Raw genomic sequence first — 57,671 nt, forward strand, 5'->3', positions numbered from 1 at the left:
CGAAGCAGGATGCCAGAGCCGAGAATAACTATTAGCTCAAGCCCCAATACTTGCCTACAGCGTTTTGAATTCCCGCTGAATGGTCAAACTTTTAATGCAATTGGTATAAGTATTTAGCTGTTAATCTCCCTCCATTTGGCTTACTCGTATAAGCATTTTTAAAACCCTAACTCCTAGAGCCTATTCTGCATATATTCCATAAACTGCAGCTGGAATTGTTTCAATCAGTTAGCGTTACGAGTGTTTGGGAAAAAGCATAATGGATCGAAAAATGATCAATTTATGTTTGTTATTTGGACTTGTCATTTGCTAGTATGCCCGCTCTGTTGTTGCTCAAACCCAGTAAGCATAAGGGGTTCTGCCTTTTAAGTGAATTCTGCAGCTATTTTTATCCAGAAAAAGAGCTAAAAAGAATAATTTGCAAAAAGAGCAGTTTATTTGAGTATGTTTGCTTTTAGGGGAGAAGGTTTTGAATAAAAAAAATGTCATATCGGCATCGAATTCGGCTGCTATTTCTATCCGCTTCACGGTCATTGGATTATTAGCCCTGTTGGTCGTTATTTTTTCAGCTAACTTATTTGCTAATCAAGTCCATGATAACTCCCTACTCGCAGAAAAAGCGCTAAGTAATCAAGTTAAATTTCGACAACAAACAGAACAATCAACGATATCGCTAGTTAACAGCTTGGGCAAGTATCGACATGCAACCCTTGCGAATAAAGAGCAGTTAACGCAAGCGTTGATAGAAAATGCGTTATTACGTCAGCATTTGCAATTTGAACTGGTTAAGTCAGACCCTGAAGCGGCAGTACGCACAATTCTGCCACGAGGCCTTATAAAAGATATGCCGGATGAGGTTGTTTCATTGTTGGCACATCAGCGTGTGCTCGAGGGAAGGTTGGAAGTTAGCTATGTGGATTATCAAAGCCATCAACATAAAAATATTAGCTACATGTTGGTCAATGACGAAGAATCAGTTGAATTGCATTTACCTCGTAATATCGAAAGTAGTTTACTAAAAACAGGTACTCAAGTAAGTGTTACAGGCTGGATGTTTAAGGCTACAAAAGAGCCAGAAGCAAATCTCAGCTCCTTGGTTGTCAATGATGAACTCAGTAGTTTAGTGTTATTGGGCGATTCCGATTCTGCTGTTTCTACTAGGTTGGTTGAGCCCAATAATGCTGGAAGAACAAGCAGTCTTGGTGAACAACGGGCACTGGTTTTATTAGTTAACTTTCAAAATAATGCTGAGCAACCATGGACCGTAGAAGAAGCGCAGCAATTAGTTTTCGGTAATGTAAATGCTTATTACCAAGAAGCATCATATGGCCGGACTTGGTTAACTGGGGATGTCGAGGGTTACTTTACGTTGCCTATAGATGTGACATGTAGCACTAATTTAATCGATAATCATGGTCGGCAAGCAGCCATTGATAGCGGTATTAATGTCGATAACTATGATCGCTGGATCTATATCTACCCTCAAAATAGCAGCTGCGGTTGGACGGGGCAGGGAACTATAGGAGGCAGCCCATCTCGTGCATTTATTAATGGGTCTATGACATTGCGTACCGTTGGCCATGAACTCGGTCACAACTTCGGTTTATATCATGCAAAAGATCTTGATTGCGGAGCGGAGATTATCGGTGATAACTGCGCTTCAGCTGAATATGGCGATAGCATGGATATGATGGGAAGTTCAGGTATTACAGGCCATTTTAATGCCTTTAGTAAGCAGCAGCTTGGTTGGATCACAGCCTCTGCTGGAGAAGTAGTCACTGCTGGTGTTGATGGTAGTTATCAGTTAGAGCCCTTTGAAATGGAACCCGCAGGAACCGCTAAGAGTATTAAAATCCAGCGTGGTGTTGATATCACTAACGGCGAGTCACAGTGGTATGTCCTTGAGTATCGACAAGCTTTGGGTTTTGATAAATTTCTAGAAGGAAAAAGTGGCGTCACTGATGGAGTCGTAATGCATCTGGCGACGCAGAACAATATCAATAGTAACTTATTACTGGATATGCAACCAGATAGTGGGCTGCGTGATTTAGATGACGCAGCTCTGCTGGTGGGAGCTAGCTATACAGATCCCGATGCGGGAGTGACAATTACAACAGAGTGGGCCGATGCAACGGGAGCGAGCGTGAGTGTTAGCTATACAGGTTCTAGCTGTATCAAAGCGAGCCCAAGCATGACATTGTTACCTAATGAATCAGCCTGGGGCGCACCTGGCACCACGGTGAGCTATAGCGCATCAGTGAGTAATAACGATAGCGCAGGCTGTGAAATCTCTAGCTATAACATCTCAGCATTAGTACCGAGTGGTTGGAGTGCGGCAACAAAGTCTCTCAGCCTGTCGCCCGGAATGAGTGGGACTGTCTCGCTGGATGTCGTCTCCTTAGAGACTGCTGAGCAGGGGTTTTACGATATTGAAATAAGTGCCGCTGATATTAATAACCACGCTTATTCGATCACGGGCACCGTTAGTTATGTTGTAGAAACACCTCCACAATCCTGCATTATGGCAAATCCAAGTTTTATTTTGTCAATTGATGATAGTGGCGAGCTAGCTGCTGGAGAGATGGCTACTTATAGTGGGACTATAACCAATCACGACAGTGACAGTTGTGATAGCACTGATTTCGATGTGACAGCCAATGTACCCGCTGGTTGGCGTGCTGATAACCTTGTGGTCAGTTTGGCAGCAGGTAAGAGTCGCAATGTCAGCATCAATGTAGAGTCCTCAACTGCCGCTCAAGAGGGGACCTACAATTTTGAGCTAAGTGCAATAAACCGTTTAGACAGCCGTTATATTGGCAAAGATACTGCGAGCTATATGGTAATCAGTCCGCAAATCTCGTGTGTGCTTGCTGCGCCTTCGATAGTGATTGCGGACCCTCTAACGGTAGACGTTATCGCCGGAACTCAGGTTAGCTACAGTGCAACGGTAACGAGTCGAGATAGTGAGAGTTGCTTTGAGGCCAGTTTTAATGTGTTTGCTGATATCCCTTCTGGCTGGAGCACTAGTCAGACTCAGGTGAAACTCGCCCCCGGAGGCAGTGCTGTAGTCAATATTAATATAGCCTCTGATCCCAGCAGTCTAGCAGGTCTATTTAACCTGACTGTTAACGCGCAAAATACTACCGAAATAGGTTACCTAGGTATTGATAGTGTCAGTTATATCGTTAAAGCTGCGCCGAATACTGCGCCTATTGCGGTTAATGATAGTGTCAATATGTCATCTAAAACCTCGGTCTTGATTGATGTGCTGTTGAATGATTATGATGCTGATAATGATGAACTGGCGATTGTGTCTGTGAGCCAAGCGAGCAAGGGAAGCGTGCAAATTACCTCGGCTGGTAAACTGCTATATACTCCAGCAAAAAGCTTTAAGAGTCGTGACAGTTTTTACTACACCATTAGCGATGGCGACATGGAGACAACTGCATCAGTGAGTTTAAGTTTGATCAGTTCAAGCGGCGGTGGCCATAAAGGAAAGGGCAATGGTAAGGGCTAAGTTCAAAACTCAAAGCTCAAAATAGCTATCTCTAGTTAAAGGCGGGTAGTCTGGAAAGAATAAACTGGGCGGCGAAGGCTTTTGTCGCCCAGTGGTTATCAAGACAAAGTATTTTTATTGACTCCTAATCGTTACTCGACAATGTTAACTTCTGCTGAAATGAAATTAACAACTTCTGCACCATCGTCGTCTTCAACTGTTACCACTATGCCGTTTAATGCTCCTTGTGTAATAAAGGCAACAGGTTGAGTATCTTCAAGACCGGGCTTCAGCTCTACGGTGAAAGCACAGTTATACACCTCAGAACCTGAACCGTTGTAGCCTAATACTGAGCCGATAGAACAAGGAGAATATGCGACACCTGCATGTTCACCACCTACCGAATTCAATATAGTAAAGGCAGGATGTTCATTACCGTCTGCGACAGTGACACCAAGTACAGTCAGCTCGGTTAAAGTGACATCTTCGACACCGGCATTGGTTAGTTCAACAACAACTAACATGCTGGCGGCAAATGCCATATCCGTATCTGGGGCTAGTGGTGTAAATTCAACGGTAGCGTCATTTGAAGCATCTACATCCTGTCCATCTTCATCGACCCCTCTAATGGTTGCGATATTGACGTGGGCTGGATCGCCGAATTGTCCCTGTAGTCCTTTGCTTATATCACAACTTGCATAGTCGCCAGGTTCTAAAACAAATCCGTTAAGGGCTGTCGGCGCAATAGCATTACCGTTCTTGCTGTCGACCATACAGCCTGCTGTTAGGCTACCGAATTTATTATCGGTTAGAGTGGTGAAGGTGACATCATCAACACCCGATGCGTTAACGCTAAAGGTAAAGTTGTAACTTACGTTACTGTAATTGTTTGGATCATCACCTGTTTCAAGTACAGAGGTTGGAGTTGCGGTTTTAACCAAGGTTATGGATGATGGAAGATCTCGTATATCAACCATTGCGGAGTCACTACCGGTAGCACCATCAAGCTCGTCATCGACTGCGGTCGCATTCACAGTATTGGAATGTTGATCGCCAGCATCACCGCCAATAAACTTAGTGAAGGTACAAGTATAAGTCCCCCCTAAAGCGATACTGGTAGATATTCCTATACACTCATCGGTAAGCAGATCACCAAAATCGGTGTCATTTAACACGGTAAGTATGAGTGGAGAATCCCAGAAGGCAGCATCATTGTCGACCGTTACTGTAAATTCGACATTTGCACCAGGTTCCATCACCTCAGTAGGATCTGCTGTTTTGTTCACTGTAATAGCAGGTGCAAGATTAGTGATTTGCACTGTGACTTCGTTACTACAGTGATCGCCTGCAACACTGCTTGGAATCGCAGCACAGGAGTTACCGTCAGCGACAACATCGCCATTCTTATCTTCCAACGAGAGCATGACTAAGTCGTCATAATACTCGGCACTTTGATCGTTGGGTAAGTCTCTATCAACGATATGTACAGTAAATTCACAACTGTATGAACCACTTGGCAATATTTCTCCACCATTTGCAGGTAAAGAACAGTTTGTTGCAGTGAGATAGACACCGTCTACATTTGGATTGACCGCAACAGGGCTTCCCCAGAGGTTAATGGAGGTGTCAAATGTGCCTTCACCGCCAATATCAATCTCGTCGGTGAGTGATTTTATAAATAGCGAAGTCTGCGTATTTGGATTAGTAAAACTCATCGAGTAACTAAAAGTTCCGCCCGGTTCACTGCGTGATGATGGGCTGGAATTAGTCAGTGCTTTAATCACCACTGGTGGCGCAGGCTTAATAAAGACATCGATATTAAATGTGTCACAATTACATTTTGATTTGTTGTTAGGGATCTGGCCTGCATAAGGGTCTTCACCATAGGTACAATTATCTCTTTCGATATTGTCCCATGCGGCACAGTAGGTGAAGTCGGCTTGATTGTTACCGTCTGCATCGGCACATAACATAGTGATAGGTTGATTGGTGAGAACATATTCATCAGGACCTAACGCCTTGGTAATGTCACCACATTGATCGCCATCTAACTGGACATCAGCTAACTCTCCGCTGTCTCCGGGTATAGGTAGAATCATACTACAATTTCTAAGACCGGCACCTTGCACAACTTGAGGACTATCCTCCGTTAAAGGTAGGTAGAAAGTGGTATCCCAACGCTCGTTAGCATTGGTACGTACTGTTACGTCAGCATCGAATGTGAAAATTTGTCCTAAGTTACACTCTGCATTAGAGTCTACTGGAGTGACTTTGGTAATTTCGACGTCGTTAGCAGTACAGTTCAGTGCGTTCTGGGCGAGTTTATTACCGCCTTTCATTAAGTAGGCATCAGCCATACAGAACTTGGTTGGGTCTTCGTTCATGCCTAGCCAATCATAAGCTCCGGCATTTGCAGCGTTTAGGCTCGTCACACCATAAAGGGCTACAGTGCTTATTAGCGCAGCACTAAATGCGCTGATAAGCGGGTTGCATTTGAATCGTTTCATAATATTTACCATCCTATAAGTGAATATGGATAAAACGTGCTAATTACTTGCTATTTGGGTTTTTAATTACTTTCCATAACCCGCTAGTGGTGCGTTGACCTGCGTTGACCTGCGTTTGCTGATAGGGCGGTTAACCGAGCAGGTTCGCTCGCTGTTACTGAGAAATGGCAGTAAAGTTCAAACTTATGGACTAATAGATAGCAAGTAGTAGGCCGATACTTTAAGGCGCTAATACTTAAGAGTATTTAGTTATAGTGGGGTAATGTGACGCTGAGTTGGGGCAGTTTATGTATCATAGTTGATACACTTGCAGTGAACACAATTAGGTCTTGCTTAAAAAATTCACTTCTAGTTAACTTTCGTTTAGTTCGAACAAACAGATCTTTAAGCATTTTTATGTCGAGGAAGTAGTAGTTTATAACCCCTTAACAAGAAAGGAGGCTAATTTCATACACTGTAGGCGCTAGTTAATCTTCGGTAGATGTTTGATTGAGCAATGAATCGATTAACTGCGCGAATGTTTCATAGCTTTGTGCACCTACGACGAGTTTTGGGTTTATCAGTTGCCCATTTTCTACTCGACCGATTACAAAACTCGGTGTGCCTCTTATACCTAAGGAGGAACCGTAAGCGATATCTTGCTGTATTTTTACCGCGATCGCATGGTCGCTTAAGCAATCGTTAAACTTGTTCATATCTAATGACAACTCTTGTGCACTTTTCAGATATAGCTCACTACTAAGCAGATTCATATTCGCAAATAAAGACGTACGCATCTGCCAGTAGGCATCTTGTTGCAAACTGCAATTAGCTGCGACAGCAGCACTTTTAGCCTTAGGATGAAAACCTAATGGGAAATCTCGAGTTAAATAGTGAACTTTATCAGTATCAATATAACGACTCTTTATCTGAGAAAATGTCTTATCTATAAATCGTTTACAATAAGGGCATTGATAATCAGAAAACTCTATCATGGCTATGGGGGCGTCATTGGCCCCCAGAGATGGAAGGTTATTATTTGAGTTGTAATTAGCTTGAGTCGGCAAGGTTTTAAACTGCGGCTTTTGAGAACTCATTGCGATATTATGAATATCAGTGACTTGACTGCCTATTCGAGAGAGTTCTTTTTTTAATTGGCTGAGCTCCTGTTTGAGTGAGGTTATATCCTCTTGCAAACTTTCACTGCTTTGTGGCTGGCAAGCAGCAAGAATGACTGATGCCATTAGCACCATAGATTGCTGTTTCAAATTTAACATGACTGCTATCCTCAGTGCTAAAGTGATGGCTAGACGCAAAGATTGGGCTTACTTCGCGTTTCGTTCACAGCTTTATTTTGCATTTCTTAATTAGTCGATAGAAAGTGGTGCGAGAGATCTTAAGTTCTCTTGCTGCCGCAGATATGTTGTGGTTATTACGTTTGATTGCATCAAGTAGTAGTTCTGTGTCAATTTCTACTCTGTGCTGGGCTAGATTGATGACACCATTTGTCTCAGGCGGTACTTTTAGGATGTTTATGCCTAAGTCTTTTTCGGTGAGACGGCGGTTATTTGCCATGATAATTGCGCGGTGAATACGATTTTTAAACTCCCGAATATTACCTGGCCATTGATATTCATTCATTAATTTCAAAGCATTAGGCGTTAGTGTGCTTAATTGGTCCTTAAGGCTGTATTTCTTGAGGTATTCCTTCGCGAGTAGCGGGATGTCCTCTTTATGCTCTCTAAGGCTAGGGGCGTAAAGGTGCAGTAAATTTATCCGGTAATAGAGATCTTCTCGAAACCGCCCCTCTTCAACCGCAGCTTCTAAATTAATGTGTGAAGCAAATATGATCCGACAATCAATCGTTATATTTTTACTGCCACCTACACGCTCGATAATGTGATCTTCTAGAAATTGAAGCAAGTTTACTTGTAACTCTAATGAAAGGTCTCCGATTTCATCAAGGAACAGAGTGCCTTTATGAGCTCTTTCAATATGACCAATATACTGCTTGTCTGCGCCTGTGAATGCGCCTTTTTCATGGCCAAATAGTTCAGAGTGAATCAGGCCAGCAGGTAATGCACCGCAGTTTACGGTGACAAAGGGACCCGCTTGACGCTGTGATTGACGGTGAATTAAATGAGCGCAAAGCCCTTTGCCGGTTCCAGTCTCACCACTGATAAGCACGGTTTCATCAACTTGTGCAATTTTTGCAATTTTGCGTTTAAGCTGTTTGATTGCGGATGAATCACCAAGGATTTTCTCGGCAGTAAAGTTGGGCGCACCAGACGTTGAATGGAGAGAGCCAAGTTTTGCCATGCCATAGGCATGTCCTAAGGTATGATGCAGTCGTTCCCATTTTATTGGGACATGGTGGTAATCAGAGAAATAATGGGTAAGGTTGTTGCTTAAATTGCCTTTTGTTACATCGGTATCGACTAGAATTGCTATCCAAATTAAATGGCTTACTTGGTTGTTGAGTTGATTCACCGCCTTTAAGCAATTTTCTATATCATCTAAGGTGAGTATTGCTATGGCTACTTTTACGTCATAATCTTTTAGGATCTGCAGGGCGCGAGTCATCCTATTGGCAGTATGGCATTGCCAATTAAATGATTTTAGTTTTATTTCTCCTTGAAACACCTTCTTTGAAACGTTGAGCACCAACAGATCCCTGTCTAGTGATTGGCAGTGCTTCAAATAACCCACCATCTTCTACTAAGGAAAGTTCTGTCTGTGGTATGGAATAGACATTGAACTAATACTTCTAAATTTTAGGCTGGATATGGGTATTAGCAAGTCTATGTCAGCCTTAATATGCAGTGAATCCAGCTGCTATATGGGTGAGAGGACATAGACCTTCTTGGTTTATAAACCTTTATGCAGTGTTTCTATCCATTTCTCTGGTAAGTCTTGTTTCTTTAGATCTTCTAATGCAATACCAGATTGCTTTTGATCTCTCATCCAGTTAATTGACGCATCTAACGTGTGCTTAAAGCGCGCTAAATCACTCTTATTAGCCAAATCACCGTGACCAGGAATGACGATTGTCTCATCTGTCATACCACGTAAAACGTTAGCGACGTTATCTCGATAACCTTCCACGTCACCACCAGCTTTTAGATCGATATTAAGGAAATTTATCTTTGAAGAACAGATCACCCATATGCACTATGTTGGCTTTACTCCATATAACAACGCTGTCGCTATCAGTATGACCTGGTCCCATATGGCGCACTTTTAGAAGGAACATCAAAAAGTAGTATGATTAGTAATAAGTAAAAACCAAATCATAAACTGCAGCATCATTTTCTTCAGATTCAAATTTTGCTATTAGATTGAAGTTCTCACGGGATACATCAATTTCATCATAATTATCGTTGGCATCGGTATAGCGTTCCAGCATTCCCTTCTTATCCAATGGCAGTTTTAGCAACTTAACAGATTGAAAAAATGTATCACTGTTATAATCTGTAAAGAAAGGTTCGCTGACATGAGCTTGGTCAAGCGATGTACCATGAAATTGTAATAGGACATTGTTGCCGACTAGCCACCATTGTTTGTTATCATTGGCGATATTTATCTTATTGGCTTGTGGGATTTGTTTCATTAAGTTCGGTAATGTAAGTGACTTCACATTATTAGGCTGTAGATGTTTATAGAGCCAATGTTCTTGAGTCGATGTTAACTGAGGAAGGGATAGCCTTGCAGATTTGTCCATTTTACTCGTATAGGTGAAGTTAGTCAGTAAAGTTACGGGGGCATCTTTCATCGTTGGATGAAACTTATCAAACTGCAATATAATATGTTGTTGTTTTTGAGTAATAATAATCTGCTCTGGCAGTTCTGTAATATCATGTTTAGAGAGGGAGTTTTTTACTTGCTCTATGGGACTTTTTTGAGCGATTTTGTCTTCTATTCGCCAGCGCTTGTCATCAAACCCATCCCTGAATCCAATATTATTTTTCCCCGTACCATTTAATATGCTGAACGTTGAACTAACTGATTTAAGTTTATCAGCTGAATAAGTAAACCAGAGATTACGTCCATAGCCCCAGACTTTATCGTTATTATCTAAAGTCAATATAATGCTTGGAGGGCCCAACTTTTGGGCTGTTTGTGTTGTACTGGCTCCTAAATTGATGCCGTAAACACCAGTTGAAAATGAGATGTTCGCTGGAGGAAGAGTTGTTTCTTGAGCGAGGATTGCAGGCTCTTTTGCCGTGATGCTGCTGGGGCTTATAGTATAATTATATTGGGTTGACTGGAGCGCAAAACCTTTAGTTGTATAAGAGGCCCGATCATTGCTATACGACTTGTCGCCATTACAGAGCTTATATGCTTGTGCTGCTATGTGTATTTTTAAGTCAGTTGTACGCACAACTTTAGGTCCAGCTCTACGTCCTGTCCTATTTTTCTCTTTGGTTATTTTTCTATTTTCTACATTAGTCAATAACATAACCTCAGCACCTAGTACTGTTGCATCTTGGCGCAATTGTTGTAGTGCTAGTACGAAAGCTGGGCTGTCTTCAATAGGTCCTAATTCGGAGTAATCTGACACTTCCACGTTAAGGTACTGAGGCGCAAGAGCTTTAGCTATACAGTTAGGTTTATAATCGATTATAAGAGCCCCTTCATTATCAGCAGCTTGCGCACTAACTATAAAAGTTAGGCTTATAGATACGAGGCATTTTATCTTGCTTATTCTTATCATTATGCACAGTTCCTTGTGACAGATAGAGTTTAGTTTTTTAATTTTGAGTTTGAATAGTAACGATATTAAATGATATCCAATTTAGTAAAGGCTAAAGGTGCCGTTAAGTGTACAGATAGTCGGTGAGCTTAATCAAAGGCCTTTATGCAGTGTTTCTATCCATTTATCTTCTGAGATAAAGTTCCAGCTCCAGTCTTTCCATTTCTCTGGTAAGCCTTGTTTCTTTAGATCTTCTAATGCGATCCCAGATTCTTTTTGATCTCTCATCCAATTAATCGACGCATCTAACATGTGCTTAAAGCGCGCTAAATCACTCTTATTGGCTAAATCGCCGTGACCTGGAATGACAATTGTCTTATCTGTCATATCACGTAACGCTTTAGCGACGTTATCTCGATAACCTTCCACGTCACCACCAGCTTTTAGATCGATATAAGGAAATTTGTCTTTGAAGAACAGATCACCCATATGCACTATGTTGGCTTTACTCCATATAACAACGCTGTCGCCATCAGTATGACCTGGTCCCATATGGCGCACTTTTAAAGCATCATCATTAAAGTGCACGGTTATACCATGATCGTAGGTAATTACTGGCAGTGCGTCAGGCGTAGTTTGTTCGTCTGATGCAAGGCGTTTAAGCACATTATGGTGGGCCATGATGGTACCCGTGCTACCGAAGTGGGCATTAGCTCCGGTATGATCGCCATGATAATGCGTGTTGATGATGAACTTTGGGCTACCTGCTTGGATCTCATTTAACGCCGCTGATATTTTATCGGCGAGTGGAGCAAATTGGTCATCAATCATCAGCAAACCATCGTTACCGACTGAAACACCAATATTTCCACCAGCACCAACAAACATGTAAACACTATCGCTTAGCTTGATTGGTTTAATCTCTACATCTTTAAATCTATCATTGGCGGTCGCACTATTAGTGGTTAATGCAACCGCAAGTAGGGTGCTGTAACTCAGTATTTTGGCTGCATGTTTAAGTGGGAAGTTCATAATGTTGACCTTAAATGATTGAGTTAACTTTTTTAAGTACATCAAATTGATGTTACAGAGTTGTTGTACAAAATGCATTAATACCAATCAATATAAATATTTGGTCTCTCAGCGAGAGTTTAGCGATTCTGAGGTAAGGTCATTAAATGCTCCTAGGTAACTGCTCCTGCGTTACACTACCTCCTATATCAATATAGTCGCGCATTATTGACATTCACCACATCTGATCTCCATGGATGGAGGGAATGTCTTAAGCATGTCAGGAATATGCTAGGCCATGTGGCTTGCAATGAGTAAAGAGCATAGTTGTTCTACGGTTAAGCTCGTTAACACAGCATCAGAATCGCTAAAACTAGCCATTCTGGAGCGTTGTTGGCAGCCTATTTCTGTGTTGAACAACTTTATAAGGGAACAACTATTCTTTCAGTTATTCGCCTTGAATTAGTTTTCCAAAAACAGCTCTGAGTTGATCAAATTCTTATATTGATTGGTATAACTATAAAAAAACCGAATACTTTTGCAAGTATTCGGTTTGCGGACTTGTTTAGCTTGCGCTAATCGGTTGGTGTTCCAGCCAAATTTAACTTCGCTTTTTATTTGGCAAGCAAGCCACGACTGCGAAGCAATGGGTCGATTCCTGCTTCTTTACCACGGAACTGCTTATACAGTTTCATCGGGTCTTCACTGCCGCCCTGAGAAAGGATGTTATCTCTAAAGGCATCAGCAGTCGCTTTGTCAAAAATACCGTTTTCTTTAAATGCTTCAAATGCATCGGCACCTAAGATATCAGACCAAAGGTAGCTGTAGTAACCTGCCGAGTATCCACCAGAGAAGATATGTGAGAAATAAGTGCTGCGGTAACGTGGCGCAATCTCACCGATCAATCCCATTTTATTAAGCGATTCAGCTTCAAATTTAGCAGCATCTTTCGGCATGAAGTCAGTCACTGTATGCCAGTCTAAATCAAGCTTAGTTGCTGCCATGTACTCTACAGTTGCAAAGCCTTGGTTAAACTTGCTTGCAGCTTGGATTTTCTTTACAAGCTCTTGTGGGATCACTTCGCCTGTTTTGTAATGCTTAGCAAACTGAGCCAATACTTCTGGTTGCGTCATCCAGTTTTCCATCACTTGTGACGGGAACTCAACGTAGTCGCGTGGGACTGACGTACCTGCTTGAGAGCGGTACTCAACATCAGACAACATACCATGTAGCGCATGACCAAATTCATGGAATAGGGTGCTAGCTTCATCGAATGTTAATAGTGCTGGCTCGTTGCCTACTGGGCGAGGGTAGTTCAGAACGTTCACAATGATTGGCTTAGACTCAACGCCGTTCATGTTGTACTGCTGACGATATGAGTTCATCCAAGCACCACCACGTTTGCTGTCGCGTACGTAATAGTCACCCATAAAGATCGCCATTAACTCGCCATCTTTGTCGTAGACTTCCCATGTGCGCACTTCATCATTGTACTTGGGTAGGTCGGTACGCTCTTTCACTGTAATGCCGAATAAGCGATTGGCTGTATAGAATACGCCCTTAAGGGTATTTTCTAGTGAGAAGTAAGGGCGTGTTTGTTGCTCATTAAAGCTGTACTTAGCGACACGGATCTTGTCCGAGTAGTACCACCAATCCCAGCCTGCCAGCTTAAAATCACCGCCTTCAGAATCGATTAACGCTTGCATATCGGCCACTTCAGCTTCAGCTTGCGCCAACGCAGCAGGCCATACTTTGTTCAGCAAGCCGTATACGTTTTCAGGCGTTTGTGCTGTGCGCTCTTCAAGTACAAAGTGAGCGTGCGTTTTGTAACCCATTAGCTGTGCACGTTCTGCACGCAATGCCGCCATTTTTGCAAGGATCTTTTTATTATCGTGTGCGTTGTTATTGTTACCGCGCTCTACATAACCTTTATAGATTTTTTCACGCAGTTCTCGGCTATCGGCATAAGTTAAAAATGGCGTGATTGAAGGGCGTGAAGTGGTAAACACCCATTTACCCTCATGGCCACGTTTTGTAGCCGTTTGCGCTGCAACGCTGATCACATCTTCTGGCAAGCCGGCTAAATCGGCTTTAGTGTCGATAACGAGTTCGAAGGCATTGGTTTCAGCCAGCAGGTTGTCACCAAATTCTAGGCTTAGTTTACCTATTTGCTCGTTGAGTGCGCGCAGTTTGGTTTTGTCGGCATCGCTTAAGTTTGCGCCGCCACGAGTGAAAGACTTATAGGTATCTTGCAATAGTTTTGCTTGAGCAACATTTAGGTTCAGTGAGTCTCGTTGGTCGTAGACGGCTTTTACTTTTTGGAACAATGCATCGTTGAGCAGTACGTCATCACCAGCGGCAGAAAGCATTGGTGACACTTCTTTCGAGATAGCTTGAAGCTGCTCGTTGGTGTCTGCGCCTGTTAAGTTATAGAAAACACTGGCAACTTTACTGGTCAATTCGCCTGAAAACTCCATTGCTTCAATGGTGTTTGCAAATGTTGGTGCATCAGGATTATCGATGATTGCTTGAATTTCAGCTTTATGCTGTGCAATACCGGCTTTAAAAGCGGGCAGGTAATGCTCAGGTTTTATTTTAGAAAAATCTGGGATGCCAAAATAGGTATCATATGGCTTAAAGAAAGGGTTGCCCGCATTATTCTCAATGATTTGCTGAGCAACAACATTTGGTGCTGTTTGGTTCTCAGTAGTGTTATTTGCGCTGCTGCATGCGCCAAGTGAAAGCGTGATTGCAATAGCTGCAACCAAAGGTTTGAGGGTTAATCCCTTCATATTTTAAATCCCCGAATTTTGCTTGTTTTAATTTTTCGTCAATATCTTTGCATTAACGTTAACGTCATTAAATATCACGGTTGGCGGTGATAAATCTATTAAAAAAACGTATTGTTTGTAACAAATGTTTCGAATGGCTATTTTTTATAACTTAACAGGTAAAAGTTGTGGCAAACTGGGCTCGTTTTTTACAAATAATAATAAAATGGATAACCATGAAGCGTCTAACCCTGTTGTTTATCACTCTATTTTCTCTTCCCTGCATTGCAATAGAATCCCAATCAGACAAAGTTGCTCATTACGCTGTTGCGCAATATGCGGATGATATGGTTGCTAGCCTTGCGACATTAGTAAAATTCAATACTGTCGCAACTGAAGGGCAAACTCCCGACACCAATCCAGAATTCATTGGTTTCAAGCAGGAGCTTAAAAGCTTGAGCGAGAAATTGGGTTTAGATTATGTTGACCATGGCTATGTGATATTAATTGGGCTTGGGCAACAAGATGACAAAGTTGGTGTCATCACCCATGGAGATGTGCAGCCAGCCAATCCAGCACTTTGGCAACAGAGCCCTTATCAATTAGATATGACATCCCAGCCCGGAAAGCTTATCGGTCGCGGCACTGAAGATGATAAAGGTCCTATTGTAACAGCCATGTATGCGATGAAATCGATTAAAGATTCACAGATAAAGTTAAATAAACGAATAGAGTTAATGGTTTATATGGCGGAGGAATCCGACTGGGAGCCGCTTAAAGCTTTTTTGAAGACATTCACTCCAGCCAACATCAACATCACTATCGATGCTGAATACCCAGTTGTGACTGCCGAGAAGGGGTGGAGTAAAATTGAATTTGTTATCCCAAATGTTGATGTGGGAACGGCAAATAAGGGCGCTACCACTCTTGAGCGCTTCTCTGGTGGCTATTTTGGTAGCCAAGTGCCTCAACAAGCTCAAGCAGAAATTAGTTTTGCAGATAAGAGTTTAATTCAGCAGTTAAAGGCAGCAGCTAAAAAACAATCAGGTATGACATATCGTTTTGAGCAAAATGGTTCTACAGTCATTATTTTCGCTGATGGTAAAGCGGCCCATTCTTCAACACCTGAAGATGGTGTCAATGCTGTGACTCATCTGGCGCAGCTGCTTGCTATCCATCAGTGGCCGAAAAATACCGCATCACTCACACAACAATTTATCCATGAAATGGTTGGAATGGGGATTTATGCAGAACAATTTGGTGATATCGCTTATAAAGATGATTTTATGGGGCCGATGAGCTTAGCGCCTACAATCGTTAAAGCGGGTAAGCAGGGCACGCAAGTCATGATTAACCTACGTCGTCCGATAGGCAAGACGCCAGAACGACTAGACAGCCAAACTTATGAAGCACTAGAGCGTTGGCAGGAAAAACATAAAGTTAGGTTAGCAAAGGTGGAAACCTATTGGGGGAAGCCTATGGTGATGCAAGATGCGCCGCATCTTAATACTCTGCTCGATGTTTACTCTCATTTTACCGGTGTTAAAGATCCCCAACCAGTTGCAATTGGTGGTTCAACAAACAGCAAACTATTTCCTAACGCATTGAGTTTTGGTCCCGCTATGCCTGGTGTTGAGTATACTGGGCATACCGAGAATGAATTTATCACCTATGAGCAGTTTATGCTCAACCTGAAAATGTACAGCGCTGCTTTTATTGAGTTAGCTAAGTAACAGACACTCTAGCGACAAAAATAGGGTTATTTTTTGGCTTAAGTTAGATTGCAGTCGCTGGCAGTAAAACTATTTTGCAGTTCTACTTAAAGCCTGCGGGGGAGTTAGGTATAATCCCCGCTCTTTATCGTTAACTAAGCTGCATTTGATATGTTTAACACTGAATATATCGACAGCTGGTAATCGCTACATACGTGAGCTTACATGACTGCTTTCGTGTTGTGCCTGAATTTGAGTTTGGTAAGTAATAGATGACAAAACAGTCCATAGAAGCAACTTCGCTGAGCATACTTGCTCTAGATACATGTACGGAGTCGTGCTCTGCTGCGTTAACCCATAATCGACAAGTGTATTGCGAGCAAGCAGATGCACCGCGCGAGCACAGCCAAAGGTTATTGCCAATGGTCAAGTCAGTGTTATCTCAAGCTGATATCAAGTTGAGTGATGTTGACTTAATCGCTTATGGTCGAGGCCCTGGTAGTTTCACTGGCATCAGGATCTGTACCAGTATCACCCAAGGTTTGGCATTGGGACAATCACTTCCTGTCATCGGGATCTCAACCCTTGCTACCATGGCACAAGCTGCTATAGAAGCTGGAGCCCAGCAGGTTTTAGCTGCGATTGATGCTCGTATGGGTGAAGTTTATTGGGGGCAATTTATTGCTGTTGATGGTATTGCCACTTTAGTGAACGAAGAGGTTGTTAGCGCACCAGAATCGATAGTGTTAAGCTTGGATGAAACGCAAACCATTACCGCCTGCGGTACTGGATTTGATGCTTACCCACAATTACTGGAAATGGCTGGTGGCCTTACTGTATGTGAGCTTGCTAAATTCCCAGATGCTAAATATATGGCGATATTGGCACAACAAGGCCATTTAAATGGCTTGAGCACCAGTGTTGACGAGCTTAAGCCTGTCTATTTGCGTGATACCGTGACCTGGAAAAAATTACCAGGAAAAGAATGATCTGAGCTTAAGCTGATTACGCAAAAAAAAACAGTGATTTAATAAGTTAAGGACGATTGGATGCATATTAATTCAAGTCAACTTACCGCTTCAAAAGTCGAAGTCAATAAGTCGATAGGAACTAATCAGCCTACTGCTGTGCGGGTGGATGCTGCCGATCAAGTGTTGCCGATCCAAGCGCAGCAGTCCTACCAATTTAACGACTATAACGAAGATGAAGCCGCACTAAAATCTAGACTTGGTGCTCATATAGAATATGAGAATGATACCCGTGGCCAGCGCGGTGCTGTCGCTGAGTATCTCTCTAACCAACATGCGGCCAAGCGTGAAGAGATCCAACAAATGGTAGGCATTGATACCTATGCCTAGTAATTTGCAGCACACGCTGACTAGCGGCACAAATCCTTCCAAGACACCAGCTTCATCTGGTACGCCTAGTAGAGGCAGGTTCTTTCTCGAATTATTAGTGGCTTTTTTGGTCACAAAACTACCGTTTGTGAGTGTACCGTTTAAATGGCTTGAGAGCTATTTTCATGAGTTATCACATGGTTTAGCTACACTTTTTACCGGTGGAGCGGTTAGTCATATTCAGCTGTTTCCTAATGGCGCAGGGCTTTGCTTCAGTCAAGGTGGCTGGCCATTAGCTATTGGCTTTGCGGGTTATTTTGGCGCGGCACTGTGGGGCTATTTGATTTTTACATTTGCGACCTGGCCTAAGGGGATCCGTTTTAGCTTCGGCCTGTTAGGCGCGGGAGTTATCTTAACGACTTTACTATGGGCGAGAGATCTACTGACTATTTCGATTCTAGTGTCGCTCGCACTGCTATTTTTAATGCCGTTAAAGCTTAATCTTAATCGATATTTAGCCACCAGTTTACGCATTATGGGCTTAATGGTTATTTTAAATGCACTGGCAAGTCCTACCGTATTATTTGGCCTTGAAGGGCAGGGTGATGCCAATATGCTTGCACAGCAGAGTTGGATCCCTGCTTGGTTCTGGGTGCTCGTTTGGCTTGCAACGAGTGCGTTTATGCTATTTCTATGTTGGCGTCGAGTTGACCGTCAAGCAGAAAAACGTCAGCTTAAATAATATAACAAAGTGTAAATCTCTGTTTCTTAGGCTTGGATTTTAACCTATTGACTGTTAGGTTGATGCCAGCCTTTATATGGAGATATCTAATGAAAATGAACACCCTAGCCGCTAGCCTCATTCTTACTGGCGCGTTTGGCCTATCAACACTAAGTGCTACTGCAGAAGCGCATGTCCACGAAAATACGGCGTTAGATACCGCTGTATCGAGTGACTTTCGCCAAACTAAAAATTCAGCCCGTGATACTTACCGACACCCCAAAGAGACCATTGAGTTTTTCGGCGTAGAGCCTTCGGATACGGTTATCGAGTTATGGCCAGGTGGCGGTTGGTATGCTGAAATACTAGCGCCGTACCTTGCCGAGAAGGGCCATTATATCGGTGGGAATTTTAATGCGAACCCTGATGATGAAAAGCAGCGCAATGGCTACAGAGCCAAGGCGGGCAAAAAGTTTGAAAAGTGGATCGTAGACAATAAAGCTAAACTGGGTAACGCCTCTACCGTCACTTTTGACCCGCCTAGCTTTTACGCTATGGGCAAGGATAACAGTGCTGACGTCGTCTTGACCTTCAGAAACCTACATAACTGGGCAATGAAAGGGTATTTAGAGCCTGTATTTGATTCAGCTTATAAAGTGCTTAAATCTGGTGGTACATTTGGTATCGTTGAGCATCGTGCTAATCCGGGTATGGACGCTAAGACAGGTTATATGGATCAAGCACAGATGATAAAGTTGGCGGAAAAAGCGGGTTTTACCTTTGTTGAAAGCTCAGAGATTAATGCTAATGCCAAAGACACTAAAGATTACCCTAAAGGTGTTTGGACTTTACCGCCACGTTTAGCGCTTGATGATCAAGACAAAGAAAAGTATCTCGCAATTGGTGAAAGCGATAGAATGACGCTGAAATTCATCAAAAAATAATAGGCGATATGGACAAGTCCTGTGAGCAAGCAAAAGAGATAACGATTCAATTACCCCATATAAAATTAGCGGCAAAACTATGGGGTTCACAGGACAAACCATTAATATTGGCGTTGCATGGTTGGTTAGACAACGCCAATAGTTTTCTACCTTTAAGTCAGTATTTAACTGACTATCAAATCATGGCAATTGACTGGCCCGGTCATGGTCTATCTGAGCATCGCCCTGGTAAATATCCGCTGCATTGGATTGATTACCTCTATGATTTGGATGCACTGTTAACAGCGCTGCCTACACATCAACAACCCACTGCTATTTTAGGCCACTCTTTAGGAGGTATTATTGCATCTGCTTATACGGCTGCATTCCCTGAAAGAGTATCGACCTTAATTTTAATCGAAGCTTTATCGCCCCTTTATGAAAAGGAGAGCAAAGCGAGACAGCGTCTTAACAACAGCTTTAAGTCTCACCGACGTTATCTGCAAGTTGAGGCTAAAAACAACAATGTTTATCGAGATATTTCTGTCGCTGTCAATGCTCGTCATAAACTTACTGCGTTAGATGTGGCATGGTGCGAAATTCTCACTCAACGCAATATGAAAAAGCTTGATTCTGGAGTAAGCTGGCGCAGTGATCCCCGCTTAAAATTAGATTCTCCATTGAGACTCGCTTATTCCCAAGTTGATGCATTAATGCAGGCCCATGAGGTCAACACGTTGTTGATCCTGGGTAGCCAAGGGTTCTCTCAATTGAGCAGCGCTATTCCAATCGCGAAAGGTTGGTTTAATCAGCTAGAAGTGGAGGAAATTGAGGGAGATCATCATCTTCACATGGGCAGTGCGAAAGCGGTTTCATTTACGATAGATAGATTCCTTAAAGCTAAAGGCTGAAAAAGGGGCTAGGTTTTTCGTTACATATATGTGATGATAATCAAAATTTAAACGCTTGTATGATTTATTGGCGTTTCTTATAAATATAAAGATTTGACAGTGTTTAGCTTGTTTATTGGCAAGCTGCAAACGACCGTTGAGGTATTGTTTCCCTTAGGTGGAAATATTAGGAGATTTTTGTGGATCAACTTTGGATTAATAACCTGCCAGACGATGTGCCTTCTGAAATAAATGTAGAGCAATATGCTTCGTTAGTGGATCTATTTGAAACATCGGTTTCTAAATATGCTGATCAACCTGCATTCGTGAATATGGGCGCAACATTAACCTATCGCAAACTAGAAGAGCGAAGCCGCGCATTTGCTGCATACTTGCAAAATGAGTTGAAGCTGAGTAAAGGCGACCGTGTTGCCATTATGATGCCAAACTTATTGCAATATCCAATTGCACTTTTTGGCATATTACGCGCAGGTATGGTTGTGGTTAACGTTAATCCGCTATACACACCTAGAGAGCTTAAGCACCAATTGACTGACTCTGGTGCCAAAGCGATTGTGGTCGTGTCTAATTTTGCCCACACATTAGATAAAGTCGTTGCAGAAACCCCTGTTGAAAGCGTTATTTTAACTGGCTTAGGCGATCTGTTAAGCGCACCAAAACGAACCGTGGTTAATTTTGTGGTTAAGTATATTAAAAAGATGGTGCCTAAATACCATCTTCCACAAGCCATTTCGATGCGAAAAGCGTTATCGAAAGGGCGACGTATGCAGTATGTTAAACCTGTTGTCAAAAAAGATGATTTAGCTTTCTTACAGTACACTGGTGGTACAACTGGTGTTTCCAAAGGGGCTATGCTTAGCCACGGCAATGTAGTCAGTAATTTGCTGCAAGCTGACGCAGCATACGGCTCGTTACTGGTTAACGGTAAAGAGTTTGTTGTCACTGCGCTCCCGCTTTATCATATTTTTGCGTTAACAGTTAACTGCTTGTTGTTCATTCACAAAGGTGCGAATAACTTATTAATTACTAACCCAAGAGATCTGCCCGCTTTTATTAGCGAGCTAGATAAACATCCTTTCACAGCGCTAACAGGGGTCAACACTCTGTTTAATGCGCTAGTGAACTCTGAAGAATTTACTAAGCTAGATTTCACCGATCTAAAATTGTCTATTGGTGGCGGTATGGCTGTGCAACGTGCAGTGGCTGATAAATGGCAAGGGATCACTAAAACGCGTTTGTTAGAGGGCTATGGTCTTACTGAAGCGTCACCACTAGTGACTTGCTGTCCTTATAACTTAGAGGGCTACAATGGCTCTATAGGGTTCCCTGTTTCTAACACTGATATTCAAGTCAGAGATGAAGAGGGTAAAGTGCTTGCTCAAGGCGAGACAGGAGAGCTGTTTGCTAAAGGACCACAGGTCATGGTCGGTTATTGGAATCGCCCCGAAGAGACAGCGAACGTTATCGATGCTAACGGCTACTTGGCGACGGGCGATATTGGTTACATGGATGATAAAGGTTTCTTCTTTATTGTTGACCGTAAGAAAGACATGATTTTGGTTTCTGGCTTTAACGTGTTCCCGAATGAAGTTGAAGAGGTTGTTGCCTTGCATCCAAAAGTCATCGAAGTGGCGGCCGTTGGTGTGCCTCATGAGGTTTCGGGTGAGCTTGTAAAAGTATTTGTGGTCGCAAATGATAAATCTTTAACCAAAGAGGATATTATCAAGCATTGCCGCGAACATTTGACGGGATATAAAATCCCTAAGCTGGTAGAATTTAGAGACGAACTACCCAAAACGAATGTAGGTAAAATTCTACGTCGTGAATTGAGAGATGAAGCTAAGAGCGATTAACTGCGATTAGTTCTTTCATAAAAGAGTGGTAGTTGCCACTTTTTATAGACTAAAGCCGGCGTATGCCGGCTTTTGCATTATTTGGTCGAGTTAAGCTTATTTCAGGATTTTGGAGAAGACTTTGTTAGCGTTTCAATATATTGACGATGATACCAGTTTAGCGGCGCTAGTAGCGCAATACCGTGAAACCAAATTACTGGTGATTGACACTGAATTTGTCAGAACTCGTACTTATTACGCTCGCCTAGGGCTTATTCAAGCTTACGACGGTAAAACCCTCGCCCTGATCGATCCACTCGCAGTGAGTAATCTCAGCTTATTTTGGGCATTACTGACCGATGACAATATCATAAAGCTACTCCACTCATGCAGCGAAGATTTAGAAGTTTTTGCAAAGAATGGAGCTTGCCAACCCAATAAACTGTTTGATAGCCAAATTGCAGCTGGCCTTTGTGGCATGGGCTACGGGCTAGGTTATGCAAAGTTAGTTGAGCAAACACTGGATATAACGCTTGATAAGGGCGAGTCTCGCACTGATTGGTTGAAACGACCATTGAGCGAAGCACAGTTAAATTATGCCGCGAACGATGTTTACTACCTGTATGAGTTATACCCACAACTGGTTGAGAAACTGGAGTCACAGGGAAGGTTAGATTGGGTCTATGAAGATGGTGAGAGGATGACACAAGGTCGTCTAGATGCTCCCGATCCTGAAGTTGCTTATCTAAAGGTTAAAAATGCTTTCCAGTTATTGCCGCGGCAGTTAGCAGTGTTAAAAGCGTTAGCTAAATGGCGCCTTAAACGTGCGCTAGTAAAAGATTTAGCGCTTGGATTTGTGGTCAAAGATCATGCTTTGATTGCACTTGCGAAAAAGATGCCGAAAAACAGTAATGATCTGTATAAACTTACGGAGCTTACCGAGCAAGAGAAACGTATTCACGGCAAAGAGCTTGTTAAAATCATTGCTAATGTCAGTTTTGAAGAACTCCCAAAACCATTGGATGTGCTTGCGCTTAAAACAGGCTATAAGGCGGCTTTCAAAAGCATTAAACAGTGTATTACAGAGCAAGCGGAAGCGCAGAATGTACCGATTGAACTGTTAGGTTCAAAAAAACTAATCCATGAATATCTACAATGGGTATGGGACGGTAAAACAACAGAGATACCTTTAATACTCAGTGGTTGGCGTAAAGGTATTGTCAGTGATGCGCTTAATGAGCTAAAGCTTTAAGGGCTAAGAATTATACCAATTGCATTAAGTATTTGACCAGTTCAGAGCCCCTCAGCCTTTTCAATTCAAAGCGCATTGGTAAAGAAATGGTTATTCCCTTTTAAGCCAATGCAAAGCAGAAGTGGAAAGACTGAGGGCCTCACGTAGTGCGGCTGAGGTTAAACAAATTGGCAAAACGCTGTATGCTTCGCTATGGGATTTGGATATACGACTAAATGGTCTATTTTGTTCCATACAAAATAAGACATTCCGGCCCTCCTTGGCGGTCAGATTTAGGAGTTAGAGCGAAGCAGGATGCCAGAGCCGAGAATAACTATTAGCTCAAATCCCACTACTTACCTACAACGTTTTGAATTCCCGCTGAATGGTCAAACTTTTAATGCAATTGGTATTATTAGTCGTCGTTAAAATAGAAACACCCGCGAAATGCGGGTGTTTTGACTTAAACAGTGCTTATAAGTAACGTAAAGTTAGCTCTGCTCAGGCAAAGTCACATTAAGCTCAAGTACTGATAGGTTGTCGTCATTCTGATCAAGTTGCACAGATACTTGGTCTGCGCCCACTTTGACATATTTACGAATGACCTCAATGATCTCCTGCTTCATCTGCGGAAAATAATCGGGGGCATCTCTCTCGCCACGTTGATGAGCGACAATGATCTGCAAACGTTCTTTGGCTGTTGCAGCAGTACTCGGTTTCTTCTTCGTTTTAAAATAATCAAGTAATGACATAATTAGCTACCAAAAATTCGTTTTAAGAAACCTTTCTTCTCTTCCGTAACAAATCGGAAAGGCAGTTCTGCACCCAGTAGGCGCTCGACAGCATCGCTATAAGCCATACCCGCGTCGCTCTCATTATCAATAATAACAGGTACGCCAGAATTTGATGCTTTAAGTACTGCTTGTGACTCAGGGATCACGCCCAATAGCGGAATGGCTAGAATCTCCTCCACATCCTCTACGCTAAGCATTTCGCCCGTTGTAACGCGAGCAGGTGAGTAACGGGTAAGCAAAAGAAACTCTTTAACTGGCTCAAGACCTTCTTCAGCACGCTTAGATTTGCTTTGTAGCATACCTAAAATACGGTCAGAATCTCGGACAGAACTCACTTCTGGGTTAGTCGTCACAATGGCGACATCGGCAAAGTAGAGTGCCATCATTGCGCCCGTTTCAATCCCCGCTGGTGAATCACAAATAATGTATTCGAAATCCTTTGCCAAATTATCGAGAACCGTTCCAACCCCTTCTTTAGTTAGGGCATCTTTATCGCGAGTTTGCGAAGCTGGTAATACAAATAACTTAGGGCACCTTTTGTCTTTAATCAATGCTTGGTTTAAGTTTGCTTCGCCATTAATGACATTCACAAAATCATAAACCACACGTCGCTCACAACCCATGATTAAATCAAGATTACGTAGGCCGATATCAAAATCAATCACTACGGTTTTATGACCTTTTAATGCGAGACCAGTTGCAATAGCTGCACTTGAGGTTGTTTTCCCCACACCGCCTTTTCCAGACGTGACAACAATAATTTGCGCCATTTATTATTCCTTTTTATTTGCGCTCTTACAGAGGCAATGATTCAACCGTAAGCGAGTCGCCCTCTAGGCGAATACAACCACTCTGTGCGGCTTCGTTTTGCTGAAGATGTTCAGTCAACCAGTATTGACCAGCAATCGATACCAGTTCAGCTTCAATTTTTTGTGCCACTATCACAGCATTTTTATCACCGGCTGCGCCAGCCATTGCTTTACCGCGCAATGCGCCATAGACATGAATACTGCCATCGGCGATAACTTCAGCGCCATTACCGACTGCGCCTATAACGATAAGATCGCCGTTTTTCGCATAAATCTGCTGACCAGATCGCACGTTCTGTTTGACGATTTTAGTGGTCTTTGGCATTTGAGGTTGGCTAGTTGCCGCTTTTCCCGATTTAACAATGGCTAAACCAATTGACTTGGCCATATCATTAATAACAGGCAATGCGCTGGTGATACCGACAATAATAAGTTGGCGACTGGTTAAAATCTCTTTTAAACCTAAAAGGTCAAAGTCACTGGCTTTAATCGCACTTAAATTAACCACTAAAGGCGCACCAAGAAAAAACTGAGGTGCAATCGCAAGTTTACTGTCTAATTCCGCTGCTATAACTGCCATATCCTGGCTATTAATATGCAGAACAGAAAGCGTAAAAGAGGAGCCTTTTAATTCGAGGCTGGGTGTTTGCATTCCTGTATGACTCTCTAGAAAAATTCAGCGCTAGGCTGATATCCATTAAATTACCGCCAAACCCAGCATTTTCGGGCAGAACGGGTATATTCCTAACAGTCCATGTTATAGTGTGCCGCATAAGCTGGCAAGTTGAATAGTCTGGAAATTGAGTCGTATATGATCTGTGCTGTGTATAAAAGTTTAAGAAAAGCGGATAGCTATCTTTTTGTTGAAAAACGTAATGAATTTGAACGAGTTCCTGAGGCATTGATGGCAATGTTTGGTGAGCCGCAATTGGTGATGATGCTGCCAATTGATAAGCGTGATCACCTTGGCTTTGCTGATATCAAAAAGGTCAAAGCTGAACTGAAGGATAAAGGATTTTATTTACAGTTACCGCCACCTGTGGTTAATTTGTTAGAACAACATAAGAAAGACATTGGTTTTAACCCTGAATAACAGTATTTAATTTTGGGGTAAGGGAATATTTATGCTACTGAGTAAGCAAGCTTTGACATTAACCTGTGGGTTAGTGCTCTCTTTTAACGCGATAGCAGGTGATACAACGAGTGCAAACAAAGGCAGTTTTAGCGAGTACGTGGCTCAACTGAAACTTGAAGCTGCAGATCAAGGCGTGACAGAGCAGACCATCAATGATGTTTTTCCCAAAATAAAAATGTTCAAAAAGGCTGTTGCTTCCGACAAAGCCCAGCCTGAAACGAAATTGACTCTTGAAACTTACTTACCGAGGGTGGTGCCTGACTGGAAAGTTGAAAAAGCGCGCGGCCTATTCAAAACTCATCAAGTAGAACTTGAGAGGATCGGTAAGTTATACGGGGTGCAGCCACGATTTATTGTTGCTTTATGGGGCGTAGAGTCAAACTTTGGCAAGTTAACTGGCAGTTATCCAGTATTATCAGTAACAGCTTCATTAGCTTATGAAGGACGTCGTGAAGCTTTCTTTAAAAAAGAGTTTTTCGCAGCGTTGAAAATTGCTGAAGAGCAACAATTTACCTTTGAAGAGATGAAAGGTTCATGGGCTGGGGCGATGGGGCAAACTCAGTTTATGCCAACCTCATTTCTAGCCTATGCTCAGGATGGCGATGGCGATGGTAAAAAAGACATTTGGAACAACACCAGCGATGCGTTTGCATCTGCGGCTTACTATCTGCAGCAGGCTGGTTGGAAAGAGTCTGAAACTTGGGGGCGGCAGGTTAAAACGCCTACTGACTTTGATGGAGCACTCGCTAATCTAGCGGTTAAAAAGACCTTTTCACAATGGCAAGCGCTGGGGGTTAGACGCTTTAATGGCAACGATCTTCCTAATCGAGATGATATGATGATCTCTATGGTGATGCCGGATGGTGAACAAGGTCGTAAGTACTTAGTATACGATAACTACCGTGGATTACTGCGCTGGAACAAGTCTAATTACTTCGCTATTTCAGTTGCTTACCTTTCGGAAAGAATCAAGTACCCACCGATCAGCTAGCCTCAATACTCCGGTGTTAACTGTTATTAATAGCGGCTAATTATACCAATTGCATTAAAAGTTTGACCATTCAGCGGGAATTCAGAACGCTGTAGAAAAGTAGTGGGATTTGAGCTAATAGTTATTCTCGGCTCTGGCATCCTGCTTCGCTCTACCTTCTAAATCTGACCGCCAAGGAGGGCCGGAATGTCTTATTTTGTATGGAACAAAATAGACCATTTAGTCGTATATCCAAATCCCATAGCGAATCATACAGCGTTTTGCCAATTTGTTTAACCTCAGCCGCACTACGTGAGTTCCTCAGTCTTTCCACTTCTGCTTTGCATTGGCTTAAAAGGGAATAACCATTTCTTTACCAATGCGCTTTGAATTGAAAAGACTGAGGGGCTCTGAACTGGTCAAATACCTAATGCAATTGGTATTAGTCGCTATTTTTATGTTTAGTCACTAGTTCAGTCCAGTCATATTTCTATTTTACGCCAGCAATAACTGTGATTGTCACAGCCATTACAAATGAACATAGGTGCAACGAGAGTAGCGGCTGGTGTACAATAGCCCTTCTTTTGAATCGAACCGAGTTGTAAGTTTTAGCATGGCATTTTGGAATGAAAAAACATTAGCAGAGATGAGCACCGAGGAGTGGGAGTCACTGTGTGATGGATGTGGTAAGTGTTGCCTCAACAAGTTGATTGACGATGAAACTGAAGAGCTTTACTACACCAACGCAGCCTGTTTGTTATTAGATGCTAAGCAGGGTCATTGTAAGAACTATGAGCAGCGTTTTAGTTTTGTGCCTACCTGCACTAAGGTGACCATGGATAATTTAGCGATGCTAACTTGGTTACCAGATAGCTGTTCATACAGAAGGTTAAATGAAGGACGAGGCTTACCGAGTTGGCATCCTCTTAAGACTGGCTCTAAAGAGGCGATGATTGAAGCTGGGATGTCGGTAGCAGGTAAAGTCACTTGTGAAACCAAAATCCGCGACATTGAAGATCACATCGTTATTTGGCCAATGAAAGATATTGAGTGATTATAAGCGATAAATAAAAAATGCCGACAAGTTAACTTGTCGGCATTTTATGTTCTACTTCAGTAACTATAAGGCACTAAAGAGGGGACTATGCTCTTACTTTAGTCATATCAACATAAAGTTTAAGTGTTTGTCCTGGTTGAATATATTTACTTTTCTCAAGTTTGTTCCAACGAACAAGATCGCTGACCTTAACATTGAATTTACTGGCTATTCTGGCGAGAGAGTCACCGCTACGTACTTTGTAATTAACGGTACGCATCACTTCCTTTAAGCCTTGATTGCTAGCGGTACTGTTACCAGTCCAAATGACTAACTTTTGTCCGATCTGCAAAGGATCTTTAGGTGCCATACTATTCCAGCTTGCAAGCTGAGAGGTTTTGACTTTGTGCTGCTTCGCTATTTTCCAAAACGAGTCACCAGACTTAACCGTGTAGGTGAGCTTTTGCTGACCACGAGTCTTATTCTGCTTACGGTTTTTACGTTGGTCGGCTGAAAGTAGGTATTCATCTAAATTCTTCGCGGCAACGGGAATAAGCAGGAATTTGCCCGCAACAATGGTATTGCCATTAATATCATTGACCGACTTTAACGCAGATACGGTTGTACGATAACGTTTAGCAATCAGGCCTAAGCTGTCGCCAGACTTAATCTTATAACGTTCCCAATTAAGTCTTTCATTCTTTTGAGTGTCGTTAAGAGCGATTTTAAACGCTGCGGCTTTCTCAACCGGTAACACTAAATTATGTGGTCCATCAGGAGCAGTTGCCCAGCGGTTAAAGCCTGGGTTAAGTTTATGCAACTCTGATGTAGTCATACCGGCAATATCAGCGGCTAATGCTAGATCAATTTGACTACCAATTTCGACCACTTCAATTTGTGGTTCGTTGCTGATAGGCGTTAGTGTAATACCATATTTATCGGCATTTTTGATCACATCAGCAAGCGCCAAAAGCTGTGGTACATAGCGCTCGGTTTCACGTGGCAGGTTTAGGTGCCAAAAATCAGTGGGTATGCCTTTACGCTTGTTTCGCTTAGCAGCATTAATGACACGACCTTCGCCAGTATTGTAAGCTGCAATCGCATATAACCAGTTGTCGCCGGTTTTGTCGTATAAATACTCAAGCATATCGAGTGCAGCAACGGTCGCTGCAGGTACGTCCCTGCGACCGTCATACCACCAGTTCATCTGTAGGCCAAAGTGACGTGCCATTGGCGAAGTAAACTGCCATAAACCTGATGCTGCGCCATGGGAGTACGCAAAGGGGTCAAATGCGCTTTCTACAATCGGTAATAATGCCAATTCTATTGGCAAGTTACGTTTCTCAATCTCTTCGACAATTAAGTACATGAAAGGCGTAGCACGCTCAGAGACACGTATTAGATGTTGCGGGTGCTTGATATACCACTCTCGGTATTGTCTAACCAGCTTTTCATCTGGAATATCCATCTTAAGTTCTAGACGAATGCGCTCCCAAATATCTGTCACCTCGACAACTTCGGCGACTTCGGGCTTAACGGGTTCTTTGGTGACTTTTTCTGTGACAACAGGTGTTGTTTTAGGTCCTTCTGAAGTCGTTTGGTTGCTTAAGTTTTGGCAACCAGTCAGCAGGGCAATCCCCCCTGCGACAAGTAAAATGGGTACGCGCATCTAAAATGTGTGTCCTTTATTTAGGCCCAAAAAAACCAGACGTTATCTGGCTTAGTGGCACTGGATTAGCGAGACATTGTAGAGTATTTTTTAGAAATTGTCTTTCCATTGACGCAGAAGTGCAAAGCATTTCACAGCATCGTTTATAGGTTGTTGGAATTGCTCAGCTAAAGATTGTTGAATTTCTGTGCTATAGCTGCGTAAAAAAGGGTTTATCGCTCTTTCTTGGGCTATAGACGATGGCAAAGTCGGTGTATTACTCGCTCTTAGTTGCTCTGAATGGTGAGTGTACTGTTGAAGTTGTACATTGCTAGGGTCTACTCGATTCGCAAAGCGAAGATTCGCCAAAGTGTATTCATGGGTACAATATACTTTTTTATCGTCTCCTACCTGCGCCAGTCGCTCTAACGATGTGAGCATTTGCTGTGGTGTTCCCTCAAACAAACGGCCACAGCCCGCGCTGAAAAGCGTATCGCCGCAAAAAAGAGCATCTTCTATTACATAGGCAATATGGCCTAATGTGTGTCCTGGCACTTCAATCACTTCTGCTTTAAGGTCAATACCTTGTAGTGTTAAGCTTGCACAAGCTTGTAGCGGGTTATTAACCCCTTCAATTTTTTCCGCAGCGGGTCCATAAACCGGGATATTGCTGCCATAATAGCTTAGGAGTTTGGCGATACCACCCGTGTGATCATGATGGTGATGAGTGATCAATACACCTAGAAGTGGGATCTGTTTATCGCTCAAGAACTGAATCACCACATCGGCATCACCAGGATCGACAACATATGCGCCATTAGTGTTTGAAGTTTGAATTGCCCATATATAGTTATCATCAAAGGCAGGTAATGGGGTGACAGTTAACATAATCGGTCCTAATAATTTGAGCGCTAAAACAAGTTTACTTAGAATAACTATTGTTTGTACATGGCTTTCGTTATTAAAGTAGAGCATCAGCAACTTAGGAGATAGCATTGACTCATTCAGGTGTTCCGCTAAAACCCTATCATTGGTCAGAATTACCAAATGGTCCGGTGATCCGCGAAAGTATTGAAGAAGTGATGTTTTCGTGGTGGCCGAGAGTATTTGGTTATTACATGCTAAGCCTTGGGCCATTGAGTGCAAAGGTTGATAAAACGGGCGTTGGAGTCAGTTGTCACTACTCTTTGTTCGATGAACCAGAGGCTGACATACTGGCTGATTACAGTCAGCTGCCGATCCAAAACGCCAGTGTCGATGCCGTAGTCATGAACTTTTTACTTGAGTTTGAAACTGATCCCTATCGTTTGTTGCGAGAAGTCGACCGGGTGTTGATCTCGGGTGGCCATCTTATTATTGCTGGCTTTAATCCGTTAAGCCCGATGTTTATCGGAAAAATGCTGCCAAAATACCAGCAAGAAATCCCTTGGAATGGTCGCTTCTTTATGCCGTCGCGAGTTAAAGATTGGTTAGGGCTTTTGGGTTACCAAGTGGTAGCGGATGAGCGCTTGTTACATCATCATCTGCTAAAGGATTTAAAAACAGACAGTATTTGGTCTCACGCGTTAAAGTCGTGGTTACCCAGTAGTGGCAGTGTTTATGTGTTGGTGGCTAGAAAGCTTGAAACACCACTGACCCCAGTTCGAACCAAGCGCAAAGTAAAACAGCCGAATTGGTCAACGGCGCCAACAGCAGGGCGCACCGGGCATACTTCACGATCTTCAAAATAATGGGTTTAAACTATTAATGCGTATTACTTTAAAACAACTCGCCATCTTTGAAGCCGTTGCTCGTAGCGGCCAAGTGGCAAAAGCTGCTGAAATGGTTAACCTGTCATCGCCAGCTGCCTCGATGGCACTTTCTGAACTCGAGAAGCAGCTTGATGCTCGCTTATTCGAGCGAATTGGCAATCGACTACGATTGAACTCCCAAGGCAGTATGTTGTTACCATTGGCGACTGACGCATTGCAAAAAATTGATCAAATAGAGCATGCATTTTCGCCAGCAGGCAGTGAGCTAGGTGGGGATCTCAACGTGAGTGCCAGCTCCACCATCGGCAACTATTTATTGGCAAAAAGCGCAGTGGCATTTTGTCAGCAGCATACCAATACACTGGTTAATGTCGATATTGATAATAGCCAAGCGGTCATTAATGCTGTGCTCGAATTTAGAAGTGAAATGGGCTTTATTGAAGGGCAATGCCTCGATAGCCGCATTGCTGTAGAAGCGTGGCATAAAGACTGTTTACTCATTTTCTGTCATCCAGCACACCCACTAGCGGGCAAAACCGTGAGCCCTAAAGCGTTGACGGGTCAACCTTGGGTGATGAGAGAAGAGGGCTCTGGCACGAGAGATTACTTTGTTAATGCCGCCAATATGCTTGATATGCAGCCGCAAGAGAAGTTTCGCTTCTCAACCCCTGACGCCATTAAACAAGCCGTTAAACAGGGAGCCGGTTTAGGGGTGTTGTCAGAGTTAACGCTTGAGAAAGAGATCAGTCGTAAAGAACTGGCTGTTATCAATGTAGAGGGGTTATTGCTTGAACGAAAGTTCTACCGAATTCACCATAAGAGTCGTAATTTTACAGCTATCGGTGCGGCGTTCATTGCTTTTTGCCAAGATTTTTTAAACACCGATAGCTAAGTCAATTAATCTTGTTGTGTGAGATAGCCGCTGTCTTCTTGAGTCGGCTTTTTCTCAGCAGCTTGGCGTGCTAAGTCATCACAGCGCTCATTCTCAACATGCCCTGCATGGCCTTTAACCCAGCGCCAATCAATTTGGTGCAACTGCGAGACGGCATCAAGACGTTGCCATAAATCAACATTTTTCACTGGCTGCTTAGTCGATGTCACCCAACCATTGCGTTTCCAGCCATGGATCCATTGCGTGATCCCTTGGCGCATATATTGGCTATCGCTAGTTAATATCACTTGGCAAGGGACTTTTAGTGCCTCTAATGCCACAATGGGAGCGAGCATCTCCATGCGGTTATTGGTGGTCAATGCAAAACCATCGGCGAGTTCATGAGTATGCTTTTTGTACTTCATTACAATGCCGTAGCCCCCAGGTCCTGGGTTTCCTAAGCAAGAACCGTCGGTAAAGATAGAGATCTGTTTCAGTCCAGTCATCAAGTTGGTACCATAGCTAAAGTGCTGGGCGAGTATACCCAAAAATTTAACTGAGAAATGCATTAATTCACATGAACATTATTTCAAGCGCTAAACGCCAAATTATTCTCGATACCGAAACCACAGGTATGAACCAATCTAGTGGCCCTATCTATCTTGGCCATCGAATTATTGAGATTGGTTGTGTTGAAGTGGTAAACCGCAAGCTAACTGGGCGCCATTACCACGAATACATCAATCCGCTACAGCCTATTGACGAAGAGGCGATTGAAGTTCATGGGATCACCAATGAATTTGTCGCAGACAAACCTAAGTTTCATCAAATAGCGCAAAGTTTTATTGAGTTTATTGATGGCGCTGAAATTGTGGCACATAACGCAAACTTCGACGTTAGCTTTATGGATCATGAGTTTTCGATGTTACAGCCGATTGGGCCTAAGACTGCCGAAATATGTCAAATACTCGATTCGCTCGCCATCGCCAAACATCTTCATCCTGGACAGAAAAATAACCTCGATGCCTTGTGTAAGCGTTACGGTATTGATAACTCTCGCCGTGATCTTCACGGCGCATTACTCGATGCTGAGATTTTAGCTGACGTTTACCTCATCATGACGGGTGGGCAAACTAAGTTTAATCTATCAAGTGAAAAAGCGGGTCAAGAGAGCGGCGGTATAAATCGCCTCCCTAAAGATCGAGCAAAACTTAAAGTGATCAGCGCATCGGCCGATGAACTAACTAGACATGAAGAGCGACTCGACTTAGTCGCTAAATCTGGGCAGTGTATCTGGCGAGGATAGATTTTTATCTATGATTAAACGCGTAACAACATGTGTAGCGGCAATACTTATTGGGCTTTTGCTAAGCCGTATCGCCATTGCTGACGTGATCCTGTCATCTCAAGCTTCTGAATTGAAAAATCGCTTTAGAATTGACCATATGGTCGACAGTGTCACCTTGCTTATTCAACGCGAGTACGGCAGTGCACCTGTAATTGTGGTTCAACCAGATGGCAGTAAATGGTACGCCAGTCGCCATCCTGAATCTGTAAAGTGGATGGATGGATTGACCGGCGATATGATCACTATTGAAAACCCAATGCCAGGTCCTTGGCAGCTTATTGGGAGGGTGGTAGAAGGCTCTGTTATTGATAAAGTCTCAAAACTTTCAATCGACGTCGATCCTATCCCGCAGCCGCTCTACCAAGGTGAACGCCTAAAGTTAACTACTCGTTTGATTGGTGATGATGAAAAAGTCCGCTTGCCAGGTTTAGATTATCTGATGAGCTGGACAGCTAAGTTTATCAGCGATAACAATCCCGGTGATGAAAACTTTGCGGCTGGCAGTTTTGTTGTCGGCACTTATCGAGATGATGGTGAAAAGCTTGATGAATCCCCTGATGACGGGGTCTTTACTAGTAAAATAAACCTAACCCAAGCTTGGGGCGGATATACCTTACAGGTAGATGCTAAGAACGCCGTGCTTGAGCGTCAGTATTCTGAAGCTTTTACCTTGTCAACACGACCAATTAATGTGGAGATTGTCGCGCCAGAAAGTGCACAAGCAGGGCGGTGGGATCTGCACATAAGCGTCGATGATAATGAGTTGCTGTTATCACAGACTCATATCGAAGCAGATATTGTCGGTCCTGCTGGTATGAGGTTATTAGAGTCGATATCAGATATTACTGAAGCTGATAGTCGTTTTCAGTTAAAACCAGTGAATGATTTTGGTAGTTATCGAATTAAGCTAACTGCGGTGAGCACCACTAAAGCAGGACGGGAGATCTATTTGACCTTACCGGAGCTATTTTTTAATTTTGTTAAACCGCCTGAGCCACCGCCTTCAAAAGAGGAGCTCGCAGCAAGAGCAGAGTTGCAAGCCAAGAAGGCTGAAGACTCGGCAAAACAAGATGCAATATTTTGGTTGATTACTATTAATACGGTTTTACTTATTTTGGGTATTTTGATTTTACTGTTTGTCCGTAAACGCAGTAACTTGAAAAAGGCACTCGCTGCAACCCAAGCAAGAATAGATAAAGAGTCCCGTCAACAGGAGATTACCATGGAGCTTGATGAGATTGATTTGATGATGCCGGAAGATTTTGATGATCCTAAAGCTGGAAACTAAACCATAAATTGCGATTGTTGTACGTTAAATATCAAAATTGAACATTTTTTAGCTGGTTAGTAATAATTGCTGAAAAAACTTATTGACGGAGTTTAACAGTCTACGTATTATTCATCGCACTTGATGTGGAGCGGTAGTTCAGTTGGTTAGAATACCGGCCTGTCACGCCGGGGGTCGCGAGTTCGAGTCTCGTCCGTTCCGCCAATCAAGTGCTAAAATTTACGCTATTTGTTAGTGACATAACGAATAGAAATAGAGACTAAGATAATTGGTTTTTATTAGAGTTTTGGAGCGGTAGTTCAGTTGGTTAGAATACCGGCCTGTCACGCCGGGGGTCGCGAGTTCGAGTCTCGTCCGTTCCGCCAATATAAAGACGAAAGCCTCATCGAAAGATGAGGCTTTTTTCGTTTACATTTTATCTCTTTTAAAATGATTAACCATTTACTACTAAGCAGTAGTTCAGTTGGTTAGGCTACTTATGAATAGAACGCGGCCTGTCACGCCGAGGGCGCGAGTTCGAGTCTCGTCCGCTCCGCCAATAAAAGACGAAAGCCTCTGCAGAAATGCAGAGGCTTTTTTCGTTGCTGAACTCTTGTTGTAAGTAAAATTACACTCTTTTATTTGCCGATTCGAGTTTTTTAAGCACTGCGTCTCAAAGCTAAAATTGAATCTATTATTGGCGATAGGTGAAGCTCTTTTTCGGTGATGAATTCACTGAGATAATCTTTAAACACAATACCGCCAGCCATATGTGGATGGCCGCCACCAAAACCAAAGCTTTTAATGTTTAGTTGCTCCCTCACCACTTTAGCAACATCAACATACTGGCATTCTGAGCGCAGAGAGAGCTGAATGCCGCGTTGGCTAGACTGCGCGATGACCACAACATCCAGTTCATTAACTGTCAGTAAGAAGTCGCCTAAAATACCTAGCATATTTTTTGGGCAATCAATCGACACTGTTGCAAGCCCGACACCTTCAGTTTGTTTTACTGACTGGCAAACGTGCTCAAATAAGTTGAGCTCAGAATAGGTAATTTCATTGCGGCAGATTTTATTCACTAATGCCAAATCTGCTTGTTGATTGAACATCACAAATGCTTTTAGATCGGCAGAGCAAACGCCGCGGGTCATATGTGCGGTATCAATCTTTAGGCCAACGAGTAATGCCGTCGCGACATCTTTAGACATGTTAATGTTGAAAGCCTGAAAGTACTCAAACAATATCGTTGCCGTAGCACCATAGTCTTCTCTGACATCACTAAACCATAAATTATTGGGTGGGGTAACCACATGGTGGTCAATCACTGCAATCTCTTCACCGGGCATATCGGTGACATTGCGCTCGCCAATACAGCCATCAATGGTAATAATTTTGTCCAATGTAGTAAGTTGAGCCTTGCTACAATGGCTCACAGGTATGTTTAACCACTCAATCATATTAGATAACGATATACGGTCAATTTCGCCGTTATAAACAATAATTGAATCAATTCCCAGCTCTTTGAGTAGCACTGACATGGCATAGGCAGAAGCAATGGCATCATGATCTGGGTAATCATGAGCTTGAATAACGACACGCTGCAAAGAAGATAACTTTTGTACAAAATTAATTAGTGCCGATGTTTTCATCATATTGGTTACTTTTAGTGTTTAAGAGTGTGTAGATGCATGAATTCAAAATTAAAGTTTAAAACTTCAAGCGACAAGATTATTGCTTGTTTGAGTTCAAATTTTTTGGGTGAGCACTGTTTGCGGAAAGTTGCAGCAACTTGAGCTATTTGCTGAAAATAAAAACTCAATAGGATCCGTAGTCCTTCCATGACTCTATGCTACTTTATGTCAGGTAGCACTCCATTTAGTTTCGAAACAATACCCCAGTTTCACTTATATTTCCATAGCTTAAGCCTAGTTTGTGTTTATACCAATTGCATTAAAAGTTTGACCATTCAGCGGGAATTCAAAACGTTGTAGGTAAGTAGTGGGATTTGAGCTAATAGTTATTCTCGGCTCTGGCATCGAGCTTCGCTCTACCTCCTAAATCCATTTAGTCGTATATCCAAATCCCATAGCGAAGCATACAGCGTTTTGCCAATTTGTTTAACCTCAGCCGCACTATGTGAGGCCCTCAGTCATTCCACTTCTGCTTTGCATTGGCTTAAAAGGGAATAACCATTTCTTTACCAATGCGCTTTGAATTGAAAAGACTGAGGGACTCTGTACTGGCCAAATACTTAATGCAATTGGTATTAGTATGAGCAGTTGGGGTGAGCAATCTCTAGAATGACGTTGAACCTAACAGATACAGTGATGGAAGTTTGCCATCACTGACTATTTAAAAAAACGTCAGATGTGGACTCGCTCTTTTAATAGACAATTACGCAGCGCAGAAGCACTGTTCGATTCACATTGCTGGATGGTTTTTCCCCTTTTTGGGACGAGATCAGCGATCTGCTCGAGATAACTTTTACATTCAGCACATTTACTCCTATGTTAACAATGTCGTGATGCCAATTATTGAATAAGGAAATTGTATGCTGGAGCAGATCACCGCAATGCTTGCTTTGTTGGGGGTTTTATCGTTATTTTGTCAATGGCTTGGCTGGCGACTTAGGCTTCCTGCTATTTTACCTTTATTACTCTGTGGGTTGCTGCTTGGCCCAGCGCTGGATTTCTTAAATCCAGATGCAATTTTTGGTGACTTGCTATTCCCGATTATCTCTCTAGGTGTGGCGGTGATTCTGTTTGAAGGTGCGTTGACGTTAAACTTCAAAGAGATCAGTGAACACGGAGGCATGGTTACGCGTTTAGTCACTTTAGGTACGGCAATTACATGGGCATGCATCAGTGTGGCGACGCATTATCTGCTGGGGTTTGATTGGCTGATGGCTATCCTGTTTGGCGCGTTAGTGGTGGTGACTGGGCCGACGGTTATCGTACCTATGCTGCGCAGTGTTAGGCCTAAAACAGAGCTTGCGAGTATTTTGCGCTGGGAAGGTATCGTTATTGACCCCATCGGAGCCATACTCGCGGTGTTGGTGTTTGAATACATAGTTGTCGCAGCGGATCCAACGACTCACGTACTGCATGCACTAGGAGCAATGCTAATTGTTGGTTTAGGTTTTGGCGCATTAAGCGGATATCTAGTAGGGCTTATTTTGCGAAAAAATTTGTTACCCCATTACTTGCGCAATACCGCGGTACTAACCTTAATGTTAGCGGTGTTTGTCGGCTCTAACTTATTGCAGGAAGAAGCGGGTTTGTTGTCAGTGACTGTAATGGGAATTTGGCTGGCGAATATGAAAGGGGTTGAGATCAGCGATATTCTCGAATTTAAAGAAACGCTCACAGTACTGTTGATCTCTGCACTGTTTATTCTGCTAGCGGCTAGGCTCAATGCCGATGCGTTATTAAGCCTAGGTTGGCAAGGTTTAGCGCTGTTAGCTGTAGTGATGCTCGTCGCAAGGCCGCTTAGTATTTGGTGTTGTGGTATCGGTACGTCTCTTTCAAGTGGTGATAAATGGTTTTTAAGTTGGGTTGCTCCTCGCGGTATTGTTGCGGCAGCTATCTCTTCGTTGTTCGCGATTAAACTTGAAAATGCGGGTGTTGCTGGTGCTGAGTTGATTGTGCCTCTGGTGTTTCTAATTATTATTGGCACTGTGGTGATCCAGAGCTTAACGGCTGGTCGCTGGGCTAAAATATTAGGAGTGACAGCAGGTTCTTCTCAAGGCTTACTCATTTTTGGCGCGTCGCAGTTTTCACGAGCACTGGCAAAAACCTTAATGTTGAAAGGCGTGACAGTACTACTTGCTGACAATAACTGGGACAATATCCGTTTGGCTAGAATGGATAATATTCCTGTCTATTTTGGTAATCCAGCCTCGGAGCATGCTGAGAATCATATGGATATGAGCGGAATAGGGCGAGTGTTAATCATGTCGCCTTATCGTCAGCTTAATCCATTAGTGAGTTTTTACTTTCAAGACGTATTTGGTGGCGAGAAGGTTTATGGGCTTAATAATGCTGATAGCAGTAATGGCAGTGCTAGGCATCAGTTATCTGAGTCATACCTAAAGCGTTTATGCCTATTTGGAGATGCGGTTTCTTACTCAAAGTTAGCCAGTTTGATGGCTAAAGGCGCCACAATAAAAAGTACTAACCTCACTGAGAACTTTGATTATTCAATGTTCATGCAGCAGTACGGTCAAATAGCTATTCCTTTAATTTATCTGCAAGAGGGTAAAGTTAAAGTGATTAGCGCTGCAGATACAGCATTGAGCCACGGTGTAGAGTTGATAAGCTTAATACCGGCCGATACCACGGGTGTTGAGTTGAATGGGAAAGAGGCTTAATACCATTGTTACAGTACCAATTAGGGTTAGTTCTTTCAAAACCATTAAAAAAGCCAGTCGAGATAATCGACTGGCTTTTTGGTGTGAGCTTAGCTTTACAGGTTTTTGCTATGCAGCTTGTTCCTGCTTAGCAAACTCAAGCACGCGAGCTTTTAGCTCTTCAGGGTCAAAGTCATCGACATTAATAGACTTCATACGACCGATTTCAGCACGCTCTAATAGCGCCACTTCATCTTCGCTCAGAACACCTAACGCTTTACCTTCAGCGGCTATCTTATCTAACCACATAAACGGTAGACGCTTACCTGCAGCTTTACAGACTTTGTCGTAGATAGGTTCTGACGCCAAGATGTCCTTAAAGGTTTGCTCTTGGATACCAACGGGGTTGTGCTCACTTGCCGTCCAGAATTGGCCTTTACCCATACGCTCACGACTGGCGCAAGGGGTTTGCATAATCTTCGCAACCTTATGGTCTAGCACGTCTGTTGGGCGTTTTAATGGACGACCAAATGGGAAGATAATGGCACGCAGTGGTAGACCAAGACCCATAGGGAAGTTGTCTAGTAGATCATCGAGTGATGTTTGCAGCTTGTGCAGTGAATCTTCAACGGCCCACTGTACTAAAGGTAGATCTTCAGATTGACGACCTTCATCTTCGTAGCGTTTCAATGTCGCAGAGGCAAGGTACAACTGACTGAGCAGATCACCTAAACGAGCTGAGATGCGCTCTTTACGTTTTAGGTTGCCACCGAGTGTCGCCATAGCAAGATCTGACAGTAGTGCCAAGTTTGCACTGAAGCGGTTCATTTGCTGGTAGTAACGCTTAGTTTTATCTGAATAAGGTGCGTTAGAGAAGCGGCTTGAGGTAAGGCCTAACCAGAAACTGCGAACTAAGTTGCTGGTGGTAAACCCAATATGACCAAAGATTGCGGCGTCAAAGTCTCGCAGACCTTTGTTTGCGTCAGTATCAAATGCTGACTCCATTTCTGCCAGTACATAAGGATGACAGCGTATAGCGCCTTGACCATAAATAATCATTGAACGGGTAAGAATGTTTGCGCCTTCAACCGTAATGGCGATAGGCGCTGCTTGATATCCACGACCTAGGTAGTTTCCAGGGCCTAAACAGACACCTTTACCACCGTGAATGTCCATTGCATCAATAACACAACCTTGCATTCTGTCGGTTAGGTGATATTTAACAATCGCTGAGATAACAGAAGGTTTCTCGCCTAAGTCGATACCCGTGGTTGTTAACGTGGTCACGGCATCCATTAAATAAGCATTACCGCCGATGCGCGCCATTGGCTCTTCAATCCCTTCAAGCTTGCCGATAGGCAGTTTGAATTGACGACGAATGCGAGCGTATGCACCTGTGGCTAATGCAGCAGTTTTAATGCCTCCCGCAGAGTTAGAAGGCAGGGTAATACCACGGCCAACAGATAGGCATTCAACTAACATTCTCCAACCTTGCCCTGCCATCTCTGGACCACCAATGATAAAGCTAAGTGGCACGAAGACTTCATTACCGCGGGTTGGACCATTTTGGAACATGCAGTTCAGTGGGAAATGCCTGCGGCCTGTTTCAACCCCTTCAATATCAGTAGGAATAAGTGCACAGGTGATGCCTAGCTCTTCTTGTTTACCGAGTAACTGATCTGGATCGCGAAGCTTAAAGGCAAGACCGAGTACGGTTGCGACTGGCGCTAGAGTAATATAGCGTTTGTTCCAAGTCAGTTTCATGCCTAACACTTCTTCACCTTCCCATTGGCCTTTACAAACGATGCCGAAATCTGGGATTGCGCCTGCATCACTACCAGCTTCTGGGCTAGTCAGTGCAAAACAGGGAACTTCTAAGCCTTTTGCAAGGCGTGGTAGGTAGTGGTCTTGCTGAGCGGTCGTACCGTAATGCTGCAGTAATTCGCCCGGACCGAGTGAATTAGGCACACCTACGGTTGAAGCCAGTTCGCTGCTTAAACCTGCAAGCTTTTGTAGCACTCGCGATTGAGCGTAAGCTGAATACTCTAAACCGCCATATTTCTTTTTGATAATCATGGCAAAGAAACCATGATCTTTTAAATACTGCCAGATCTCTTCTGGTAGATCGGCTATCTCATGAGATACTTGATGCTGGTTAAGCATCTTACAGACTTCTTCAACTGGACCATCTAAAAAGGCTTGCTCTTCAGCACTTAGCGTGGCTTTTGGGTAGTTGTGAAGTTTGCTCCAATCAGGTTTCCCTGCAAATAGGTCGGCTTCCCACCAGGTGGTACCTGCTTCAATCGCTTCTTTTTCCGTGGTCGACATTTCAGGCATGATCCCGCGGTACATTTTTAGTAGCGGACGGGTAATGACATTTTGTCTGAAAGAGCTAAGGTTAAGCGGTAGGGCGATAACAAGAAACGCAACCCATAATAGCGGGCTGATAACTGCTGTACCTGTACCGATAGCCATCACTATGGCAGCACCCATGGTCGCAGTGAGTAGGGAGACTCTTAAATAGGCAAAAGCGCCTATGGTAAAAATCATCGCCAAAATCCAAAGTAGGGTAGTCACTGTAATTCTCCTTTTAGTTGTGACTTATCACTTGCAGCGAGTCACTTATTTGCGGGTCTACTTCACAATTATAGTCTGTGGTCAGACCTGTGTCTCATAAAATCTAAACCCAAGTCAGTTTTAATACAAGCCTTTTTCAAACAAATGTTTAAATTATTTGTGTTAAGGGAGCATTCCACTATGCGCAGCAACTGGTTAGAATGGGTTAATAGAGTTGTAGCTTATACCAATCAGTATAAGTAGTTGATCTACTCAGAGTGTTTTTGGCGAACTAATTCAAGGCGGGTAAATGACACAATGGTTATTCCCTTATGAGTTTATTCAACGCAGAAGTAGGAAGCCAAAAACACTCCTTACAGGCGAGTTTTAGAGGCTTTGATTCTGTGTTAATGAACTTGGATGTAGAATAACTATGTTCTTCATTCATTGCTTTACCTCAAAGTCGCTAAACTCTCGCTGAGCGATCAAATCTTTATACTGATTGGTATTATTGAATGGGATTAAGATTAATGTGTGAGTTACTGGCCATGAGTGCCAATGTACCAACTGATATTGTGTTTAGTTTTACAGGCCTTGCCGAAAGAGGCGGGGTAACCGGGCCACATATTGATGGTTGGGGAATTACTTTTTATGAAGGTAAAGGTAATCGTACATTTAAAGATGCACGCCCAAGTAGCGAATCCCATGTTGCAAAGTTAATTAAATCCTACCCGATCAAAAGTGAAGTGGTGGTGAGCCACATAAGACAAGCTAACCGTGGTGGAGTGTCATTGGAAAATACTCACCCTTTTACTCGTGAGCTTTGGGGACAGTATTGGACTTATGCCCATAACGGTCAGCTAAGCGATTATCAAGATAAATTTATCTCTACACGCTTTAATGCGGTGGGTGATACCGACAGCGAGATGGCATTTTGCTGGATAATGGATAAAGTGGTTGAGCAGTTTGGCAATAAAGCGCCTGACGATATGCTGCAAGTGTATCGCTTTATTGCGACCTTAGCGGACGAAATCAGAGCGCTTGGCGTATTTAACATGATCTTAAGTGACGGCGAACACTTAATGAGTTATTGCAGTAATAACTTGTGTTATATCACTCGATGCGCGCCTTTTGGTAAAGCTAAACTGATTGATACCGATGTGGTGATTGACTTTAATAAGGAGACTACCCCTAACGATGTGGTGACCGTTATTGCCACTCGTCCACTGACAAAAAATGAGCAGTGGAACGTGCTAGCTGCAGGGGAATGGAAACTGTTTAAAAAAGGTGAATTACTGATAGGCTGAATAAAAATGTGAATCACCATCAAGCTCTATCATAACAAATCGGTATATGGAAGGCGGGTATTGAGCAGATACCTGCCTTTTTTTGCTGCAGTTTTATGCTCTCCAAATTGTGTTTAGCACACTCCTTAATGAATATTAGCAACTACAGCACTGGCGCCATCTATTACCATTTGCACACCGATAACTGCCAAAATTAGCCCCATTAAACGAGTGACTATACTTAAACCGCTTTCGCCAATGGCGGATATTATCTTAGATGAGAAAACAAAGCAGATAAACGTAATTAGGCAGAGCACTGCAAAGGAAACCACAGTTAAGCTGATTTCTTGCCAACCACCAGCGGCCGAGTAATTCATTGCGGTGGCGATGGTACCGGGTCCTGCAAGTAATGGCACTGCGAGAGGCGAGATAGCGATATTGCTATCTGAACTTGCCGCTGCTGTATGCAGCTTAGAGCTTTGTCCATGTAGCATATGGTAACCTACAAGGAACACCAAAATGCCACCCGCTATACGCAATGCTGGCAGCGATATACCAAATAGGTGGAAAATGGTTTTACCTAAAAACGCAAATAGCACTATGATGACGAAAGTAACCATCAGTGATTTAAATGCAATTTTTCTCTGCTCGGTATTACTCATACCAGCCGTTAGACCAGCAAAAACGGTTGTGTTAGCAATAGGGTTCATGATTGCAAAAAATGCCATGAACACGGTTAATAAGTGTTCAACAAATTGGTTCATCAGTATTTTTTCCTGTAAAAATAATTACTAGTAGTTATTTACAGCAGAATACGTGATTACTTTAGTTTTTACTATCAGATGGTTACTGTTTTTCTTAGTGCGATTAGGCTGCTCCGTTAATCTTGGTCGAGGAACCGCAGCGCAATAGCATTAAATTCACCGGTTATTGTTAAGAAACAATCAACCATGTTGGGATCAAAATGGCTGCCACGTCCCTTGGAAATAATACTGACTGCTTTTTCATGGCTGAAAGCAGGCTTGTAAACTCGGCTGCTAATTAGCGCGTCGTATACATCTGCAATGGCCATTAATCTTGCCGACAATGGAATATCTTCAGCGGTTAACCCTTCAGGGTAACCCGTTCCGTCCCACTTCTCATGGTGGGAATAGGCGATCTCTTTGGCGAAGGTTAGAAAGTTGTCAGCCACTTCTATCGACTTCTCAGCAGCTACAATGGCATCACGTCCATATGCGGCATGCTTTTTCATTATCTCAAACTCTTCTTCTGTGAGCTTGCCAGGCTTTAGCAATATACTGTCCGCAATACCGACTTTGCCGATATCATGCAGCGGCGCAGACTTGTACATGGCGGTTATGACTTCAGGCGTTAATTGCTGTTGATATTTCGGTATTTTTGCTAAAGCTTGTGCTAACACCCTGACGTAATGCTGGGTACGACGAATGTGATTACCTGTTTCGGGATCTCTTGATTCTGCCAATGCGCCCATTGCTACCATTGCTACATCTTGAAGCTCTGCAAGCTGATTGGTACGCTCAATCACCCGCTCTTCAAGGATCTCATTTTGTCTCTCCATGAGATCTCGAGATGCTTTTAGCAGTAGGTGATTCTTGACACGCTCTTTGAGGATTGCAGGGCTGATAGGCTTAGTAATATAGTCAACCGCGCCAAGTGCTAACCCTTTAGTTTCATCGTCCTCTTGTACTTTTGCGGTTAGAAAAATGATCGGAATATCTTTGGTTGAGTCCTGTGACTTTAACTGCTGACATACCTGATAGCCGTCCATTTCAGGCATCATTACATCGAGCAAAATAAGATCGGGCTGACGTTTTTCAATGATCTTCAGTGCCATCTTGCCACTTAGAGCGGCTTGAATAAGATAATCCTGAGACAATATTCCTTTGACGACTTCAATGTTGGTAGTGGTATCATCTACTGCAAGAATCGTTGCCTTCTTTACATCGACCATTGTTATATTCCTTTATTATTGGTTTAGGTGACGGCATCATTTTTATCAATTGTACTCAAAAGCAGTTTGAGCTGTGACTCAGCGGTTTCAAAGTCGTATTGAGCCAAGGTACCAAGTAACACTTCTGCAGCTTGTTGCACCTCCGGTGGTAGTTGGCATTCGAGCAAGGTTTCGATGCCATCAACCGCAGCAGAGTCAAAATCCTCTATTTGCGCCTCAATGACTTTAAGTTGGTGAACTATCTCATTAACTGCAAGGTAGTTAACTTGTTGTGCAGGATCTGTTTGTTCATGCAATGACAGCAGTTCAAGACTAAAAGCTTCTATGAGTGTTTCAGCTTCGTCGAAATCATATTGTGATAGTGCTTTATAAAGTGATTGGCCGACTAGTGAGTCATTAGCTGATTGTAGCTTTTCAAACAGGGTATCTAAGCTATCGATTGCGGTGCTATCAAGTTGCTCTATTTGTTGATTAAGGTTTTCAAGCTGCCTTTTTAATTCAGCTTTAGATATCGCACTACCGAGCGTTGTGGTGTTTGCCTTTGTTAATGCCTGTTCAATGGTCTCAATCATTTTATTGAGCTGTATTTGGCACTCGTCTATAAGTCGCTGTAGTTGTGTATCTATAACGCAATTATTGTGCTGTTTTTGCTGTTTTTGCTGGTTGAGGTTGGATTCAATTTGCTCTGCTACAGGTACCACAAACATTGCGCCGACATTGCCCGCCACTCCTTTTAATGTATGAATGGCAATTATTGCACTGGTTATATCGTTATTGGCAATTGCTTGGCTTACGGTGGCGACAGCATCCCCTTGGGATTGCACCACTTTAGCTAACATTTTCTGGTATGCCTTTTGATTGCCAGACATGCGCGCCAGTGCACTGTCGACATCAAAATCGGGTAGCTCAAGCTGCGCTATCTTTTCATGTGTATCCTTGCTACTAACGGTTTGAGGTAACTCTTTTCCTGTTGGCTCAATCCACTTTGCCAGTGTTTTGTACACCTCTTGCGGGTTAATAGGTTTTGGAATATGGTCATTCATCCCAGCTTCAAGGCATTTCTCCCGATCGCCACTCATCGCATTGGCCGTCATGGCGATTATAGGAATAAGCTGTCTGTTAGGATTGAGCCTAATATTTCGGGTGGCTTCGTAACCATCCATAATCGGCATCTGAATATCCATTAAGATTGCATCATATGGATTAGCTAACGCCATATTGACAGCCTCTTCACCATTGCAAGCTGTTGACACTTCGATGCTTGCCATATGGAGCAATTCGGTGGCAATCTCTTGGTTTATATCATTATCTTCAACTAATAATACATGGGCTCCCACGATATCTTTTGCTGCGGAGGTATTTAGTTTACCGTTCTGATTGGCTGTGGGTTGGGGCAAGGTTTTGCCCATTACTGCCATTACTGTGTCGAATAGGGTTGAGGCACTGACGGGTTTGGTTATTGCACTATCAAGTTGCACTTTGTCCGCTTTTTTTAGCATTTCATCACGGTCGTAGGCGGTGACGATAACCAGTTTAGGTGGATTGACTAATTTGTCGTCATCTTGAATAGTTTTGCAAAGTGCTAGGCCATCCATCTGAGGCATTTTCCAGTCAGCCAATACCAGTTGGTAGGCTTCTCCTTGGCTATCTGCCAATTTAATTTTTTCTATTGCTTCAGCCCCTGTCGCGGCTAAGTCTGGTCGAAACCCTAGACTCTCGGATAGGGTGAATAAAATCTCTCGTGCGGCAACGCTATCATCGACAATGAGCATGGGAAGATCTAATAAGGTCTCTGACGAGACTTCAGCCTGTGTGGTATCCATGTCTGCTATGGCAAACTTAGCCGTGAACAAGAAGGTACTGCCTTCACCGTATGTGCTCTCAACCCAAATCTCACCCGACATTAACTCGGTTAATGTCTTACAGATTGTCAGTCCTAATCCGGTTCCCCCATATTTTCGGGTGGTCGATGCATCGGCTTGGCTAAATGATTTAAACAGACGACTTTGCTGTTCAGGCGTCATGCCTATGCCGGTGTCTTTAACCGAGAACTCAATGGTTACATGCTGCTCGTCCTGCATTGCAGCACGGGCTTTAATTATAATCTCGCCCTCTTCGGTGAACTTCATTGAGTTGTTGGCAAGGTTTATCAACACTTGTCCCAGTCTTAAAGGGTCGCCAATGAGGTCAACAGGTAGATTGGGTTCGATATCGATGAGCAATTCTAACCCTTTCTGTTGGCTCTTATGGGAGATGATTTGTACCAGATTGTCAAAACTATCATTAAGGTTAAACTGTGTTGTTTCTAGCTCCAGTTTTCCAGCTTCAATTTTAGAGAAGTCTAGAATATCGTTAATAATGCCTAGTAATGATTCGGCTGAATTTTGGATTTTGGTTACGTAATCGGATTGCTTTCGATTTAATTCTGTCTGCTGAGTTAAATAGCTCATACCTATGATGGCATTCATTGGTGTGCGTATTTCATGACTCATATTAGCTAGGAAGTCACTTTTAGCTCGGGTTGCTTCATCTGCTGTTTTGACTGCTATTTCAAGCTGTCTGGCATTTTCTTTTTCAGTGGTAATGTCAATGAAGTTGCCAACCAGACCGCCGGGGTTGCCATTACTGTCCTTAAAGCCGGTTACCCAATATAGCGTGTCGTGCACCTTGTTATCGGCAAAGGGGATCCGCATCTCCTTTTTGATGGTGGTTTGATTCGATATGACTTCATCGTCTTCTGCTTGGTAAAGCTTGCGATCCGCTTCGCTCAAATAGGTGAGGTCATTAACCGTTAAACCTACTAAGTCTTTAGATTCAACTTGAAATATCTCTTCGTAGGCTTTGTTAAACCCTAAAAACTTGCCATTAGCATCTTTATAAAACAGCGGGATTGGGACGGTATCTATCAGTAATTGTTGGAACTTCATCTGCTCTGCTAATGATAGTGTCGCGCCTTCGGCCTTTTGCATGGCAGCTTTTAAGGCTTCAGTTCGCTCTTTAACAAGTACTTCTAACTCTTTACGTGAGCGTGTTAGTGCGCGGGTTGCTCGGGTACCGACCCGTAAGGTAAATAAGGTGCTGCCCAATAGTAGGGCTAATGAAATAAACACAATCGACCAAGCGGTGTATTTAAAAATGCGAATAAGAGCAAAGGACTCATCGACGTCAACCTCGGCGGCTAGACCCATGTCGAGGTTTTCATCCCATAGCCAACTACCGACAACTTGTACACCTCGGTAGTCATTGTAACCTTCTAAATTAAAACCTGATTGCTTATTTGTGATCCCCGCGGACATTAAAGTTAACGGCCAATCTGCATCGGGGGTTACGGGGTTTTTAGCATTAAGTAAATTGGTACCGGGATCTGCAATACGCACATTTAGTGAAGCGTCTTGATCTTGTGTTATAAGTCCAATATCGCGCAGTTGGGTTTCAAATCGGACGTTAGATAATAGTAAACCTGTTTTATCTACGGCGTAGGTTTCTCCACTGTGACCTATAAATCCGGCCGATAGAATGGAAGAGAACTCGCCATTAAAATTCACTCGTTTGGTCATAATGGCAATAACTTGATTGTTGCTATTGACCACTGGCGCGGCAAAAAACATCGTTGGGGGCTTATCAACGATACTAGTACCGGATTTATTGTCAAAGAAAACGTCTGATCTGATGGGGGGGACGAACACACTTTCGCCTTGGAGCACTTTTTCTAATAACTCGGGGCGCTGCAGTTGAATAATATTGATAGCACCAATATTGGCATCACGGCGAGAAGATACACTGATTTTGTCAGGGGCGATAATGAAGAAGCCAAAGGAGCCTGGCTCGCCTTCACGATCATTAAAGAACTTACGTACTTTGGCTTGAAGCGTTGCTTCAAGCAGTGACTCTCTGTCTCTTGGCAGCACCAGTAGCTGTTCAACTAAATCGACCAAATCTCGATTTCTACCCACTTGCTGCAAACTGTTGAGCTCATAATCGACCCAAAAAAACAGTCGTTGATGCGTTGAAGCGAGTAAGGTTTGTAAGTTGTATTCGACTTCGCTCAGTGTTTTCTGCTCTGCAAGTCGGGTGACCATGGCGATAACACCAATAAGCACTATAGATAAAACCGTAAGCCCTATATAGATCGCACGTTTAAAACTTTTGGAGCTAAAACGTGTGGCGAGTTCTTTGTCATTAGCTTTTAAAATTCGAGAGCTGACAATGGTGGCAAATATGAACAGGGCTATAACGATTAGCATGATCGTAAATAAAGAGTCTAGGTACTCAGGTTGCTCCTCTTGTGTAGGCTCAACATCTGAGGTTAACCAATCGTTCTTAGTTAACATCAAATCTCTTAGTTTTAGTGAGTCCAGTCCTTTTTGCAAAATAGAATGCAGAATAGGGTAGCGCTTAGTGCTAAAAAGGTGCACCGAAGTCGGTGGAAACACATCTTCATCTATTGCTCTAATTTGCTCAGCGTTACCTTGTTGACGGGTTGCGTGTTGAATAGCTAACTCAGAGTCAAGTAGTGCATCCACTTCACCTGATAAAACCATCTTAATAGAATCATCAATATCAGCTGTCTCTACGATAGTGATATTAGGGTATAGCTGGATGAGTTTTTTACGACTGGTATAGCCCTGCGGCATTGCAATTGTGGCGTTGGCCAGATCACTATTAGTGAGTAAATGAGTATTTTTGTTTTTTACATGAAATAGTTCACGAACTAGAAAGAAAGGCTTGCTGTAATTACCGAATGCTTTTCTGTCTTCTTCATAATAAGCATCGGGGAGTAGATCTATTTCGCCACGTTTAAAGGCGTCTACATTACTATTCCATTCGCCCTGTTTGATCTCAAACTGTAACCCGGTATTTTTAACTATCTTGTTGATGATTGCGCCAGCTAAACCACCAATGCTGCCATCTTCTTGCATAAACAACATGGGCGGCCAATTGTCGATGCCAATCACCACTTTATGTTCAGCTATCCACTTCTTCTCTTCAGCGGTTAATATGGCTTTTTGATCGGAACTGTCCGTCGAGGTTGCAACCCTAGCGCTAAGTGTTTCGGTAAAAGTGATAATGTCGTTGAGGTAGTCATACTTTAGTTTGTGATATTCATCGCCGTTGATTATCGCCATAGCCAGCTTACGATCACCCTGTTTAATAGCATTTATCATTTGGCTTTCTAATGCGACGAGCTTTAGGTTTGTGCTTTCTAATGCTTTGACTAATTCGTTATCTTGTGGGTTTTTCCTTGATAAAAGCTGATCAATTAACTGGGTAAGTTTAGGCTCATATTGGTTATAACGATTCAACCATTTTTCATCTCCTGAAAAACCATAGCTGAGTACTGAAGATGTGAGGATTTCATCATAATACTTTAACTCTGTAGCGATATTTTTAATATCAGCCGCCGACAACTGCGTCTGGTATGCTTTTGGTTGGTCTGCAGCATAAGTGTAAGAAAATGTCAGGCCAATGACGAGGACAGTGTATAAGAAAAACCATTGCAACCTGTTAACCAGCTTTCTATTTTGTAGAATGACAGAGTGCATGTTTTACGTCCTAGTAACATATGTAAGGGCTGTCTTAAAACTACACAAGAATGTTACGTCTAACAAGGAAAAAAGTTCATTATTCTTTGAATCAGTAGAAGTTTTTTATTTTATCTTTTCGGAAGTTAAACCTAAACAAACAGGCTTAAGGAAGGGGATAAACAATGGCTAATTGGGTTAATGTGTTTGTATGTGTAAACGAGCTAAAGCTTCTCTTATACTGATTGGGCTAGGTAGACGAAAGGTAGAATCAGCTCGTTATAATAAAATGCAACAGTATCTAGTTATCTGCTCCTTCATCTTGTGGCTTTGTCATTTCAGTTAATGCTTGCTCGGGAGTGGCAGCCGTCGGGGCTATTTCTTGCTCAAATTTATAGTTGAGTAGGGTGATATCGAGTTGTTTACTGCCTTTTTCAAAATGAGTTAGGCGGATTGGTAGGTAGCTTAATTTTGGCGCCATCCAGAAAAAGGTTTGTCGTTTAGTACTGTCACGTTTAACCTCAAACTTTATAGTTTGATAGCTCCCACTTTCAATATTCACCCGCTCTTTTCCGACAATTTTAAAGCCATAGTCATCAATCTCTCCCTCTTTCACCATGGTGTAATGCAGCTCCTCTTTCTCTGCTACCATGTCGAGCCTAAATTGTAACTGCACCATGAGTGGGTCAAACAGCTGCTCATCGTAAGGGAATTTTGCTCGTTCATCTTTATAACGACTATGAACGATGTTTTGCCCTTTGGCGAAAGCTATTTGCTCCCTAAAGTTGGGACCTGTCCCAGTTCTTTCTACTGAGTAGCGCATTGGAATGAGTTGATTATCGTCTAGTGTAAATTCGCTGCGGATATGACGTTGGTCAGAAAGCATGAGTAGACTAACGTCGCTGTCAAAACGGTAGCGGAATTGATCACCCTCGGGAGCCGCTAAAATGTAACGTGCACGGCCAAGTTCAATACTGCCATAGTTGACTTGATACTCTGCGGTGTGAGGCGTTAGAGGCGTAGTGTCTGCAATAACGATGTTGCTTGTAAACAGTAAGCTGACCGCAAATATAATCGATGATTTTCTAGACAAATACGTCTCCTTTACATTGAGTTTTAGGCTTCAAAAGGGTATTGAAAGTACTAATGTTGCCATATCCGGTCGCCACTCGTGATCTGATAATTTCACTTTACCGCGATTAACCATAACACCTTCGCCGCGTAGTCGCTCCATTTGATCAATATAAGGTTGGCTATGCTCTGCAAAAGAGATTTTACCTTGACTATTGATCACTCTATGCCAAGGCAGAGCGAGTGAATCAGGCGCTGCCTTTAGTGCTTTGGATACATAACGCGCTCGACCTGGTAGCCCAGCTAAATCTGCTATTTTTCCGTATGAGCTAACTTTCCCTTCAGGGATCATAGACACAATATGCCATATTTGCGTCATCGGTGAAGCTTTGATATCGCTTTGCATTTACCACTATCCCTAGATTTTATACTGATTGGTATCGAATACTATCGCTAATTTGTATCACTCTACAGTGCTTTTAAGCATTTTTAATGCGTTTAATTACGTTACGTCTGTTAATGTTTTGCGTGCATGCTGCGCACTTATTAGTGCATTGTAATATAAGGTAAAAGTTCTTGCTGACACTTGGTGCTAACGTAATAATAGCGCTTTTTTACGGTATATATCATGTTTATGCAGGTTACTAAGCCTCTTGTTTGTTCATTGTTGCTGTCTACTTTTTCCGTGCCTGCTTTAGCCGAACAGTATCGCCATATTGCTGATCCACTGAATCTCAGTGATTCGCTCTATGTGGGTTTTGATGGTGATGTACTTAAAGTGGGTGGTAGTCTAGCCACTAGCCAGCAAAAATTTTCGGGTAATACAAATACCGGCGGTGATAAATGGCATTTGGGTTACCTTTACTCAAGTAATCAGTGGCACCTGCGGGCGTCGATTGATCATGGTAAAACCGATACCCCTGATGGTAGAGCGAGCCATTATCAATATCAACTAGGCTTAATGCATGAGCACAAAGGCTGGCTAAACACCCAAGTATTTACTGAGTTAGCGGTTAACCATTTGGCGGTTAAATCCTACACTGATAGCACTGCAGCCAATGCCAGTATGACAGTCCTTAAACCTATCACAGAACATTGGTATAGCGAACTGTACGCCAGTGCGAATGCGGGGATTGACGGCGTTGAGCGTTTTGATGCTCGAGGTTGGCTGGCAATGGGTTATCAAGTTAACCCACAGTGGTCATGGGTCATACGCTATCAGTATGACTGGGAAAAACTTGAGGATGTTGAAAGCGATGATACTCAATGGGTGTTTGCGGTACGTTCGCAGTTCTAATTAATCCCCGTTCTACTTGAAGATGCTCGTTTCAGAGGCACAAAGCCTTCTGCGATGGGCTTTATACCAATTGCATTAAGTATTTGGCCAGTTCAGACCCCCTCAGTCTTTTCAATTCAAAGCGCATCGGTAAAGAAATGGCTACTCCCTTTTAAGGCAATGCAAAGCAGAAGTTGAAAGACTGAGAGGCTCACGTAGTGCGGCTGAGGTTAAACAAATTGGCAAATCGCTGTATGATTCGCTATGGGATTTGGATATACGACTAAATGGTCTATTTTGTTCCATACAAAATAAGACATTCCGGCTCTCCTTGGCGGTCAGATTTAGGAGGTACGAGACCAAGGATGGTCGAAGGTAGAATAATGCAGGAGCAATTATCGAGAGCGAAGCAGGATGCCAGAGCCGAGAATAACTATTAGCTCAAATCCCGCTACTTGCCTACAGTGTTTTGAATTCCCGCTGAATGGTCAAACTTTTAATGCAATTGGTATTCCTCAGAGTTATTGATTTTACCAAGGGAATTAGTGGTAATCAGTGCCGTGATTAAAGTCCATTAAATTCCCACTGGATCATACATCTTTAGGCAGAACGGGTATAGATAAAGCCCGCGCAAATAGTATTTGTGCGGGCTTTATAATGATGATTTAACGCTTATATCAATTTAATTTGCTTGAGCAAGCTCGGCACTAACCTCATCTTGCGCTTGCGGGGTTACGCCAAATTTATGGAAGATGATCAAACCAAAAGCGGTGAGTAGCCCAAGTGCACCAATAATGAACCACATTAGATCTGGGCGTTCAGCACCTTTAGCGACTTCACTGTAAAGGTAACCAGATAGCGGCCCTGCCAGTAAGAATCCAATCGCTGATGATACAAAGTAGTAACCCATGAACATGGCTTTCTTGTCATTGGGAGCAAAGCTTGCGACATACTCTTGGCTCTTTGGAGACGCAACCATTTCGCCAATCGAGAACACTAAAATAGATGTCAGTACCATCGCGCCGCCCATCACAGCACCATGCGCAAATCCGCCAATTGCAGTACCCAGTGCGAGAATAATCGTACCACCTACCAATACTGGCAGTGCTTGGAAGCGTTCAACAAAACGACTGATCAATAACTGCATCAAAACAATCGACAAGAAGTTAAGTCCAATTAGATACTCTGGATTCACTTGGCGATAATCATTAGCCCAGCTTTGGGCATATTGGGCTGCTAAGGCAGGGGTTTGGCCAATAGCGGAAAATGCTTGGCCTATTTCTGCGGTAGGCACCATCACTTTGGCATGAACTAGCTCAAAATAGGCTTGCTTGGCGTTTAATGTACCAGCACTGAACTCCTGCGCTAAGCGAGTTAGTTCTGATTGCAGTAACGTGGTATCGACAGGGGCAAAGAACTGCTGCAAGTCACGGTAGTTGGCTAGCATTAGCACTAGATCGGTAGTGTCGACAAAGTCGCGAATATAGATCGGCAAAGTAATGAAAATTTGCTGATAAACCATCCATAGTCCAGATAGAATAAGCAGGTAGATCACAAAAGGTTTATTACCTAAACTAATTTTTTGACTATACCAAGGCGCGCCTTTATTAGAGGAAGCTAGCTTGTCCCAAATAAGGTGGCCTGTGAACCAAGCTGCGTAGATGATTAACGTTGTTTCTCCAGTGAGCCACTTCGCGCCATAGGACATTAATATTATGAGCGTGCCAAAAAACAAAATAGCAAAGCGAGCGTTACCGAGTACTTCTTGGATATCGTTAAAGACAGCTTTGAGTGGCTTACCTTTTTGACTATTTTGATCCGTTGGCTCTTTGTAGAAGAATAGTGCAGGAATAAAGTTAAGTCCGATCCAGAATGCGGACATAATAAACACCCAGTCCCAGCTGATGGCACGCACATAGCCTGCAATGAATGGACCTAAGAATCCACCGATATTAACCATCATGTAAAAGATCCCAAAGCCAAGGCCACGGTTTGTATCATCGGTTGTACGAGCCACAGTGCCAGTGACTACAGGTTTGAAACATGCAGCTCCGACCGCGACTCCCATAAAGGCAATAAAGAAGCCTGTAAAGCTATCAACTTGGCCAAGTAAATAGTAACTGGGACACATGATCGCATAGGCGACTAAGAACATTTTTCGGTAGCCATAGCGGTCAGCGAGAGCCCCCGTTAGTACAGGAAAGAGATATAAGAAGAAAGGGATCATCCCCTGTAAAAGGCCACGTTCTTGGTCTGAAAAGCCGAGTCCACCTTGGTTTTGAGGTGATGTCATATAAAGGGATGACAAGGCAAAGAATCCATACCAAGCGAGTCGCTCGAAGATCTCCATGGTATTGGCAACGAAGAATGTAGGGGGTAAAGGGGATCGCACAGCTTGTGACATATTATTATCCGTATATTTTATACATTAATTCGAATATAACATAACTTGTTAATGAAATGGATCTATTAGTGGATTTTTGAATTTTTAGCGAAAGCTAGATAGTGGGTTTGTTATTCTGAGATGAGAGTTGCTAGTAAATTTATCCCTCTAAATTTAGAGGGAGTTGCCTTTATGGGGGATTCGGTCATAATAGCGCGAATTTTTTAGTTAATACTAGTGTGATAATGATATGGCAGTGTTAGACATTTTAACCATTCCTGATGTTCGACTTAAGCGTAAAGCTGAGCCTGTGAAAGACATTGATGCAGTGCAGGGTTTTATTGATGATTTAATTGAAACCATGTACGACACCGATGACGGTATTGGGCTTGCAGCCACACAAGTGGGTAGCTTACACGCGATTTTGGTTATCGATTTGTCTGAAGAACGTGATCAGCCTATGGTATTAATTAACCCTGAAATTGTTGAAACTCGTGGTGAGTTCCAAGGTGAGGAGGGCTGTTTGTCTATCCCTGGTTACCGCGCTAAAGTGAATCGCCATGAAGGTGTTAAGGTCACTGCATTAGATCGCACCGGTCAAGCATTTGAAATCGATACTGATGAGTTTCTTGCTATTGTGCTGCAACATGAGATGGATCATCTTAAAGGTATAGTGTTTACCGATCACCTATCAATGCTGAAACAGCAAATAGCGCTTAAAAAAGTGAAGAAGTATAAATAGTTCATTCACTGTAACCCGCTTTGATAACGCCCCTCTTTTTAGAGGGGCGTTTTTTTTGGCTTAAAGATCTCAATCGAGTACTTGCGATCTTAATAAAGATAATTATACTGTACGTATATACAGTATTTGTTGTGTTGGAATCTTCCCCGTTTATATACAGGTGAACCCCTTCAAATAAATACGCTTTTATCATGAAGAAAAGGTGTAGATATGGGGCGTTCAAGTGCGAAGGCATACTCGTTATTTCAAAATACGATGGGATCAGAGCCGGTTGATAGTGTGAGACTCCTAAACCCAGCTGAAGCTAATGCTAGCTCATTGAGCCAATTATTGGCGCGGCAAGATATTTGGCGTGGGCAACAATGGCAGCAGCAACAATTTGCTTACTCAACGGGTTTCTCATTACTTGATGAACACCTTGCTGATAATGGTTGGCCGCAAACCGGGGTATGTGAAGTGCTGTGTGACGGTGTCGGTCAAGGCGAACTGAGTATGGTATTACCTATGCTCAGTCAATTGATAGGGCATAGTCTATCTTCAGCAAAAAACGCCGCACAAGAGCAAGATTCGATGGTTATGCTGGTGGCACCACCTCATATACCTTCGGCGCAAGCTTTGTTGCAGCAAGGGCTTGAACTAGCGCGTTTAATTTGGATTGATACAGAAGAGAGGAAAGAGCGTTTGTGGGCTATTGAGCAGGCACTTTCGAATGGTAGTGTACCGCTAGTGTTAGCTTGGTTAGATAACTTGTCGACCACTGAAGCGAGACGTTTACAACTAGCAGCAGAGAAGGGCGAGTCGCTATGCATGCTTTATTTGCCAAGCCGTTGTGCACAGCAGTCACACCCAGTGAACTTACGCTTAGCGCTGCAGCGACAGCATTTTTCGGCTCGAAATAGCGTTAATCACCACAGTGCTCATCATGACCATGCAAACTCAAGCGCTACGTCTATGTTGAAATTGGTGCCTAAGCAAGCCGCATCAACCCCATTTTTAAATAGCCAGTTAGGTATGACTGAGGTCAATATTATTAAACGCAGAGGAGGCTGGCCTAGCCCTATGTTTAGCTTACCCTTGCTAGCGCCACATATTAAGGAAAGTCTACTTGGAGTCGATGCTTACCCGATGCAAAATACCTTACAGGAAGTGAGCTGTGATGTTGAGTTGCACAGTTGTGAGCAGTTTACTCAAGCGCACAATCAAGCACCCTTTGAAACGTTATTGATAAACATTGAGGAAGGGCTTGCCGGTTATAGTGCGGTGTTTAGTCAGCCACAGTTACCAATTACGGTTAGTTATCAGCATGCACTTATCAATGTGACTAATGCGAGGTTCGCCATGACAACGCTGACTAGGACAAGTCTTGCTAGACATCGCACAGAGAATCGGATTAAAGAGCAGAACAGCTTTAATCTTCAACCGGTTGTTCAAGAAACGACACAGAATAAAGAGTCTGCTTTATCCCTTGAACCTATACGCAGATTAAGCCTGCAAGCCACGAACTCTCTTAAAAGCCCCGTTAGTGAGTTTGTGCAGGGAACTATTAAGCAAGATGATGAACTTGCCGCTACTTCGTTTTCTAATGTTGGAGATTGGCTTCAAGATACACTTGATGACGCTGCGATTAGCTCCACTGCTGATCTGTGGGCTGAATCCTCTTATAGCCCGCTACCTGCAGTAGGTAATCTTGCTCACAAGATCCATTAACCCTTATAAAGGTCGTTGATTGATATGTTATGGCTAGCTGCCCATTACCCAC

The 57,671-nt window shown here is 43.0% G+C and carries 43 protein-coding genes and 2 tRNA genes (1 of these 45 running past the window's edge); 24 read left to right on the forward strand and 21 right to left on the reverse strand.

Annotated features, from left to right (window positions below):
* Positions 1–469: 469 nt before the first annotated feature.
* Positions 470–3,517: an Ig-like domain-containing protein gene (locus tag L2730_RS15105; protein WP_248975352.1), complete on the forward strand. Its 3,048-nt coding sequence runs from the start codon at positions 470–472 to the stop codon at positions 3,515–3,517.
* Between the two features lie 131 nt (positions 3,518–3,648).
* Here L2730_RS15105 and L2730_RS15110 read toward each other — a convergent pair whose 3' ends face one another.
* The 7 genes from L2730_RS15110 to L2730_RS15140 form a co-directional block, all read right to left on the reverse strand.
* Positions 3,649–6,003, reverse strand: a complete 2,355-nt coding sequence (locus L2730_RS15110; RefSeq protein WP_248975353.1) for a hypothetical protein — start codon at positions 6,001–6,003, stop codon at positions 3,649–3,651.
* Positions 6,004–6,470: 467 nt separating this feature from the next.
* Complete coding sequence (locus L2730_RS15115; protein ID WP_248975354.1) at positions 6,471–7,259, reverse strand: DsbA family protein; 789 nt, start codon at positions 7,257–7,259, stop codon at positions 6,471–6,473.
* Between the two features lie 64 nt (positions 7,260–7,323).
* Positions 7,324–8,694 carry a sigma-54 dependent transcriptional regulator gene (locus L2730_RS15120; RefSeq protein WP_283105752.1) on the reverse strand — a complete coding sequence of 457 codons (1,371 nt, stop codon included), beginning with the start codon at positions 8,692–8,694 and terminating at the stop codon, positions 7,324–7,326.
* A gap of 156 nt (positions 8,695–8,850) precedes the next feature.
* Positions 8,851–9,144, reverse strand: coding sequence for an MBL fold metallo-hydrolase (locus L2730_RS15125; protein ID WP_248975356.1), 294 nt, complete (start codon positions 9,142–9,144; stop codon positions 8,851–8,853).
* 106 nt (positions 9,145–9,250) lie between these two features.
* Positions 9,251–10,696: a hypothetical protein gene (locus L2730_RS15130; protein ID WP_248975357.1), complete on the reverse strand. Its 1,446-nt coding sequence runs from the start codon at positions 10,694–10,696 to the stop codon at positions 9,251–9,253.
* A gap of 132 nt (positions 10,697–10,828) precedes the next feature.
* Positions 10,829–11,707 carry an MBL fold metallo-hydrolase gene (locus L2730_RS15135; protein ID WP_248975358.1) on the reverse strand — a complete coding sequence of 293 codons (879 nt, stop codon included), beginning with the start codon at positions 11,705–11,707 and terminating at the stop codon, positions 10,829–10,831.
* 593 nt (positions 11,708–12,300) lie between these two features.
* Complete coding sequence (locus L2730_RS15140) at positions 12,301–14,478, reverse strand: M3 family metallopeptidase (RefSeq protein ID WP_248975359.1); 2,178 nt, start codon at positions 14,476–14,478, stop codon at positions 12,301–12,303.
* 215 nt (positions 14,479–14,693) lie between these two features.
* On the opposite strand from L2730_RS15140, the gene L2730_RS15145 reads away from it, so the two are divergent.
* The 8 genes from L2730_RS15145 (at position 14,694) to rnd (ending at position 23,145) form a co-directional block, all read left to right on the forward strand.
* Positions 14,694–16,190 carry a dipeptidase gene (locus L2730_RS15145; RefSeq protein ID WP_248975360.1) on the forward strand — a complete coding sequence of 499 codons (1,497 nt, stop codon included), beginning with the start codon at positions 14,694–14,696 and terminating at the stop codon, positions 16,188–16,190.
* A gap of 251 nt (positions 16,191–16,441) precedes the next feature.
* Positions 16,442–17,158, forward strand: a complete 717-nt coding sequence (tsaB, locus tag L2730_RS15150; RefSeq protein ID WP_248975361.1) for a tRNA (adenosine(37)-N6)-threonylcarbamoyltransferase complex dimerization subunit type 1 TsaB — start codon at positions 16,442–16,444, stop codon at positions 17,156–17,158.
* Between the two features lie 60 nt (positions 17,159–17,218).
* The gene (locus L2730_RS15155; protein WP_248975362.1) at positions 17,219–17,527 is read left to right on the forward strand and encodes a hypothetical protein; all 309 of its coding nucleotides are present in this window, start codon (positions 17,219–17,221) and stop codon (positions 17,525–17,527) included.
* A complete protein-coding gene (locus tag L2730_RS15160) occupies positions 17,520–18,248 on the forward strand; it encodes a M50 family metallopeptidase (protein ID WP_248975363.1) in 729 nt (242 codons plus the stop codon). The genes L2730_RS15155 and L2730_RS15160 overlap by 8 nt, the downstream gene beginning before the upstream one ends.
* Positions 18,249–18,337: 89 nt before the next feature.
* Positions 18,338–19,171 carry a class I SAM-dependent methyltransferase gene (locus L2730_RS15165; protein ID WP_248975364.1) on the forward strand — a complete coding sequence of 278 codons (834 nt, stop codon included), beginning with the start codon at positions 18,338–18,340 and terminating at the stop codon, positions 19,169–19,171.
* 8 nt (positions 19,172–19,179) lie between these two features.
* Positions 19,180–20,061: an alpha/beta fold hydrolase gene (locus L2730_RS15170; protein WP_248975365.1), complete on the forward strand. Its 882-nt coding sequence runs from the start codon at positions 19,180–19,182 to the stop codon at positions 20,059–20,061.
* Positions 20,062–20,240: 179 nt separating this feature from the next.
* Positions 20,241–21,914 (forward strand): long-chain-fatty-acid--CoA ligase FadD, encoded by a 1,674-nt coding sequence (gene fadD, locus L2730_RS15175; RefSeq protein WP_248975366.1) that lies wholly within the window; start codon positions 20,241–20,243, stop codon positions 21,912–21,914.
* A gap of 121 nt (positions 21,915–22,035) precedes the next feature.
* Positions 22,036–23,145, forward strand: coding sequence for a ribonuclease D (gene rnd, locus L2730_RS15180; RefSeq protein WP_248975367.1), 1,110 nt, complete (start codon positions 22,036–22,038; stop codon positions 23,143–23,145).
* A gap of 470 nt (positions 23,146–23,615) precedes the next feature.
* Here rnd and minE read toward each other — a convergent pair whose 3' ends face one another.
* The 3 genes from minE to minC are packed head-to-tail and all read right to left on the reverse strand — an operon-like array spanning position 23,616 to position 25,379.
* A complete protein-coding gene (gene minE / locus L2730_RS15185) occupies positions 23,616–23,876 on the reverse strand; it encodes a cell division topological specificity factor MinE (protein ID WP_020912397.1) in 261 nt (86 codons plus the stop codon).
* A gap of 2 nt (positions 23,877–23,878) precedes the next feature.
* A complete protein-coding gene (gene minD / locus L2730_RS15190) occupies positions 23,879–24,688 on the reverse strand; it encodes a septum site-determining protein MinD (RefSeq protein ID WP_248975368.1) in 810 nt (269 codons plus the stop codon).
* Positions 24,689–24,713: 25 nt separating this feature from the next.
* Positions 24,714–25,379 (reverse strand): septum site-determining protein MinC, encoded by a 666-nt coding sequence (gene minC, locus L2730_RS15195; protein WP_248975369.1) that lies wholly within the window; start codon positions 25,377–25,379, stop codon positions 24,714–24,716.
* Positions 25,380–25,538: 159 nt separating this feature from the next.
* Between minC and L2730_RS15200 the strand changes: the two genes are divergently transcribed.
* From L2730_RS15200 to L2730_RS15210, 3 genes are all read left to right on the forward strand, one after another.
* Positions 25,539–25,820, forward strand: coding sequence for a YcgL domain-containing protein (locus L2730_RS15200; RefSeq protein ID WP_044555833.1), 282 nt, complete (start codon positions 25,539–25,541; stop codon positions 25,818–25,820).
* Between the two features lie 31 nt (positions 25,821–25,851).
* Entirely contained in the window at positions 25,852–26,853 is a 1,002-nt protein-coding gene (locus L2730_RS15205) for a lytic murein transglycosylase (RefSeq protein ID WP_248975370.1), read from the forward strand.
* Between the two features lie 592 nt (positions 26,854–27,445).
* The gene (locus tag L2730_RS15210; RefSeq protein ID WP_248975371.1) at positions 27,446–27,886 is read left to right on the forward strand and encodes a YcgN family cysteine cluster protein; all 441 of its coding nucleotides are present in this window, start codon (positions 27,446–27,448) and stop codon (positions 27,884–27,886) included.
* A gap of 88 nt (positions 27,887–27,974) precedes the next feature.
* On the opposite strand, the gene L2730_RS15215 is transcribed toward L2730_RS15210, so the two are convergent.
* A complete protein-coding gene (locus L2730_RS15215) occupies positions 27,975–29,537 on the reverse strand; it encodes a lytic transglycosylase (protein WP_248975372.1) in 1,563 nt (520 codons plus the stop codon).
* Positions 29,538–29,627: 90 nt separating this feature from the next.
* The gene (gene gloB, locus L2730_RS15220) at positions 29,628–30,404 is read right to left on the reverse strand and encodes a hydroxyacylglutathione hydrolase (RefSeq protein ID WP_248975373.1); all 777 of its coding nucleotides are present in this window, start codon (positions 30,402–30,404) and stop codon (positions 29,628–29,630) included.
* A 107-nt stretch (positions 30,405–30,511) separates the two neighbouring features.
* Between gloB and L2730_RS15225 the strand changes: the two genes are divergently transcribed.
* Together L2730_RS15225 and L2730_RS15230 are read left to right on the forward strand one after the other, a co-directional pair.
* A complete protein-coding gene (locus L2730_RS15225) occupies positions 30,512–31,246 on the forward strand; it encodes a class I SAM-dependent methyltransferase (protein WP_248975374.1) in 735 nt (244 codons plus the stop codon).
* A gap of 16 nt (positions 31,247–31,262) precedes the next feature.
* Positions 31,263–32,159 carry a LysR substrate-binding domain-containing protein gene (locus L2730_RS15230; RefSeq protein WP_248975375.1) on the forward strand — a complete coding sequence of 299 codons (897 nt, stop codon included), beginning with the start codon at positions 31,263–31,265 and terminating at the stop codon, positions 32,157–32,159.
* 5 nt (positions 32,160–32,164) lie between these two features.
* Here L2730_RS15230 and rnhA read toward each other — a convergent pair whose 3' ends face one another.
* Positions 32,165–32,644 (reverse strand): ribonuclease HI, encoded by a 480-nt coding sequence (gene rnhA / locus L2730_RS15235; protein WP_248975376.1) that lies wholly within the window; start codon positions 32,642–32,644, stop codon positions 32,165–32,167.
* A 71-nt stretch (positions 32,645–32,715) separates the two neighbouring features.
* Between rnhA and dnaQ the strand changes: the two genes are divergently transcribed.
* The 4 genes from dnaQ (at position 32,716) to L2730_RS15255 (ending at position 35,139) form a co-directional block, all read left to right on the forward strand.
* On the forward strand, positions 32,716–33,444 hold the full coding sequence (gene dnaQ / locus L2730_RS15240) for a DNA polymerase III subunit epsilon (RefSeq protein WP_248975377.1): 729 nt from the start codon (positions 32,716–32,718) through the stop codon (positions 33,442–33,444).
* A gap of 10 nt (positions 33,445–33,454) precedes the next feature.
* Positions 33,455–34,774 (forward strand): TIGR03503 family protein, encoded by a 1,320-nt coding sequence (locus L2730_RS15245; protein ID WP_248975378.1) that lies wholly within the window; start codon positions 33,455–33,457, stop codon positions 34,772–34,774.
* Positions 34,775–34,901: 127 nt separating this feature from the next.
* A tRNA-Asp gene (locus tag L2730_RS15250) sits at positions 34,902–34,978 on the forward strand.
* 84 nt (positions 34,979–35,062) lie between these two features.
* A tRNA-Asp gene (locus L2730_RS15255) sits at positions 35,063–35,139 on the forward strand.
* Between the two features lie 273 nt (positions 35,140–35,412).
* On the opposite strand, the gene L2730_RS15260 is transcribed toward L2730_RS15255, so the two are convergent.
* Positions 35,413–36,408: a DHH family phosphoesterase gene (locus L2730_RS15260; RefSeq protein WP_248975379.1), complete on the reverse strand. Its 996-nt coding sequence runs from the start codon at positions 36,406–36,408 to the stop codon at positions 35,413–35,415.
* A gap of 899 nt (positions 36,409–37,307) precedes the next feature.
* Between L2730_RS15260 and L2730_RS15265 the strand changes: the two genes are divergently transcribed.
* Positions 37,308–39,125 carry a cation:proton antiporter gene (locus tag L2730_RS15265; RefSeq protein WP_248975380.1) on the forward strand — a complete coding sequence of 606 codons (1,818 nt, stop codon included), beginning with the start codon at positions 37,308–37,310 and terminating at the stop codon, positions 39,123–39,125.
* 108 nt (positions 39,126–39,233) lie between these two features.
* On the opposite strand, the gene fadE is transcribed toward L2730_RS15265, so the two are convergent.
* Positions 39,234–41,681 carry an acyl-CoA dehydrogenase FadE gene (gene fadE, locus L2730_RS15270; RefSeq protein WP_248975381.1) on the reverse strand — a complete coding sequence of 816 codons (2,448 nt, stop codon included), beginning with the start codon at positions 41,679–41,681 and terminating at the stop codon, positions 39,234–39,236.
* A 509-nt stretch (positions 41,682–42,190) separates the two neighbouring features.
* Between fadE and L2730_RS15275 the strand changes: the two genes are divergently transcribed.
* A complete protein-coding gene (locus L2730_RS15275) occupies positions 42,191–42,967 on the forward strand; it encodes a class II glutamine amidotransferase (RefSeq protein ID WP_248975456.1) in 777 nt (258 codons plus the stop codon).
* Between the two features lie 125 nt (positions 42,968–43,092).
* Here L2730_RS15275 and L2730_RS15280 read toward each other — a convergent pair whose 3' ends face one another.
* The 5 genes from L2730_RS15280 to L2730_RS15300 form a co-directional block, all read right to left on the reverse strand.
* The gene (locus tag L2730_RS15280) at positions 43,093–43,710 is read right to left on the reverse strand and encodes a MarC family protein (RefSeq protein WP_248975382.1); all 618 of its coding nucleotides are present in this window, start codon (positions 43,708–43,710) and stop codon (positions 43,093–43,095) included.
* A 116-nt stretch (positions 43,711–43,826) separates the two neighbouring features.
* A complete protein-coding gene (locus L2730_RS15285; RefSeq protein WP_248975383.1) occupies positions 43,827–44,918 on the reverse strand; it encodes a response regulator in 1,092 nt (363 codons plus the stop codon).
* 23 nt (positions 44,919–44,941) lie between these two features.
* Entirely contained in the window at positions 44,942–50,461 is a 5,520-nt protein-coding gene (locus tag L2730_RS15290) for a response regulator (protein ID WP_248975384.1), read from the reverse strand.
* 280 nt (positions 50,462–50,741) lie between these two features.
* Entirely contained in the window at positions 50,742–51,533 is a 792-nt protein-coding gene (locus tag L2730_RS15295; RefSeq protein ID WP_248975385.1) for a DUF3108 domain-containing protein, read from the reverse strand.
* Between the two features lie 30 nt (positions 51,534–51,563).
* A complete protein-coding gene (locus L2730_RS15300; protein ID WP_248975386.1) occupies positions 51,564–51,917 on the reverse strand; it encodes an MGMT family protein in 354 nt (117 codons plus the stop codon).
* Between the two features lie 222 nt (positions 51,918–52,139).
* On the opposite strand from L2730_RS15300, the gene L2730_RS15305 reads away from it, so the two are divergent.
* Positions 52,140–52,808, forward strand: coding sequence for a hypothetical protein (locus L2730_RS15305; RefSeq protein ID WP_248975387.1), 669 nt, complete (start codon positions 52,140–52,142; stop codon positions 52,806–52,808).
* 661 nt (positions 52,809–53,469) lie between these two features.
* On the opposite strand, the gene L2730_RS15310 is transcribed toward L2730_RS15305, so the two are convergent.
* A complete protein-coding gene (locus L2730_RS15310) occupies positions 53,470–55,191 on the reverse strand; it encodes an MFS transporter (protein ID WP_248975388.1) in 1,722 nt (573 codons plus the stop codon).
* A 229-nt stretch (positions 55,192–55,420) separates the two neighbouring features.
* Here L2730_RS15310 and def point away from each other — a divergent pair, with 229 nt between their 5' ends.
* The 3 genes from def to L2730_RS15325 all read left to right on the forward strand — a co-directional run.
* Positions 55,421–55,912: a peptide deformylase gene (gene def / locus L2730_RS15315; protein ID WP_020912426.1), complete on the forward strand. Its 492-nt coding sequence runs from the start codon at positions 55,421–55,423 to the stop codon at positions 55,910–55,912.
* A gap of 210 nt (positions 55,913–56,122) precedes the next feature.
* Positions 56,123–57,619 carry a translesion DNA synthesis-associated protein ImuA gene (gene imuA / locus L2730_RS15320; protein WP_248975389.1) on the forward strand — a complete coding sequence of 499 codons (1,497 nt, stop codon included), beginning with the start codon at positions 56,123–56,125 and terminating at the stop codon, positions 57,617–57,619.
* A 24-nt stretch (positions 57,620–57,643) separates the two neighbouring features.
* On the forward strand, positions 57,644–57,671 hold the beginning of the coding sequence (locus L2730_RS15325) for a Y-family DNA polymerase (RefSeq protein ID WP_248975390.1). Its footprint extends 1,544 nt past the window's final position; the window shows 28 of its 1,572 coding nt (coding positions 1–28); its start codon is at positions 57,644–57,646; its stop codon lies beyond the right edge, outside the window.

Origin of the sequence: Shewanella kaireitica (assembly GCF_023284045.1) — a bacterium.
Classification (GTDB): Bacteria; Pseudomonadota; Gammaproteobacteria; order Enterobacterales; family Shewanellaceae; genus Shewanella; species Shewanella kaireitica.

What these genes read in the sequence shown, in the direction of transcription:
- L2730_RS15160 (WP_248975363.1), top strand. Translation starts at nt 17,520, where the DNA reads ATGCCTAGTAATTTGCAGCACACGCTGACTAGCGGCACAAATCCTTCC.
- L2730_RS15300 (WP_248975386.1), bottom strand. Translation starts at nt 51,917, where the DNA reads ATGCAAAGCGATATCAAAGCTTCACCGATGACGCAAATATGGCATATT.
- L2730_RS15290 (WP_248975384.1), bottom strand. Translation starts at nt 50,461, where the DNA reads ATGCACTCTGTCATTCTACAAAATAGAAAGCTGGTTAACAGGTTGCAA.
- L2730_RS15310 (WP_248975388.1), bottom strand. Translation starts at nt 55,191, where the DNA reads ATGTCACAAGCTGTGCGATCCCCTTTACCCCCTACATTCTTCGTTGCC.
- L2730_RS15115 (WP_248975354.1), bottom strand. Translation starts at nt 7,259, where the DNA reads ATGTTAAATTTGAAACAGCAATCTATGGTGCTAATGGCATCAGTCATT.
- imuA (WP_248975389.1), top strand. Translation starts at nt 56,123, where the DNA reads ATGGGGCGTTCAAGTGCGAAGGCATACTCGTTATTTCAAAATACGATG.
- L2730_RS15210 (WP_248975371.1), top strand. Translation starts at nt 27,446, where the DNA reads ATGGCATTTTGGAATGAAAAAACATTAGCAGAGATGAGCACCGAGGAG.
- minD (WP_248975368.1), bottom strand. Translation starts at nt 24,688, where the DNA reads ATGGCGCAAATTATTGTTGTCACGTCTGGAAAAGGCGGTGTGGGGAAA.
- L2730_RS15275 (WP_248975456.1), top strand. Translation starts at nt 42,191, where the DNA reads ATGTGTGAGTTACTGGCCATGAGTGCCAATGTACCAACTGATATTGTG.
- gloB (WP_248975373.1), bottom strand. Translation starts at nt 30,404, where the DNA reads ATGTTAACTGTCACCCCATTACCTGCCTTTGATGATAACTATATATGG.
- L2730_RS15140 (WP_248975359.1), bottom strand. Translation starts at nt 14,478, where the DNA reads ATGAAGGGATTAACCCTCAAACCTTTGGTTGCAGCTATTGCAATCACG.
- L2730_RS15120 (WP_283105752.1), bottom strand. Translation starts at nt 8,694, where the DNA reads ATGGTGGGTTATTTGAAGCACTGCCAATCACTAGACAGGGATCTGTTG.
- L2730_RS15305 (WP_248975387.1), top strand. Translation starts at nt 52,140, where the DNA reads ATGTTTATGCAGGTTACTAAGCCTCTTGTTTGTTCATTGTTGCTGTCT.
- L2730_RS15265 (WP_248975380.1), top strand. Translation starts at nt 37,308, where the DNA reads ATGCTGGAGCAGATCACCGCAATGCTTGCTTTGTTGGGGGTTTTATCG.
- L2730_RS15145 (WP_248975360.1), top strand. Translation starts at nt 14,694, where the DNA reads ATGAAGCGTCTAACCCTGTTGTTTATCACTCTATTTTCTCTTCCCTGC.
- L2730_RS15230 (WP_248975375.1), top strand. Translation starts at nt 31,263, where the DNA reads ATGCGTATTACTTTAAAACAACTCGCCATCTTTGAAGCCGTTGCTCGT.
- L2730_RS15155 (WP_248975362.1), top strand. Translation starts at nt 17,219, where the DNA reads ATGCATATTAATTCAAGTCAACTTACCGCTTCAAAAGTCGAAGTCAAT.
- dnaQ (WP_248975377.1), top strand. Translation starts at nt 32,716, where the DNA reads ATGAACATTATTTCAAGCGCTAAACGCCAAATTATTCTCGATACCGAA.
- L2730_RS15245 (WP_248975378.1), top strand. Translation starts at nt 33,455, where the DNA reads ATGATTAAACGCGTAACAACATGTGTAGCGGCAATACTTATTGGGCTT.
- rnhA (WP_248975376.1), bottom strand. Translation starts at nt 32,644, where the DNA reads ATGACTGGACTGAAACAGATCTCTATCTTTACCGACGGTTCTTGCTTA.
- L2730_RS15170 (WP_248975365.1), top strand. Translation starts at nt 19,180, where the DNA reads ATGGACAAGTCCTGTGAGCAAGCAAAAGAGATAACGATTCAATTACCC.
- tsaB (WP_248975361.1), top strand. Translation starts at nt 16,442, where the DNA reads ATGACAAAACAGTCCATAGAAGCAACTTCGCTGAGCATACTTGCTCTA.
- L2730_RS15165 (WP_248975364.1), top strand. Translation starts at nt 18,338, where the DNA reads ATGAAAATGAACACCCTAGCCGCTAGCCTCATTCTTACTGGCGCGTTT.
- L2730_RS15215 (WP_248975372.1), bottom strand. Translation starts at nt 29,537, where the DNA reads ATGCGCGTACCCATTTTACTTGTCGCAGGGGGGATTGCCCTGCTGACT.
- L2730_RS15260 (WP_248975379.1), bottom strand. Translation starts at nt 36,408, where the DNA reads ATGATGAAAACATCGGCACTAATTAATTTTGTACAAAAGTTATCTTCT.
- minE (WP_020912397.1), bottom strand. Translation starts at nt 23,876, where the DNA reads ATGTCATTACTTGATTATTTTAAAACGAAGAAGAAACCGAGTACTGCT.
- L2730_RS15205 (WP_248975370.1), top strand. Translation starts at nt 25,852, where the DNA reads ATGCTACTGAGTAAGCAAGCTTTGACATTAACCTGTGGGTTAGTGCTC.
- L2730_RS15130 (WP_248975357.1), bottom strand. Translation starts at nt 10,696, where the DNA reads ATGATAAGAATAAGCAAGATAAAATGCCTCGTATCTATAAGCCTAACT.
- L2730_RS15280 (WP_248975382.1), bottom strand. Translation starts at nt 43,710, where the DNA reads ATGAACCAATTTGTTGAACACTTATTAACCGTGTTCATGGCATTTTTT.
- def (WP_020912426.1), top strand. Translation starts at nt 55,421, where the DNA reads ATGGCAGTGTTAGACATTTTAACCATTCCTGATGTTCGACTTAAGCGT.
- L2730_RS15285 (WP_248975383.1), bottom strand. Translation starts at nt 44,918, where the DNA reads ATGGTCGATGTAAAGAAGGCAACGATTCTTGCAGTAGATGATACCACT.
- L2730_RS15135 (WP_248975358.1), bottom strand. Translation starts at nt 11,707, where the DNA reads ATGAACTTCCCACTTAAACATGCAGCCAAAATACTGAGTTACAGCACC.
- minC (WP_248975369.1), bottom strand. Translation starts at nt 25,379, where the DNA reads ATGCAAACACCCAGCCTCGAATTAAAAGGCTCCTCTTTTACGCTTTCT.
- L2730_RS15110 (WP_248975353.1), bottom strand. Translation starts at nt 6,003, where the DNA reads ATGAAACGATTCAAATGCAACCCGCTTATCAGCGCATTTAGTGCTGCG.
- L2730_RS15200 (WP_044555833.1), top strand. Translation starts at nt 25,539, where the DNA reads ATGATCTGTGCTGTGTATAAAAGTTTAAGAAAAGCGGATAGCTATCTT.